A 54,185-nucleotide genomic window follows, 5' to 3' on the forward strand; every position below is an offset into this window, starting at 1 on the left:
GGCCGCCGAACTTCTGGTCGCCGAACCTGCCGGTGAGCGATTCGGTGAGTAGGTCGATTGTCGGCGCCGGGTCGTCCTTCGTGCCGGTGGGGCGGACGTACCGGTTGCCAGACTCGGCGTCGTACCCGAGGTCGAGGAGCGCGTCGTGAAGTGCGCCGCTGCTGGCGAGTTCGACGGGGATGCCGGCGTCGGCGTCACCGGTGCGTCGCGGGGTGAGCCCGGGTGTTGGGTAGGCGGTGGTGATGAGGGACACCATGTGCCCGCCGATGATGCGCGCTTCGGGGTGGCCAGCGAGGACGGAGCTGAGGTCGTCGAGGGCGATGTACGCCGCGTCATCGGTCTTACTCTCCGCGAAGAAGTGCGCCGTGAGCGGCTGCCGGAGCGGAACGCCGTCGTAACCCGGTCGGAGGTCTCTGGCGAACCGCCCGTCGTCGTTCCGGAGGCGGCCGGCGTCGTCTCGCATGCTCATGCTGATCGTGTGTGCGGCAGGAGGACGACGTCTCGGATCCGGTCTGCGGCTTCGTGCTGGTCGCCGGTGGTGCCGGTGTGGAGGACGTCGCGGGCGGTGATGACGGGGTCGGCGGTGCCGGGCCGGCCGGCGTGCGCCGCGGTCGCCCAGACTGTCTTGTCGGCGGGGACGGTGACGGAGAGGGTGTAGTCGTCACTGGAACCAAGGGAGAACCCCTTGCGGCTGAGGTCGACGCCGGCACGGACGTACGCGGTGACGTGTTCCGGTATTCGCCACGCGGCGATGCGGTCGGCGGCGAGGTCCCCGCTAAGGAGCGCGTCATTTGGAAGGGCTGCGGCTTGCTCGGTGAGCGGCCGGTTCGACCACCAGTACATGGTGACGCCGTTCATCGGTACGGCTAGCGCTCGTTCCCATGCAGCTTCGACGTCGGTGAGGGTCCAACCTGCCGCGTTGCGCGTAGCGAGCGGTGCGAGCGCGTGGAGTGCGTTAGAGACCGCTGGCTGGCTGATGCTGGTCGCGGCGGCGAGCTGGTGCTGTGTTACCGGTTCAGCGGCAAGCAGCAGCGCACGCAGCAGGGCGAACTGCCCGTACGGCGGCGGGCCCTTCGTTGCCGCAGCGGTCGGTGCCGGTGCGTCCTCGAGGTCGTGCTTGACCTGGTCAGCGAGTACGACGCGGTCCGCCGCCGATACGACGATGAGCCGTGGGTCTGTGAGGGCAGCTGCGGTGAGCGACGCTGTGACGCGCGGTACCGCGTACAGGAGTCGTTCCCTCGGCGCGAGGCGGCGCAGGTCGCGTTGCACGTCGGATGGCGTGGGGAGGCGGTGTGCGCGCCCCCATCGGATGGTGTCGCCGCTGGCGGTTCTCACGGTGTAAGCGTCGCTCGGGGTGGCGCGGATGCCGATGGCGCGAAGCGCGCGCAGCGTCTCATGCTGATCCACAGCCACCTCCCGACCATTAGAGTGCGCGTTTGGCGCGCTTACTCTAATACTATGCGCGGGCCAGCCCGCCTGTCACGGTTCGAAGGTGTCGTGGACGACGATGCGGATGAGTTCGAGGGTGCCGTCGGGCAGCTTCCAGTAGTGGAGGCGGCGGGCGGAGGCGGTGTTCGATTCGATGTTGGCGCGGAAGCAGACGGCGCCGTCGTCGCGGACCCATGCGGGTGCGTTGCCGGCTTCGCTGGTGCGCAGCGGGTGGACGCGGCGGGCTGCGAGGTCGTCACGGCCGGTGAGGATGTCGACGACGCAGCGGAGCGCCTTCGTGGTTTGCGTGTCGGTGAGTGGTTCGAACGAGTCGGTGAACCCGTCGCTGAGTCGGTAGTCGGGCAGCGGCCGTTCCGTCTTCTCCGCGGCGGGGATGCGGTCCACCCAGGCGAGGAGGATGGCGTGCCGGGCGGCGGCGTCCGCGGTGGGGAACATGTCGATGGGGATGGGGCGTTCAGCGGTGGAGACGGCGTTGCCGCCCTTCTTGGCGCTGCGGGCGATGCGGCGCCCGTTCTCCTTCGCCGCGGCGAGCGCTGCTGCAAGTTTCGCTTCGGCGCGGGCAGTCTCGACGCGGGCGGCGCGGGCGTCGTTCCGTGCCTCTTCGATGAGGTCTTCGAGGTTCGTGACCTGCTCGCGGAGGGCTCGGTTCGTGTTCCCCGGCTGCATTGCGGTGAGGCGGTTGATTTCCTGCTGCTGGCGTCCGATCTCGGCGGTGAGCGCTTCGATTTCCGCAGCCATCTTCTTCCGCGTTGCCGGCACTGCGGTGACGGTCTGCATCGGTGCGGGGACGACGGTGGCGGCCGGCGCGGTGACAGCGGTCTGCTGTCGTGCTTCGTGGTCGGCTTGGACGGCAGCCATGACGGTTGCCCAGTCCGGGCCGTCGGCGATGAGGGTGTGCTGCGTGGTGCGGCCGCCACTGGTGACGGTGACGTTGAACGCCTCCGCCTTCCCCGCTACCTCCTGGACGCGGCGAGTGAGCTTGTTCGTCACCTCCCGGTTGTCGGAGCCCGGGTAGGCGAAGACAAGCGGCGCGAGGGACCGGTCGTCGAGCCAGTCGGTGCCCGCCGGGTAGATGCGGCCGGCACCGGCGTACACGCCGAAGTCGTCACCAAGGGTGTCGGACAGGTGGTACGTCAACGGGCCGGTGGGGATGACGTTGATCAGCGCGGTGTCGCCAACTTCGCGGGCCACCTGCTCCATGAGGAACCGCGGTTCGGTGGAACCGGTCGGCGTGGACACGACGACGACGGGGAGGTCACGATTCGGGTCCTGGAGAACGGTCGCGAGACGCCGCACGTCGTCGGCGGTGTGAAGGTGGTCTACCTGCTTCTGCATCGTGATCATGACCGCCCTATGCGGGCTGAAAACGGCAGCTGGGAGTTCCGGCCCGTCATCGGCGCAGGCGCTGGGAACCGATACCCGTGACGGGCCTCCGGAACCTGAGCGCTGCACAACCACGGCTCCAGTGTCCTACTCCCCGACGGCGCCGTCGACGCCCCACACCGGGTACCTACCTCGCCTGCTCGCACACCACCGGTATGCGCGGAACCCATGCCGCCCCTGCAGCTCCTCACCGACCCGCCGCATAGGAGCAGGCGAAGGGCGCACAGGCTGCGCGCCCGCTCCCGATGCGTCCCGCCGCTCACGCCGGCACCGACGCAGCCGAGGGCAAGGTCCTCACCGGATCGCAGCCCCTGCATCACCCCTTTCAGCTCCCTCCTCCCAGGGCGCTGCGTGAGAGCGTCCGGAAGGAACCCGCTGTGACCAAGAACAGCAACCTCAAGAAGAGCATCCGCGCCCGCCAGGACCAGACCGGCGAGACGTACACCGAAGCCCGCCGGCACCTCACCGGAGACCGCGGCGATGTGTGGCTGCGTCCACGGGCCAAGGACTTCTCCCCACTCGCCGGAGCGCGCCGCCACGCTGCACAGGGCGTTCCGGTGATCATCCTCGACCTGACCGGCGAAGCCAGCACTGTCATCACCGCGGCGCAGCAGTACTCCCCCGTTGTCATCGATGTGGCTGACCCGAACACGTCTCTCGACCCCTTCAAGCTTCTGGAAGTCCCAGCTCGTCGTGCTGAGGCTGCCGTCACCGCCCTGAACATCGCTGCCATCACGGGCGCCGACGAGCCCGACGACCTCGCAGACAACCTGGCCCTCGCCGCGGACGCCGGCGGTGAGTCCCTGCTGTCGGGACTCATCCGTGGCGACAAGTTGACCCCGTACTTCCACCAGGTCCGGGAGCTTGGTATCGCGTCGTCGCTCTTCGCAGCCCTGCTGCGTGATGCCAGCACGCCGTCGTTCGACATCCCGGGGCCCGTCATCGTCCGAGGGGACGCCTGGAAGTCACTGCCGCTGAATCAGCGGACACAAGACGCGGCGATCTCTTCGCGGGTCGCGGCCGCTGCGCTCTCTGTCGTTCAGGCTGCCGCTGCGGAAGCGCTTGGGTCAGAGCGGCACGAGGCGCTCGTGCACACTCACGGTCACTGGTTCTGGTTCGACAGCCGCAGCGGCAATTCGCGGTTCGCCCCAGACGACTTCGACTTGCCGCTCTCCGCGTCCCGCCCGGCTGATTCATCCCTCCTCGGTGTCGCCTCCCTCGACACCATCGAATGGACGCCGAAGCCCGGCGCCCACGTAGCAGTCGGCGGCCGCGGCCCCTTCGGCAAGTCGAGCACCCTGGACACGCTGACCGCGATCGCACTGGAAGCCGACGCCGACGTGCATCTCTTCCGGCCCGCCGGGCAGCAGAACGCTGGTAAGCCGGACCGTCTGCGTCCGACCAGCATCTCAGACTCGCTCGAGGACTTCGAGGAGGTGCTCATCGCCGTTGCAACGGAACGGCTCGTTGACGCGAACGTCCACTCGGACGCAGTCATCGTCGTCGATGAACTCGACGCCTTGATGGTGAAGAGAGCTGTGCCGCCGCGCCCTGCACCCGGGCTTCCTGTGGCGTTGGATCAGGCGCTGTACAGAGCGGTGAGCGCGGCGGAGCGCCACAACATCCGTGTGGAGGCAGTACGGACCTTGCTCGACCTCTTTGTCCGTCAGAGCGCCACGCTGCGTACGACCGTCGTGCTCGCCAACAGCGCCTTGGGCGACTGGATGGACATTGGAGGTGACGAAGCGTGGGCTGAGGCAACGGTCATCCTCCACGGCGAGGACCGGGCCAGATACGAGGTCCCCCTCAGGCTCCGTGCGACGTCCTGGAGCACGCTGCCGGGTCGCGCGTCAGTGCACAGCCCGACGTTCAACGGAGTGGCGCAGATCGTCATCTGAGGCCCACATCAACAACGACCCGACCACGAGACGTGGTCGGGTCGTTGTCGTTCATGCAGTTCGGAGGTCTCGTTCGCGGATGAGGATGCCCTTGCGAAGGAAGTCTGCTGGGGTCTGTTCGCGGATGTAGTTCCGCCATTCGTCTGATGCTGCAAGGTCCCCGTCGAGCAACCATGCAGGGCTGAGCGGTGCCACGTCGGTCATCCAAGCTGGCGCGTGGAGACCTCGTGTGTGCAGCGCCCAGGCGAACGCCGTCGCGATGAGGGTGTCCCAGCGTTGGTAGCCGGTGCTGCCCGTGGGCGCTTCGAAGACTGCGGCGGGCGGGTCGTCGTTGGCGGCGAGGATCCGGTTGATTGCCTCGGGGAGGTAGCGCGTCGCCATCTCTTCATCGCCGTCGCGGAGTGCTTCGCCGATGAGGGCGGTGAGCTCCGTGGGTGCGATGAAAGTGCCGGTCATGCCGGTCATCGTATCCACGGAGCCCATCGTCACCTTCCCCCTATGCGCGGCCTGCGTCAGGCGAGGTAGCCGTCGGTGCTGGCGGCGAAGTCCACTGCGCCGATCCACATGCGGTGGCCGTAGGCGGGTCGGGCGAGGATGGTCTTCACGACGGCGTCCTGCTCTCCTCGGGTGAGGTCACCGAACGGGGCGAACAGGGACGCTGCGTCGTCGTCGGTGAGTGCGCCGGCCTGCCAGAGGCGGGCGGTCTCCACGGCGTCCTTGATGTTCGTCTTCGCCTTGCGAACGCTGTGCGGGGAGAGCCGGCCGGGACGGGCTTCGGGGGCACCGTCTTCGTCGGCGAACACGTTCCACAGCTGCCGGCGGGCCTGCACCTTGGTGAGGTCCTTCTCCTCGATGAGGTCGGCGAGGTTGTGTGCGCGTGCGCCACCTTCGCGGTCGGTCTGCTCCTCGGCGGCGAACTGGCGTGGGTTCTCCTCGTTCGCACCGTCGAGGCTGGTCTCGGAGACTGGCCGGTGGAAGTTCACCGTCGGGCGGTGCTTCGGCTTGTCCCAGTTCTGCCGGATCTGGTCGGCGATGGCGTCCTCTTCCGTGCGGGTGAGGGCGCGGCCGAGGGTCGCTGCGAGTTCGGCGCAGCGTTCCTTCCAGATGCGGAGGCCCTTCGACGACTCGTGGCGCTTGTGCCCGTCGACCTTCATCGCCAGCTGCGCGCGGGCGATGTGGCGGATGAACCCGCCGTGGATGTGCTTCTCCTTGCCCTGCTTGCGGGCGCTGGCGGCCGCGGCGTACACAGCGGCGAGGGTCTCCCCTGCGACTTCGTCGACGAGGTGGTATGGCATGCCCATGCGGGCAACTTCCTGGCTGGCGAGCCGCTGCGTGTCAGCGACGAGGTTCTCCTCACCCATGTCGAACGTGACGACGTCGGCGACGGGCACGTGCTCGATAGGTGAGTCGTAGAAGACGTCGATGTCGTCGTCGATGACCATGAGGGAGGACAGGCTGATGTCCTCGTCGGCGGCTGGGGTGAAGCCGTCGAAGTGTCCGCCGTTGCCGGGCTTGCCGGTGTTGCGGTTGCGGAGCTGAGTGCGGGTAGCCATGCCGGGTATGTATGCGGCACCCCGCGGACGGTCAGCGGACGAGGGCCTTCCCGGCGTCGGTGAGCGCGAACTTCGTCCACCAGCCCGTGTGGACGGCCCTTTCGGCGCTGCGGAGGAGGTCCTTGGCGAACAGCGCGTCGATGGTGACTTTCTTCGGGACGTCCGTGTGGTTGACGCCGCCGTCGACGCGGAAACCGTAGTCGCCGCGGCCGTTGCGTTCGATGCCGCCGTGCTTGGCGATGGTGTTGACGGCGGTCTGCTGGGCGACGGTGAGCTTGATGGTGGTCGGCATGCTTTCCCTATGCGCGGATTCGGTCAGCACATTGCGAGGTCGCGGCGGATGACGGCTTTGTCGTACGCGTCGATGGTGAGGTCGTAGTCGTTGACGATGTAGATGAACCGGGTGACGTACGTGCACAGGTAGTCGCGGTCGGCGGGGTTCCACTTCGACGGGCCGCCGCCGTCCTTGCCGGTGTTCCCTCCTGCGACGGTGACGGTGAGGTTGTTCTGGTCTGCGGCGAACCGGGCCCGCTTCGCGTTCGACCAGGTGTCCGCACCGTTCTCCCATGCCCACTGCAGCGGAACGACAGCGTCGATGGTGACCGTGGACGGGCTATCTGACGTGTACTGGGCGGTTCGCCCTGTGTACGGGTCGTGGAGGGTCCCGGCTGTGACCGTGCAGGCGCCGGCTCGCTTCACGTCGGTGAAGTTCCGGCTGAGGGCGGTGTTCCGCACATCGCAGCGTCCGGCGTGCGCGGTGTCCCAGTCGGGTCCGAACGCGGACCGCTTGAACGGGCCCTTCGCGTCGGTAGTGGTCTCCTCGAGCTTGTCGAGGACCTTCACCGCCGATGACGGGGTGCGGGCGTCGGACTTCGTCTTGTTCAGCCCGGCGGAGCTCAGCGCGTCCTGCACCTTCCGCTGCCCTTCGGTGACGTCCTTCGGGAGGTCCTCCGCGGTCGGCAGTTCCGGTGCAGCGCTGTGCACGGTCTTCGTGACAGCGTCGGAGCCTTGCTTGGCGTACGGGCTGAGCGACGAGACGACGTTGTCCCACTGCCCGGTGTGCACGAGGAGGAAGCACATGCCGAGGATGACCGCGGCCGCGAGCAGGAGTTTCTTCGCCATGCCCAGTAGGTATGCGGCGGGCGCCGTCTAGAGGGCGACCTTCTTCGCGGTGCCGGACTTCCCGGGCACCCCTTCGCAGTCGCGCGTGAAGGTGCACTTGCCCTGCTTCGCGGTCGCAGCCCACACCATGCCGCAGGTCGGGCATTCGTTGATGGCGACGGTCGGCTTGTTGCGCAGCAGCCGCATGTGGCCGGCGTACCGGTCGATGAGGTTCAACTGCGCTTCGGTGAACTGGATCGGCTTCAGCTTCGTCGCTGTGACCGATTCCGGCTCACGAAGGTCCGCGATGAGCGCGTCGATGTCGCTGGCGCCGGTGAGCTTCAACGCGGCGGTGACGATGTCAGCGGCGCGGAGAACGGGTCGGCTGCTGACCGGCTCGTACCGGAACAGCTTCTGCGGTCGGGGTTTCCTCGTGGTGGGCACGAGGGTGTCTATGCGGCGTCGTGCCGCCCAGCAGCCGTGATGGGGGTGATGACGGCGGTGTGGCCGGCCTCATCCGCGGCGTTCGCCCGCTCCTCGCGGAGGCGTGCGACGCCGGCGACCTTCCAGTAGACGCCGACCGACGCGACGGCGAGGGTCATGATGAGGAAGAAGACACCGTCGGTGGCGGTGCTGCCTGCTGCGAAGCGGATGACCGCGACGATGATGGCGGCGGCCATGAGGGCGGCGGAGAGGCGGAGGCCACGGTTGCGGGCGGCGTTGGAGGTCTGCATGCCAGAGGTATGCGCGGACCTCCGCCGTTTCGTGAGCGGGTGAACCGGGTTAGGAGCCGAGCAGCCCGAACAGGAGTGAAGCGCCGTCTGCCTTGTTCAGCGACTTCTGCCACCGGTCGAAGAACGTCTCCATGTCGTCGGCCTGGTCCGGGCAGAGGTTCACCTCGGCTGAACCGAACGTCGCACCCATTGTCTCGGCGTTGAGGCCACCCTTGGCTTCGGCGAGCACGTAGGACGTCATCGCGGATGTGCCTTCGTCGGCGCGGACCATCTCGCAGAACCGCCACCCCATGGTCAGCGCTTGCCGGTCGCTGAGCGGCTGCACCTGCTTCGAGTCGACGTCGGCAATGGCGCTGAGGAACTGCTGCTCACCGGTGTGGCGCTGCCACTGCATCCACCCGCCGACGCCGCCCGCTACAAGGCCGAGAACGATGGCGACGACGCTGATGGCTTTCCCTGCTTGCGTCCACGCGGCACGGCGCAAGCCGACGACGCCGAGGACCACCGGTACGACCAGTGCAGCGGCCGCCCACCACCACGGCGTGAGGTCCGCCGTCGCGGGAATGGCGTGGACGAACTGCGCTGCCGCTACGGCAGCCGCGAGCACACCGGCTGCGGCAGCGACGATGGCGACGACGTTCCGCTGTCGCGCGGGCGGCAGGGGCGCAGTCCGCTGCGGTGCGGGAGCCTGAGGGGTAACGGCTGTCGGTGCCGGCGCCACCGGTTCAGCGGCTGGCGGGGCGAGCGGTGCTGTGTGCTCTGTCCACGCGGCTCCGTCCCAGTACCGGGCGGTCGCCTTCGCAGGGTCGAGCGGATCCACGTACCAGCCTGCTGGCGTTGTGGCAGCCGTCGTATCAGTCATCGCACCGTCCTCGAGGTTCCGTCACAGTCTGCCGAGGGCCACCGGGCGGTCGCGACCCCCAGCGTGGGGTGCGCGGACCTCCGCCGCATAGAACGTGCAGCCCAACCGCTCCCCTATTTGGAAGGCCCCTCGTCATGCGTCAGCTCATCATCATCGGTTCCGGTCCCGCCGGGTTCACGGCCGGCATCTACGCCGCGCGCGCTGAGCTGAAGCCGCTCATCGTCGCCTCGAGCGTCGAGACCGGCGGCGAGCTGACCAAGACGACCGAGGTCGAGAACTTCCCGGGCTTCCCCGAGGGTGTCCAGGGCCCCGACCTCATGGTCAAGATGCAGGAGCAGGCCGAGAAGTTCGGTGCCGAGGTCCTGTACGACGACGCCGTCTCGGTCGACCTCACGGGCCAGGTCAAGAAGGTCACGGTCGGCTCCGGCGAGACGTACGAGGCGCTCGCTGTCGTCTACGCGACCGGGTCCGCGTACCGGCACCTGGGCCTCCCGGACGAGGAGCGGCTCTCCGGTCACGGCGTCTCGTGGTGCGCCACGTGCGACGGTTTCTTCTTCCGCCAGAAGAACATCGCCGTCGTCGGCGGTGGCGACTCCGCGATGGAAGAGGCGCTGTTCCTCACCAGGTTCGCGTCCAAGGTGACCGTCATCCACCGCAAGGACTCCCTCCGTGCGTCGAAGGCGATGCAGACCCGCGCCATGGGTGACCCGAAGATCGACTTCATCTGGAACACCGAGGTCACCGGCATCGACGGCGACACCGAGGTGACCGGTGTGCAGCTCCGTGACACCGTCACCGGCGAGACCTCGGCGCTCGAGCTCGACGGCGTCTTCATCGCCATCGGCAACGACCCACGCACCCACCTCGTGCACGGCCAGCTCGACCTCACCCCGGAGGGCACCATCGCCGTCCAGGGCCGCACGTCGAAGACCAACCTCCCGGGCGTCTTCGCCGCCGGCGACGTCATCGACCCGACCTACCGCCAGGCCATCACGGCTGCCGGTTCCGGCGCTGTCGCGGCACTCGACGCGGAGCACTACCTCGCGGGGCTCAAGAACTGACTTCGTCGCAGGAATGACAACGGGCTGACTACCGTGAGGTAGTCAGCCCGTTTGACTACCTGGCGGTAGTCATTCCGTGTCGTGGCGGTTCCAGCGGCGGGTCTTCCCGACCTGCCGGCGAACCGCCCACGGTGCGCGTTCCGTGTCGCCGTGTGAGCGGTTCTTCCAGGGCTTGCACATCTGGCAACCCTTCCAACGACGGTGGGGACTGTGGGCCATGGTGGCCTCGCTTCCAGGACTACTCCCGCCTGGAAAGGCGGGGTAGCTTCCTGCTGATCCCGTTCATGGTCGGATCGTACCTCCGGTCGGTCAACGGTTGCGGGTCGCGCCGGTGATGTCGGCGTGTGTGGGGCAGTACGCCCAGGTGGTGCCTGCTCGCTTGACGAGGACCCAGCCGCGGTGGACACCCCAGGAGAACAGGTCGTCGGAGGCTTCGGTCAGGTCGAGGGTCGCCGTGCAGTGCGTGCAGGTGATGCTGTCGGTCACGCTCCGGTGTGATGCGGCGACGCGGCTTCGTCCGGCTGGTAAATCAGCGTTGGTGAGGCGCTTCAGGTCCGGGCTGTCACTGGGACACCCCGACAGCGATGCCCGCCATCACTGCACCGAGGAAAACGAGTCCTGCGATGGCGATGACTCCGGTCCTCGGGCGGACGGTTTTGATTCCGAGGGCGGTGGTCGTTCCGATGGCGCCGAGGAAGGCTCCTGCTGCGAGGATGCCGGCGGTGGTCGCGATGGCTGCGTTCATGCCTGGTCTATGCAGCCGTGAGCAGGTCAGTTGGCTCTGAGCTCGAGCGCTGCCTGTTCGACGTCGGTGGCGAGTGGGCTGGCGTCGTCGACCCACTCGGGGATGTCGGCGCCGGCATCGCGGGCTTTCACGGTCGGCCAGGGTCGCGGCCGCGCAGCAGAGATGGCGAGGTCGTGAAGGTCGTCGGCGACCCACCCGTGTTCGAGGAGTTCCGTCGCGGCGACGGCGAGGGTGCCGTACCGGGATGGCCCGTCGGGGTGCTGCTGCAGGAGTGCGTCGAGGCGTAAGCACGCGACAGCGAACCGCTCGAGGCGACGGCGTTCACGGCGTTGGCGTAACGCGTCGCGGGGGTTCACCGTCGTACCCGCGAATCCGATACCCCCACGTTCAGCATCGTCTCATGGCTTCTCGACGGTGCCGTTGATGATGTCGTTGATGAGCTGTTCGATGATTTCGGTGGACGACTGGGTGTCGTCGCCGTCGTCGATGACGGACACGTCGTTGCCGTCGCCGAAGATGACGTCGAGGATCTTCGACTTCTCCTTGAGGACCTGTTGGATGCGCCCGTCGAGGGTGCCTTCGGCGAGGTAGGTGGTCGCGATGATGCGTTCCGCGGTCTGGCCGATGCGTTCAGCTCGGTCCATCGCCTGACGGATGAGCGCGGGCGTCCAGTCGGATTCGGCGAAGAACATGTCGGACGACGCGGTGAGGGTGATGGCGACGCCGGCGGCTGCGATGGAGCAGACGAGGACGGGGATCTTCCCGGCTTGGAACTCAGCGACGAGGCGGTCACGTTCGGCGTGGGAGACGCCGCCGCGGATGATGCCGGATTCGGCGACCGCTTCGGGGACGGCGAGCGCCATCGCGTCGGAAACGTCGCGGTGCTGGGTCCAGACGATGAGCGGCCGGGTGAACACCTTCTTGCCGTTGATGACTTCGGTGGTCTCGTCGACGTGGCGGCGGATGTCTTCAACGAGGACGTCCACCTTCGACAGGCCGGCGGCGCGGCGGAGGAGGGACACGAGGCCGACCTGGGATGCGGCGTACTCATGGATGGTGTCCTCGTCGGGGTTCTGCCCGCCGTTCTCCTTCCGGTACTCCTTCACCCAGTCGGTGAGCTTCCCTATGACCTCACGGTGCGCCTTCCGGTATTCGGTGAGGGGCACGTCCACCCACTTCGGGACCTTCTGCGTCTGTGGCAAGTCGGGGAGCACGTCGCGCTTGCGTCGGCGGACCCACACATGGTCGGCGAGTTTCGCGCGGAGTTCGGGGAGGTTCTCCTTCCGCGCCCGGTACCCGCCGAACGGGTCTTCCTTGCAGTACCGCTCGAGGAACGCAGCCTTCCCGCCGAAGACGGGTCCGAGGTGGCCGGAGAGCTGCAGGATGGGGGCGAGCTCGGCGGGGTTCGCCAGCAGTGGTGTGCCGGTGACCGGCAGTGGGGTCTTCGTGGTCGCAACCCCGACTTCGAGGATCGCTTTCGACCGCTTCGAGTCGTACGACTTCCCTCGGTGCGCTTCGTCGTAGATGAAGAACTCCGGCTGCCACGCCATCAGCCGACCGCGGAGTTCATCTCGGGAGGACAGCAGCCCGTCGGAGGTGATGATGACGCCGGTTTCGGGGAACTCCGGCTCTTTCTTCCCGGCACGGATGATGACGACGTCGCCGTCTGGGTGTGCACCGCCGAGGGTGTGGAGGTTCGATTCGAGCACTTCTCGGCGCCAGCCGGTGAGACCGACGGGCAGGCAGGTGATGAGGGTGCGCTTCGACCCGACGATGGCGGCGGCGGCAATGGACTGACGGGTCTTCCCGAGCCCGGGCTCGTCGAAGAGCGCGTTGTGGCCGGCGGCGATGGCGATGGAGCCCACTCGTTGGAACGGGTACAGGTCGAGGCCGAACCAGTCGGGGACGTCGCCGACCTCATTGATGAGGGTGGCGACGTCGGCTGCGTCCATCTCGAGGATGTCCTTCGCGGAGCCGGCTTTCGCTGCGACGTCAACGAGGTCCGCGCGGGTGGTGATGCGTCCCCGCTGGTCAACGGCTGCGGCGATGATGGCGGGGTCCCAGTTGATGTGCTTCCGGGGGCTGCCGCGGTGCATCGCGTCGATGGCGGGGAACACGAATCGCTTGTGCTCTCGGTCCCACATCGCGCCGGCACCGAGCGCCTTCTTGGTGTTGTCGAACCCGTACAGGCGGGGCAGAACCATCGCGTTCGCGCCGTTGGCGGTGAGGCGGCTGATCGGTGTGACGAGTTCGTCGAGGCCGATGACGCCGTCGAGGGTGGTGCCAACGGTCTCGGAGAAGTCGAGTTCGAAGCCTGCACGCTGGAACAGGCGGTCCGGGTCGGTACCGGTGGCGTTGACGATCCAGCAGCCGTGGCTGCGGTTCCAGAACGCCTGGCCGCCCTTCTTCCCGATGAGCCCTTCCTCGAGCCACTCCTTGAGGGTCCGGTGCGGGGACTCCTGGTGCGGAGTGCTCGGGTGGAAGTACAACCGCAGCTGCGGCTTGTTCCACGTGCCGGCGATGACTGCTGTTCCGGTGCTCACCGCCTCCCTATGCGGGTTGGGCGCTACCGGCGGCTGCCGCTACCTGGTGGCGGCGTGTGCGTCGCAGAGGGTCTTCAGCCACCGGCGGTCGTTGCGGAGCGACCCGGGCTGTCCACACGTCTCGCAGGTGCGTGCGGATTCGCCTTCCGCGTCAGCGATGAGCTTGTGGAACTGGCTGCTTGCGTCCTCGTCGAGGCCGATCGTGCTCGCGTAGAAGCGGAGCGTGCCGAACTTCTCCTTCACCTGCAGCGCTTCGTAGTTCGGGTCGATGTTCCTGAGGGCGGAGTCGAGCCGGCGCAGCAGCGGGAACCAGCCGTCGCCGCATTCGACGAACGTGTCCGCGCTGCTGACGGTGAGGATGTCGTCATGGTCGGTCATGCTCACCACTATGCGACGCGGCGGGGCTCAGAAGGGGACGTTGTCGGCGACGCGGTTGTTCTGGCGGACGTTTGCCTGGTTGACGGACAGGTTCCGTCCGCCGCAGCGAAGCGCTTCCGTGTACAGGGCGATCGCTTCGTCGAGGTGCTTCCGGGCGAGGTCCGACGTTGCGTAGCCGGCCCCCTTCTTGTCGGCGCCGGGCTGGTCGAGTTCGGCCCGCTTGGCGAGGGCTTTGTCGAGTCGTTCCTGCGCCTTCACCGCGCTGGTGCCGCCGGGGGTGAGTCCTGACCAGATGGCTTCGTACTGGTCGTCGTCCGGGTGCTCCTGGCCGTTGGCCCAGGCGTTGTACGCACCTTCCTGCTCGGCGATGATGATCGCCTTCTGCCGGGCGAGTTCGGTGATGTCGAGTGACGGTTGGAACGCCTGCGCCTGCGCCGCTGCGACACGGGCTCGACGCTCCTGGTCCGCCGTCGGTGTCACCGTGGCGTCCCATGCGGGCGGACCGGCGAGGGTGAGCGGGGCGACGGTGTCTTCGGCGAAGCTGCGGGACGCGAACTCGGTCGACGAGTGTCCCTTCGCTACTGCCGCGCCGATGTCACGTGCTCGAGCCTGTCGCTTGTCTGTCATGCCGCCTATGTGTGCGGCGGCCTGATTTCGGCGCCACGGACCCCCGTCAGCGGTCGGCGGTGGGCCAGTCGCAGGAGACGCCGAACGTGTCCTGAGAGTAGTCCGTCGCAGTGATGCAACGGACCTTCTTGCCGCCGGCCATCTCTACCCAGTCGGAGTAGTACCGGACGTCACCGCCGCGCGAGGCGTACTTCGGGGTGTCGTGGTTGCCGTTCCGGACGGTGTCCGCTGCTGCCGGGGCGGTCTGCTGGCCGAGGGTGAATCCGCCGGCGAGGACGCCGAACGCCACCGCGGCGGCGGCCGCGCCGATCAGAGCGGGGCGGAGCCGGGCCGCGGTCACTTCGTGTCCTTCGGGCGGATGTCGTCCCAGTTGCAGTCGTAGCCGCCGTTGATGTCGGAGATGCAGAGCACCTTCCGCCCGTCGGGAAGGCGCACCCAGTCCGCGTACGCAGATGCGGAACCAGACGCACGGGACTCGAGCGGGCTGGCGTAGCGACCGTCCGGCGCATGCTGCTGCTGCTGCTGCGTGACTGCGGCGCTGTCGTCGGTGGGCGCGCCTGCGGAACAGGCCGCCAGGGCGGTGATGGTCAGGGCTGCGGCGGTGGCGGCGAGAAGGAGTCGGGGCGTTCGCATGACGGCTCTATGCGCGGCGCCGGCCCTCTGCCGGTCAGTCGTTGTAGTTGTACCCGGGGAGCGCTTCCTCGATGGCGAAGACCTTCTGCTCGCCGCCGGAGTACGCCGGAAGCTCGACGGTCCAGCGGCCGTAGCCGTGAATCTGGTTGCCGGTGCCGCCGCCGATGGCGGTGGTGGTCCACGCACCCATGACGTAGACGACCCAGTGGCCGTTCCGTTCGCCGCCGGCGGTGACGCTGGAGATGCTGGTGACGGCGACCTGGTGCGCGTCAGGGGCGGTCTCGTTGTACGCGTTCGTGAGGGCGGACTTCGTCGCTTCGAGGCCAGCGCCGGGCGCTTCGAGCGCCTTGATGGTTGCGGCGCGCTCGGCGACTGCGGCGGGGGTGGTGTCGTCGTAGCCGACCCACGCGGTGACGAAGTCCTGCGCGGCGGAGAACGCTGCTGCCTGGTCAGCGGTGTCCTGGTCGGTCTGCGCGGCGCCCTGCGGGCCGGCGTCGGACGTCGCCTGCGTCTGAGCGTCGGGCTGGTCGCCGTCCTCGCTGACGTATCCGTCGCCGATCTGCGTCGGCGTTGGCGTCGGCGTCTCCTCCGGGGTGGCGCTTCGCGTGCTGGTCGCGGTCTTGCCGCCGCTGACGACGCCGGTCCCGGCGGGGTCCTTCGCCTTCGACTCCTTCGGTGCCGAGACGACGTTCACGACGATGACGGCGATGATGACGGCGATCGCTGCGGCGATGCCGAGGATGGTGAGGAGTCTGCGGCGGTCCATGGATGTCCTATGCGGTGGGTTGTCGGTCGTTGCTGGTATCCGCGGACAGGGAGATGTCCGGGTGATGGCGGGTCAGCGGCCGTCGGTGCGGTGCCGTTCCCCGTTGACGGAGCCGACGGTGGGGCGGACGACGACGGTCTCCAGGTCCTGCCCCTGTCCCCAGACGGGCTGGATTTTGACCGTGGACCCGGGCTTCGTCGCCGCGATCTGCCAGTCGGTGCCGTTCTTATCCTGGCCGAGGTAGATGGCGACGTGGTACGTGCCGGAGCTGCCGTTGGTCCAGAACACCAGGTCACCGCGTTCACGTTCGGCCCAGGGGAACACCTGGTCCTCTGGTGCGTGGCGGAACTGGGTGCCGGAACTGTGCTGCGGGACACCTCCGGTGAGCCCGATCTTGATGCCGGCAGCTCCGTACGCCTTCATCGTCAAGCCGGAGCAGTCCCACACGTCTGGGCCCGCGCCGCCGAGAACGTACGGCTTGCCGACTTCCAGGCCGGCGAAGGCGAGGGCGACGGCGACCTTGTCGCCGTCAGCCTGCGGCGTGCTTCCCTTCGCTCCGGGGCCGGGGTTCTCTGGCCCGGGGTCACCCGGGCCGATGGCCCCGCCGGTGAACGACGACGGGGTGTTGCAGCTCGTCGTGGGGCTGCCACTGGTGCCGCCGCTGTCACCGCTGCCGCCGGTGGAGTCGTCAGGGCCGGTGGATGCGCCGGAACCGCCGATGACCTTCCCGTGCCCGTCGGTGATACGCCCCGGCGGCGCCGGCGGGGTCGGCAGCGGGATGGGGTCCACACCTTCCCAGTACGAGTCCACCAACGCGGTCGCGAGCTTCATGTGCAGTGAGTACCGGTCGGGGAAGGCAGAGATCTGCACGCCCTGCGCTTCGGAGCCGGGCTCGTTCGTTGCCCAGTTCGGCCGGGCGATGAGGACGCGGAGGAACGCTGTCGAGCTGTAGAAGATGTTCAGCCGCTGCTCGTGGGTGCCCCAGGTGTCGCGCTGCTGGAACGCACCGATGGAGTCCCGGTCACCGAAGTCGAGGTTCTCGATGTTCGACTCGACGATGGCAGTGATGATGCCGATCTCCGCGGCGCGCTTCTGGTCCTCGTCAGGGGACGCGCCGAACATCGTCTTCGCGATGCCCATGATGGCGCGTGAGTTGTTGATCTGTCCCGGTGCGAGGGTCTCGAGGGTGGTGCCGGGGCGTGCATCCACGGGAGCTGTCTCTGTCGGAGGACCGGTGACTGCTGGGGCGGTCCCTGGTGCTGAACCGCTGGCCCCGCCGCCGGTGGACCCGGAGCCGCACGTGTTCAGCGTGCCGAGCGTCCAGTTGCGGGCAGCGTCGAACGCCGCTTCCGCTTCGCTCTTCTCCACATCGCCTGGGTCGGTGAGTACCCCGACCCACAGCTTCTTCGCCCGGGCCTGGACGCTCTTGTCGGAGTCGTCCTTGCTGAGCTTGTACTGCGCGGTCTTCCCGTCGGCGAGGACGGTGCCGGCGAGGAGGTCCCAGTGCCCGACGTTACCGTCGTCCTTCGCCATCTTCGCCTGCATGCTGTCGATGAGCTTCTCGACGGCTTCGTCGTGCTTCTGCTCGTCGTCATCGCCGGTGTTCGCCAGCGGGGTTGGCTGCGGTGTCCCTGTCGGCGCGCCGGTTGGTGCCGGCTCAGCAGTCTTCTCCGGCTGCTTCGTCGGCTCGGGCGTCGAGGTGGGCTTCGGCGTCGACGTCGGCTGCGGCGCGCTCGGAACGTGCTCCTGGTCTTCGGATTCGTACCCGGTACCGTCTTCCTCGTCGTCACGCCCTTCACCGCCGCTGCTACCGCCGGTGCTTGGCGTGTCTTCGACGACCTTCCCGGCGAGCTTGTCGATGACCTTGTCGCCGCCGTTGCGTTCGTACGCCAGCCAGATCTGCCACGGGATGTCGGAGTCACCGACGTCGATCTGGGCCTGCTTGATGTCTTCGTCCTTCGCGCCGGACTGCGCGGCAGCCTGCATGGCGACGGTGGTGTCGTAACCCTTCCGGGCAGCGGCGGCAGCGTTCGTCTGCGTCGTCATCGCACCCATCAGCACCAACGGCGCCAGAAGGGCGACCGCGGCGGCGCTGCCGATGAGTCCCATCGCCCACTTGTTGCGGACGAGAGCGAACACGACGCCCTTCGCAGCGCCGGCAGCTCCACCGGTGAGAGCTCCCTTCGCTGCGGCTGCGAGAGCGTCCTTGCCGAGGTTCTTCGCCTGCTCCCCCGCCGTGGCCTTCCCGCCGTTCGCACCGACTGCCTGGTTGCGCGGCAGAGTCCGACGGACGGCGGCAACCTTCCCCACGCCGGGGATCCGACTGGCGGCACCGGCCGCCTTCCCCGCGACACCGCTGGTCGCATTCACGGCCCCGTTCGCTGCTCCCGCAGCAGTCTTCGCAGCGGCCGCGGCAGCGCCGGACATGCTGCCGGTGGCACCCTGCACTGCAGATGGCACTCTGGGCTTCGCCGCGCCGCCCTTCGGGGTGACGCTTCGGGCAGCTGCACCGGTCACAGCAGTGGCCCCAGCGGCTGGTGCTGCTGCGGCGGACCGCGAGCCCTTCCCGGGAGCGCCAGCACTCGATGTGGGACGTGCGGCCGGCGGCGCGCTCTTCGCGCCGGCAGATGCCGTACCTGCCGGCGTTGACGGCGTAACCGGGGCGGTGGATGCCGGAGTGACACCTCGAGCTCCTGCCGCTGCCGACGAGCTCTGCTGCGCGCGGCGTGCTTTCGCGTCGCGGAGTGCCGCGGCGATGTCACCGCCGGAGGCTTTCGGGGCGTTCCGGCCAGCGCTCATCGCCTGCTGTCGTCGTGCTGCGCGCGCTTCGAGCCCGGCACCAGGCCGCGTCTGCTCTTCGCCACCGTCTTCACCGTCGTGACCTTGCGGGCGGCGGGGCATGTAGTCGTCAACCATCGGCTACGCCTTTCAGTGGGCGCGGCCCAGCCGGTACTCCACGCGGGGGTTGACCCCGGCGGGGAAGTAGCGGGCGCGACGGCGCTGGAGACGGTGGATGTAGAACGGCGACGGGACAGTCGCGGACTTCTGCAGGTTGTGGCGGGCGCACAGCGACTGGCAGTTCGACATCTCTGTCGCCCCACCCTTCGACCAGGGGTAGATGTGGTCGGCGTGCTGACCGGGCTGCTTGCAGCGGAAGCCCATGCTGGAGTGTTCGCAGCGACCGCCTGCGCGACGTTTCGCTTCCTGCTTCTGAGACCCGGTGAACATCCGGCGCTGGTCCTGCTGCGGCTTCTGCTCTCGACGCTTCCTCGTTGCCAGGAACAGGACGACGAGCAGGACCACCGCGACGGTGATCAGCGGGTGCGCGCCGATGATGTCGGTGACTGTGGCAGGCGCGGCGAGCATGCCTGGTCCTATGCGGCGAAGCACCCGAACATCGCTGCCAGCCGCCGTCCGGTACGGTCGACGTGTTCACGGTGGTTGTACGCATGGGGTGCGCACAAGAAACGCCCCGAGCACGGCTAGGTGCTCGGGGCGTTTCCCTTGTAGTGGTGCCGGTCAGCCCTCGGGCTGTCCGTCAGCTACGACGACTGATCACGTGAAGTCGTCGTCGCCCGCCGCGTAGGCCGGCGCCGCAGCGGCCGGAGCGGTGTTCACCGGCGCGGCCTGGGCCGGCGCGGGCGCCGACTGCGGGGCCGGAGCCGACTGCGGCTGCGCCGCCGGGGCGCCCTGACCCGAGCCCTTGGCGTTGCGGGTGACCCGCACCGACGCGAACTCGAGCGAGGCCGCGATCTCCTGGATCTCGTACTCGACCGTGTTCACGGTCACGCCGTCCTTCTGGTAGGAGTTCGGCTTCGCCTCGGCGATCGCGACGACACGGTCACCCTTGCCGAGACCGCTCGCCTCGATGTTGTCGGCGAGACGACGCCACGCGGAGACGTTGGCGAACACCGCCGGCTTGTCCTTGAACTCGCCGGACTCACGGTCGCGGACACGGCCGGTCTGCGCGATGGAGAAGTTCGCGACCTTGACACCGTTCACGGTGTTGAAGCGCGGCGCCTCGGTCAGGTTGCCGATGAGGTACGCGATGTTGGGGACTGCACTCATTCTCTGATTCCTTCTACTGGTGGTGCCGACCACCACTGCGGTGACCGACACCACCCCTATGCGCGGACGATCCAGGCAGCCGTGAGTTCCCGTTCGACGCAGAGAAATCCCAGTTCACAGCCGCATCCAGCTCTCGAGGGGCGCGACGAGAAGCGGCGGAGCCTCCGAAGAGACTCCGCCGCGATGAGCGTCACGCTGCTGGTGCTACACCTGCTTGGGTGGCGCGTACTGGAACCGAACCGGCGCGTGGTCGGGGAGGGCTGCGATGCAGCACCCGACGGGCAACGAGGACAGGTCCCAGTCCTCGACAACGTAGCCGTCGATGATGGATTCGTTGATGCCCTTGCTGCGCACGTTGGAGTCGAAGCGTGCGACTTTCTTGTTCTTCCCGAACCGGCCGCGGACGAAGTCGCGGGAGTCGCCGTCGTAGAGACGGAACGCGAAGACGGTTCCGAACGCCGACAGGACGGAGGCGGCCATCTCGTTGCCGTACATCGCTTCGACCTGCTTGATGTTCTGCGTTCCGACGATGAACCGCAGCCCGAGGGACCGGCCGAAGTTCAGCCCGTTGGTCAGGTGGGTGAGCTCGGGCAGGAGCGCGAACTCGTCGAGCACGAAGAACACCCGGCCAGGTGTGCGCTGGCGCGACATCGCTTCCTTCATGGCGACGTCGAGCATCGTCTTGAACACCGGTGCGAGCATGCCACCGGATGCGACGTCGTACTCGAGGAAGAGCGCGCGGGCACCCTTCGCTCGGACGAACTGGCGGATGCTGAAGTCGCCCGGACGTCCGAACGCGGAGCGGAACGACTCCTGGATGACTTGCTGCATGTAGGCGACGGAAGCTTGGGCGGTCGGTGACTTCTCCGCTGCGATGTAGTTCCGAGCGCCGCGCAGGTCGGCGTTGTCCGGGCGGTCGAGCAGCTCCTGCATCTCCGGAACCGACATGCTGCCGATGCGAGACCGCAGATCTTCGTTCGTCAGCTCGGTGGACTCGCGGAACATCGCCGTCACCAACGCGGTGAACACGTCTCGTGCGGCCTGCACGAAGAACACATTGTCACCACCGGTCTCGAGCAAGTTCGCGAACAGCCCGTTGCACATCTCGAAGATCTCGTCCTCCGCGGCATGCCCCGCGGGCAGGCCCGCGAACTCCTGGAACAGGTTCCAGAACCGATGCTCCGGGTACGACTCAGCGTCAGCACCCGCGACGACGACATCACCCGGTCGAGCGAACTCACCGTGGTAGTCCCCCTTCGTGTCGAAGACCACCATGACGTCGTTGGCGGTCATGCTCTCGCGCACGGACCGGATGAGAGCAGACATGCCAACGGTCTTGCCCGTGCCGATACCGCCGAGGTACAGCACGTGACGGCCGAAGGTCGCGTCGGTGAACGTGCAGGCGGTGCCGTTCGTGCCGTGCACGCCGAACTCTGCCGGCTGAGCTCCGACCGTCCCGACGGCGTCCGTCAGGACATCGCCGTTTGTGACCTCTTCTGTGAATCTCATTACTCTCCTATGCCCAGCCCCCACCCCAGCTCTGGCCCTCCTCAGGCTCAGCTTCTGGTTCGGATGAGGGCTCCGGAGCGCTCTCAGCTGCCGGCTCAAGTTCGGGCTCTGGTTCTGGTTCTGGTTCTGGTTCCGGCTCCGGCTCCGGTTCAGGCACGGGCCCAGTGCCAGGCTCGTGCTCTGGCTCTGGCTCTGGCTCTGGCTCGGGCTCTGGCTCGGGCTCGGGCTCTGGCTCTGGCTCGGGTTCCGGTTCCGGTTCCGGTTCAGGCACTGGCTCTGGCTCGGGTTCCGGTTCCTGCTCTGGCTCAGGCTCAGGCTCAGGCTCGGGTTCCGGTTCCTGCTCTGGCTCAGGCTCCGGTTCCTGCCCAGGCTCGGGTGTGGGTTCCGGATCCTGCTCGGGCGTGGGTTCCGGATCCTGCTCGGGCGTGGGCTCGGGCCCCTGATCAGGCTCAGGCTCAGGACTCTGATCGGGCTCGAGACCCTGATCGGGTTCCTGCTCGGGCTCCTGCCCCTGCTCGGTCTCGAGCTCGGGTTCCGGTTCCTGCTCGGGGACAGCCATCTGGTCAGGGTCCTGCTCGGGTTGAGTCACCTGCTCGGGGTTCTGCTGGGGTTCAGACACCTGGTCGGGGTCCTGCTCGGGAACGGTCTCCGGCTCCTGCTCAAGCTCCTGGTCGGGAACGATGTCCGGATCCTGCTCGGGTTCCTGCACGGCACTCGGGTGCTGATCGGGCTCTCGCTCGGGAACGGCTTCGCGCTCCTGCTCAGACTCCTGCTCGTTCTCAGGTCCCGCTTCGGGCTGCAAGCTTGGTTCGTGCTGAGGCTCAGTGTCGTGCGTCGCTTCAGGCTCGAGCTCGGGGGTCACCTTTCGCGCAGACTCCAGTCCCGCGCTCGCCTCTGGGAACGTTTCCTGCGCAGTGTCACCTTCAGGCTCTGCTCCTGCACGCCCTGGCTGTTCTCGCATCAGGTTGCTGCCGGTCTGCGCTGCCGAGGGTTCGGAGTCGGTTGCAGGCGTACCGGCATGCTCCCCGCTGCTACCGCCGCCGCCGCCACCTCGTCCGTTCCCTTCGGAGCCGTTCGCCGGCTGGCTCGGGCTGTTTTCGGGCTGCTTCGAAGGCGCGTCTTGTCGGGCCCAGAGCGCTTCCCGCGAGGCAAGCCCGAAAGCGTCCAATGCCTCCTTGCCGTTCCCGTTGAGGATTCTGCTAGCTTGTTCGTGCCCGGCTTTCTTGTCCTCACTCCAATTCTTGTCGAATGGCTCGCGAAGTCGCTTGGCCTGGACACCTGCGTCGTAGTCGACCGGATTCTTAGCGTCTCGAATGCCGAGAGTTGCAGAGTCACGGAAGGGACTCATCTTCGCTCCCGTGTCGCGAAGTCTGAGTGGATCCTTCCAGCCAGCGATACCCTGCCTTATCGCTGCGATGCCTTTCTTCCCCCCAAGGATCGCACCAGCTAGGCCAACGCCGCCCAAGCCCAGCGTGAGAGCTTGCGTCAGAGGGTCATGCTGGCTCGCTGCCACCCCAAAGATTGGGATGTATGGGGCGACAGCAAAGAAGGCTTTGTTACCGCCTCGCCACACTCCGCCACCCGCCTGAATGAGATTCTGAAGGGGTGTTGCAACACCCAAAAGGTTTTGCCCTTTGTCCCAGACTTCGTCGTACTGCTGGAGTGCTTTGTCACGCACCCCCTTGACCCCGAGGATGTCGTACGCGGAGTCATAGTTACGAAGATGCCCCTTACTCATCGACTGTGACCCATTCGACTCGGATCAGCTTCTGTTCGATCAGCTCGGCGGCGGAAGCAAGAATCTTCCGGGCTACGACTTCCTGTGACTGTCCCGAATCAGCGGCGACCCGCTGCACGGTGCTGGGGATGTCGCCCGACCCGAGGTCCGCCCAAAGGGCCTGCGCGAGTTCTGGCGAGATGAAGTTTTCGGGCGCACCGTCGGGCGAGCTCGAAATGCCCACATAGCGATCGGTGCCCGCGCCCTCCTCTACTGCGAAGCACTCTGGCGCCACGCGCAACTCTGCCAGGCTCTCCGCGGCGGAGAGCGGGCTCGTTGTGTCGACTCGCGCGAAGATGCCTCGCTCGACGAAGACCTCGAGCAAGTCCGCTGGGGCCTCAGCCCAAGCAAGCCAGTCACGGGCCTCGCTAAGCGCTCGTGGAACGGCGAAGAACTCCAAGAGGGGAACGAGGTGTTCCTGGACGGGATGCGTCATGCCCTGGCCGACGAGCACGTGGTGCTTGCTCCCATTGACTGGAAGCTCGGTTGTCAGTAGCGAGCCGATGAGCATGTAGACCGGCTCGCCAGCGTCGATCAGCCACGCTGCGTGGGCGTCGTCGTGCGGCCCCTTGTCCTCTACCGTCATTAGACGCCTGCCTCGATACCGCGAGCCTGGATGTCATGGATCAGGGCGCCTGCTTCGTAGGAGATGCGGTCGGCGTTGTTGATGTCGGAGTAGTTGGGTGCGTCGCCGGCGGTGAGGAGGCCGAAGGCCATGGCAATGCGGTGAATGATGTTGGCGATGCCGGCGAGGGGACCGAAGACGGCGAAGAGGCCGAGGGTGATGAGTGACTTCGGGATGAGGTCGTTCTCGAGCTGTGCGGAGACGGCGGTTTCCTTCTCGGGTCCGAACACGCTGATGCTGCTGGTGGTGGATCGGAACACAAGGGCGTTGATGACGCCGACGATGAGGGCTCCGAAGGCGAGGATGCCGGTGAGGACTGCGAAGGGGCCTGCATCGTCTACAGAGGCGAGGATGCCGGTGATGATGATGAGGAACAGGAAGTTCGCGATGGAGCCGAACAGGGCGGCTGCGCCGAGGCCGCTGAGCCCCTTGTGGCGGCCGACGCTGAGACCCTTGATGGTGTCGATGTGGTACTCGTTCGTGAACGCCGAGGTGGAGACGATCGTCTTCGCCTCTGCGGAGTAGACGAGGCGGCTGTCGGTGACGAAGAGGTAGCTCGCGAGCTGGCCGAGAGGGCGACGGATGCGAGCGACTGGGTACATCGCAAGCACCTTCTCGTCGCGGAGGAGCCGGAACGGGTACTGAGTCTCCGGCTGCGCCTGCGCCTGCAGCTGCGAAGCGGGAACGGTCGTCTGGCCGCCGGGGCTGGTGGGGGCTGCGGTGGCCGTGTTTGCGTCGAACATGTGTCATTGCTCCTTGCTGTTGGTCTGGGTGGTCGGCGTGGCGGAGTTCGCCCAGTCGATGAGCGGGGTGCCACGTCGGGCTGCTGGTGGTTCGCCGACGAGGTTCAGCAGGCTCGGCCGGTGGGCGACCGCAGCCGTGCTCGGAAGGTTGAGGAGTCCCGGGTTCTGGCTGCTGTTGCTTGGAATTTCCGGTAGAGCGAGCACACCTGCAGTCGTTCGGCTGGTTCGTTCGGACGGCAGGTTGAGGACGCTGCCCCGGTCGATGGCACCGCTGTAGCTGCTTGCGTCGGGATGTGCGACGCCCTCGTCGATGCGCGCTTGCGCGTCCGCCCAGCTGGCGCGGGCCGCGTCTCGTCGACTAGTCGCCCACGCTGCGACCCCCTTCCGCCGGCGCACGAGGATGACGATGCCGAAGGTGAGCGCTGCGGCGAGGATGCCGGCGGTGATGAGGCCGGGGATGGTTGGGCTGCTGGTGCGGACGTGCACGTAGTGGGCGTTCTTGGGTGCTGTGACGGCCTGTCCGGTGACGCTGGTGCTGGTGCTGTCGTCCGGGTTCTCCGTCTGCTTCATCCAGGTGCCGAAGGGCAGGTGAACGGCGACGTGGACGCCGTCGGTGACGGGGTGCCCTTCGACGAGCCGGTCGGTTCCGGGGTCGATGTCGTATTCGCCGTGGCGGAGGAAGAAGCTGCTGTCTGTGGGGACGATGGTGAATGCCGACTGGTCGTTCCACTTGGCGTAGTTGGCGCGGAATGTGTCGACGTTGTCCCCGGTGATGGTGACTGTGTAGGTCGTCTCGTTCTTGCCCTTGCTGGTGGTGAACGCGCCGGCGTTCTTGCTGGGCTTGTACCGCTGCACGAACCCATTGCCGACGGCTTCCACACTGCTGTTGGGGACGACGAGGGTTGTCACGTTGGTGACTCCGCCGTTGAAGTTCACGGTGGTGTCGCTGGTGACGGAGGTCATCTTCGGGGAGTACTTGAATCCGACGGGCCCGCCTTGGTCCCCTTCGAGGTCCATGGTCTGCGGGTCGTAGCCCTTACCGGCGGTGACGTGATCGGTGATGATGCCGGACGCGGTGTCGGAGCAGACCGCGTCGCAGGATGCAACGTCGTTGAGCCAGAGGACGCGTTGGGACGGGTCGCCGTTCATCGGGGCGAAGTCGATGGTGAACGTCGCGTCTGCACCGCCGAGGGCGGTGCTGGTGTCTTTCTGGATGGCGGTGGCGTCACCGGTGAAGGTCATCGTCCATGTGCCGGGTTCTGTTGCTACGACGCTGGCGCCCTTCGGGGTGGCATCGTCGAGGAACTTCTCGAGCCGCTCCTTGTCGGTGTCGTACCGGGACGGGTCGATGGCGTAGGTGATGGTGCGACTGATGTGGTCCTGGTCGGTGACCTTGGTGGCCATGGTGACGTTGTCGAAGCCGTGGTTCTGCTCGGCGGTGTAGTCGAGTTGACCGCCCATGTTGTTGATGTGCTCGCCGCCGTAGTCGAGGTACGTCATGCCGTCCTCGTACATGTCGCTGGTGCCTTCGTCGCTGGTGACGACGCCGTCGGCGACGAGGCCGGTGAACATCCAGTTGAGGAGGTCGCCGCTGCTGAATGACTCCTGCAGGGTGATGCCTTGCACCAGGGTGGAGTCGCTGACGGTGAACTCGGGTGCGTCGACGCCGGAGGCGGTGTCGGAGAGGAGCGCCGTGACCTTCTGCTTGTAGTCCTCAGTGGAGGAGAACGTGAGCGTGAACGTGGCTGAGAGGCCGCCGTCGTCTGTGGGGCTGATGCCGGAGTAGGTGAGCTCTGCTGGCAGGTGGTTGCGGATGGAGGTGTCCACCGCGGTGTCGCCGCCTTCGAGTTTCTCCGTGTCTTCGGCGGAGAGGGTGGCGGTCATCACGCGGCTGCCGGATCCGTCGGTTTCGACGGTCATGGTCGTGTCGATCACGGCACCACAGGCAGTGAGAAGCAGTGTGACCACGGCAGCGACTGCTACGGCGAGGGTTGCCCTGGTCTTGGTGGTTCTGCGGGTCACGCAGCGGCCTTTCGTCACGGGTGGTTTCTGCACGCCGCGTGGCGTCACCGTGACGTAGACATGCGTCGAACGTGCTGGTGGCGGTCTACTGCGGCGTGGTGTTCGCCGTGACTCCCCAAGGACTGGTCCTTGCCGCGCGCGGCCAGTTGGCTGCGCACCCCCTGCGACGTTCCTGAGCATAGGGAACTGACTGTGGCTCGTCTTGCCCCTCAAGTGGGGTGACGAGGTTCCGCATGTCGGACGCTCAGAACCGGTATTCCCGGGGCAGTGGAGTCACTGCTCAGAAGAGGTATGCGCGGACGAACGGCGATTCTGGTGACGCTTGTCAGTTCGCGCGGTTCGAATGTCGCGCTTGCGGTCCGCTGCAGGGCGTTGATGAGCAGGAGCGCTTCGTCGACGAGCATTGCCGCGGCATGCGGTTCCTCAGGGCGTTGGAAGACAGGGCACTGGTCCCGATGCGGCAACCGCTCCCCAGTGCACGCTCTTGCGCCGCCCCCTACTCCCCGCGGTAATGCTTCCGGGCTGCTTCGAGGGCGTCGGTGTCGTAGACGACGGCGCCGTTGGAGCCGCGCAGTTCTGCGCCGGCGTCGGGGTACTCGATGGTGCGGGCGCCTTCGATGGCGTCGGTGTACTTGGTGGCGGTCTGCGCCTTCTCGTACGCCTCAGCTGTCTGCACGTTGCCGGCGTCCTGGAGAAGCCCGGAAACTCCGAGGTTCGCTTGGCCCCATGCGAGCTTGTGGACGACGTCGGCGACGGAAGCGACGGCATTGGTGTCGACGGTTCGTGCGGCATGGCGGATCTCCGCGGCCATGTCTTCGAGGTCGGTGGCGATCTTCTCGATGCGGTCGCGGACCATCTTCTTGTACATCTCTGACGCCGAGTTCGGGACCGATGATGGGGTGAGGGTGACTTCGTCGGCGGTGTGCTGCTTCTCGGTGAACTTGCCGTCGCGGGCGTGCAGGTTGCCGCGGGTGTCTGGGGTGGCCATGCCGGGCATGTGCGCGGCGGCGGCCGCAGTGTCGGTTAGTCGGCTGCGGTGATGTAGAGGATGCTGAACCCGTCGGGGACGCTGCTGCGGAAGGCGTTCATTGCTGCGGCGTAGTTTGCGCCGGACGCCTCGTGGTCGCGGGTGTCGCGGGAGCGGGCGGTGGCACGGATGGTGATGTCGCCGGACGCTTTCGCGGTGACGGTGTTCGCCTGCAGCAGTTCGTTCGTGGTGAGGTCGAGGCCGGCGAGTGCTTCCGCGCGGGCAGTCTGCGGGTCGTCTGCGTGCCCTTCCGCGGTTTGGGTAGCGGTGGAGCGGATGCGGCCTCGGACGGTGGTCATCTGTCGATTGTCGCAGCGGCTACTGACGATGTTGTGCTCGAGCGGTGGTGCGGGACGACGTCGAGCGTCCGGTCGTTCCGCCGCTGTCTCCTGCCCTCCCCCTCGGGCGCTGATTCCTCCACCGTCGCGGTCAGGCGCCGGTGGCGTCCTTCTTGTCGGCGAGGTTGCGGAAGGTTGCAGCGTCGGAGCGGAGGCGCTTCTGGTAGGTGGACTCGTACCCTTCGGCGGCGGTCAGCCCGAGGTGCGCGTACCGCTGGTCGATGTCGTTCCACTCGGTGTCGGCGAGGTCCGCGATGGCGCGGAGGTCATCAGCGGTCAGAGCGTTCGCCTCCCACCGTGTCAGCAGTTCCCGGCTGAGGCGGGACAGGTACGTGTGCTCAGACGGGGTGGCCGGCGCGGTCTTCGCGAAGCTCGCCCGGATCTGCTCGTCCACCGTGGTCGATTCGACGTAGTGGATGGTCATGCCATCGGTCATGGGGTGCCCGCCTTCTGCTTGTGTTCGTCGGCGCGGTCGATGAGCCACAGCGCCAGCGGTTGGTTCTTCCCGGTGGGGTCGTCGATGTCGACGCTGACGCCGGTGTCGCCGTGCCAGAGGACGATGTCGCGGTGGTGGATCTGCCGGCCGAGGGTGTCGAGCGCCTCGTACGCACCGTGTGCGCGTTCGCGGGCGAGGACGTCGCCGGCGGGTTCGAGGGCAGCCTTCACGGCGTCCGCGTCGATGAGTTGTGGGAACGGGTTCCCGTTGTGGTCACGCACGAGTGACTGTGCGAACGTTCGCTCGCCGGGGAGCAGTGCCTGTACGGCGACGACGACCTGTTCGAGCTCGGCGATGCGCTTGTCCTTCTCGTCGGCGAGGCGGGCAGCGCGTTCCCAGCCGGCTCGGAACGCGAATCTGGTGCTCTCGTCACCGATGCCGCCTCGGTCGAAGTCGGCGTAGGCGGCGTCGCGGGCGCCGATGTCGTCACTGACTTTCCGCCGTAGCGTCATGCTGCGACCTGCTTGGTGGTGCGCTTGGCGGGGAGGAACGACTCAGCGAGGCGGAGGACGACACCTTCGGGGTCGACGGTGTCTCGGCCGATGCGGTTGCCCCAGTAGTCGAGCTGGTCGGCGGTGTGGGTGAACTGCGCTTCGAGGTAGGCGAGGAGGAACGTGTTCCCGCCGGTGGCGGCGAGAAGCGCGGCGATGTCCTTCGGCATGTCGGCGACCTTGGTGGTGGACCCGTCGGGGTGCACTTGGCGGAGGGTGTCACCGTCGCGCTTCAGGGTGGGGTTGCCGGCTGCGGCGCTGAGGGCGTGCACCTTCTCGGCCGCCTTCCGGTACGTCGCGGGGTTGCGTTCCATCAGTCGTTGTCCTTCACGGTGGGGTGGTCACGTTCGTAGAGCATCTTCGCCGTTGCGTGGATGGCGAGGATGTAGTTGCCGCCTTCGACACGGAGGATCTGCTTCTTCCGTCGGCGGCCGCGAGGGGTGGTGACGCGGACGCGGCGTTGGACGTCCTTCCAGATCCGTCGGTTCAGCCGGCGGGAGTGGTTGTCGTACTCGGGGTTTCCGGTCTTCGTGTTGAACCCGGGCCAGCGTGGATGTGCCATCAGGCGGCCTGCGCTTTCTCAGCGGTGACGTGTCGGATCGCGTCGGGGGCGAATAGCCAGCCACGGTCGGGGCGGCCGGAGAACTTCTTGTCGATGAGGACGATCACCCACAGGCGGCTGCTGTGTTCGACGCCGATGACGATGCCGGTGCGGCCTTCCAGTTCGGTGACTGCTGGCAGGCCAGGCAGCACCTCCACCTGGTCGTTCAGGTGGAACTCGTTGTCGCTCATCGCGCCGATCCGGTCGTTGCTCATCGGAGGTTCTATGCGCGGTGTCGAGTTGTCGATGCGGCGTCCGTGCGCTCGGTGCGGAGCGGTTGTGCTCCACCGTCCCGTTTTGTTGCTCGGGCGTCGATGACAGCAGTGTCTGCCGGTGCGTAGCGGCGGGCGATTCCGAGCAGCCATTCGGCGCCGATGCTGCTGCCGGTGTGCACGCGGACGGTGTCTGGCCAGGCGTCGTGTTCGGCCATCCACCGCATGACGGGGCGGAACTCCTGCCCGTCGGTGCTGATGATGTCGTGGTCGAAGGAGACGATTTCGATGTGCCGGTTCGCGGTGAGCGCTTCCTCAAGTTCTGTGATGCCGGCCGCTGCGTCCCGAGCCCAGGCGTTGTAGCCGTCCGGGATGGGGCGGTCGTCGTCGAGCCAGAGACGCAGCGGCGTGGGCATCAGCGGTCGTCCGACGTCGGGTCGGTGACGATGAGGTCGCTGGTCGGCACGTAGCCGTGGGTGGTGTCGGTCAGGTGGACGCCGCCGCCGTTGTCCCATGGGACGGGCTGCCGGATGGGATCCTTCGTCACGTCGTGCTGGTGGCGGGTCTGCACGGTGAGCCCTGCCGGGTACGCGAGGTCCTTCGTGTTGACGGCGCGGAGCTCTCCGTCGTCGAGGCGGACGGTGGTGACGTCGTGGTGGGAGCGGACGACGTCGGCGGTGCCGTCCCAGTCGCCGGGCACGTGCACGACGGGTGCGCCGGCGGCGAAGATGCGCTTGCCGATGATGCGGGGCCGGTGCCCGGCGTAGGAGAGATGTCCGGTCGGCAGCTGGTCGATGACACCGCCACGGTCGAACTGGGTCATGTGTGGCCACCCGGGCTGTTGCGTCTCTCGGCGCGGGATGATGGCGAGCAGGTCGAAGAACCTGGTGCTGTGCAGCGGGGTGCCCTCCGGGTACGCGACCTTCTCGTACGGGGCGTCGTAGATGCGTCCGGTGGTGTCGTCGCAGATGGTGAGGGTGTCGGTGGCGTAGTTGTCGTGGACGACGGTGCCGAGCCGGCCGCCGATGAAGTCGGTCAGCGGGTTGGTGTCCGAGTCGAGGTCTGCGAGGAGGACGACGGGGTCGCCGACGGTGAATGTGGTCATGCGGTGGCTCCTTCGAGGGCGGGGTGGGCTGCGCGGACGGTCGGGTGGAGGCGGTAGCCGGCGGTGAGGATGCGGTGGACGGTGTCGTTGCGGTCGTTGGCGGTGCGGAACGTGCGGATGAACTCGTCGCCGACGCGGACGGTGGTGGCGTCGTAGCCGATGGCGACTTCGAGAGCCTTCCGCTCGAGCGGGTCGTGGTCGCCGGCGAACGGGGTGCGTCGGAAACCGGCGTCGGTGATGCGAGTGATGAGCTCCTCACGGTCCTCGATGGTGCGGATGCCGCTGTGGACGTCGGGGCGACCGGCGATGCTGACGGGGATGGGGAGCGTGCCGATGACGACGGTGAGGATCTTCCGGTCCTCCTCCGACATCGGTTCGAGGCCGTGGCGGGTGACGGCCCTGGTGCGGCAGCCGCAGGGCAGGCGGACGTCGGGAGTGAGGTTCTTCCGGGTGCAGAACGTGTCATGCACGGCGGGGAGCATGTCCTCGACGCGGAGCGGGGTGAGGACGTTGCTGGTGACGCGAACACCGAACCAGCCGTTCTCGTTCTGGTCCTGCTCGATGGTCAGGTCGCCGGTGAGCAAGCTGCCCGGCTTCGCGTCGGTGCCGGCGTACCAGACGGTACGTCCGACGGGTGAGGTGCGGGTGCGGGTGAACGGCATGACCGGGGTGCTCCTTCGTGGAGGGTGCGGGTGGTGCTGCTGCTATCCGCGGACCACGTCAGATGGTGGTGGTGCCGCGGTGGTCAGCGATGAGCCGGCTGATACCACCAGGGGTGCCGAGCGCTTCCTCCACGTCGGTGAGGAAGTCGCCGCTGTTCTCGAGCTGGCCGATGAGAGCGGCGACGGCACTGGGCCCCTTCTCGACGGCGCGGCGGAGCTCGTCGAGGTCCACGAGGGCGTGCTGGCCGGCTGCCGGGGACCGGTCTACGACGGTTGGACGACCGGTGATCGTGAGCACTTCCGCATTGGGGCGCTGCGACGCGGCGTGCCGGGCGGTGTCTTCGTCGGACCAGGTGATGCTGCCGCCGGGATTGCGGACACCCCACACGGTCGCTTCCGACTCCACCTGGAGGGAAGAAAGCATGAACGTGGGGATCCAAGCACGACCAACGCCACTCACGGCGGCGCGAGTCATCAACTCCGTGGGCGCGGGCTCCACCTCACGCACAACCGTCACCAACCGTCCGAGCGGGTCGATGAGTTTCATGCCGGGGGCGAAGTCCAGAGCATACGGATGCAGGGACGCGTCGTGACCGCCGATGGTGATGTGGACGGTGTCCGCGGTCGTGGTTTCAACCTGCCGAGGTTCGGCGCCGAAGAGCACTCCCCCATCGGCAGTGGCGTTCGGGTGTCGGTGGACGACGAGGTCACCGGGACGGAACGTGTGCCTGATGGTGAAGGTCATGCCGACGTCTATGCGGTGACGGGCGCGGCAGGCGTCATGGGTCAGGTGGGAAGTTCCGCACGGGACGCCTGATGATGTAGTTCCTGCCGGCCGTTGCGGTGATGACGTCAGGCAGCCGGTCGAGGTAGGCGCCGTCGTAGATGAGGGGCTGCAGTCCGCTGACAGGCGCTCCGTCGCGGTACTGGCGCAGACTGACTGCGACCGACTCGATGGTCGGTGTGGCCGGGTCGATGAAGCCGAGGATGCGGGTTCCGTGTTTCGGTGTGTCGGCTCGTCGGAACTGCACGCTTCGCATGGTGATGAACCCGTCGCGGTCGAGCTGCAGGAACGCTGATCGCGGCCGGCCGTCTGGTTTGCGGAACAGCAAGACCGTCAACCCGGTCGGTTCCTCGAACTGCGGTGCAGCGGCGAGGATGTCGTCGAGGTTGACGGTCTCCTGGAGTTCGGCGCGCATGACGGGGTCTATGCCCGTCCGTGCGGGTTAGTACGTGGACTCGGACTCTCGGTAGATGTAGACGCGACGCAGCGGCGCCCACCCGTAGGTGGCATGCAGCAGCGTCACCGACCAGGAGTAGGACCCGCCGTCATCGTCGTAGGCGGCGAGCTCGTCGGCGTTCGCGTTGAAGTCGGGTTCGGTGAACGTGACCGGGCCGATGAGCAGGGACGGGATGACGTGCAGGCGGTTCCACTTCGACCGAGCCCACATCGTGCCCTTGCCGGCGTCGTTCGTCGCCGCGTCGGTGGTCAGGGCGCGCAGTGCGCGGAGTCGCTCCTTGTAGCCGCGGAGGAACGCCAGCATCTTCCACCGGCGAACTCGCCACTTCGGGGTGACGGGCGGTTCGCCTTCGAAGTCCCAACCGAACATCGGTTCCCACATCGCCAGCGGTACGGCGTCTCCCCAGTCCTCGCGAAGCGCTTGCAGTGAGTGGTGCGGCGCCGGCGCGACGGCGGTCATGCTGCACGCCTGACGACGTACGTCTCCGGCATCGACGGTTCGGTGATCTGGAACCCTCGTCCCTGCCACCATTCGTCGTGGCGTTCGACGAAGCGGCGGCCGTCGACGTCGGCCATGATGCCGCCGTAGCGGCCCATGCGGGTGCCGACAATCACTTCGATGCCGCGGCGGAGCAGCACCGGCCAGGAGCCGGAGACTTCGCCGTCGTCGTTGACGTGCACCGATGCGGCTCCGGGCCCGTAGACGACGACGGCGTTGGAGTCGTCGGGGGCCGGCGCCGCGGCGATGAACTCGAACTTGGCCGTCCAGTAGCTTCCCCACACCTCTCCGGTCGCCGGGCCCTTGCCGGTGAGAGCAGCCCAACGGATGGACGACGATGCGTGGGACGGGTCGGCATCGGGAGCGGGAACCTCGGTGATGAGGACGAGACGGTCGCTGCGCTTGTTCCGCCACGTCTGCCCGACCGCGGCGGCGGGTGGGGTGACGCGTACGGTCGTCTTCTCTCGAATGTCGAACCGGTCGAGGAGCGCCGCAGCGGTGGCGGTGTCGCCCTCGAGCGTGTCGGTCAGGACGTCGGTGATGTCGGTCATCGGATTTTCTCCTGCTGTCGAGCGAGGTCGCGGGGCTGCGGCCACCAGTTCATGCACGGGCAGCCGTGGGCTTGCGGGTAGGTGCCGTCTGCGGTGTGCGGGGAGGTGCGTGTGCAGCGGCAGACGTGGCCGGCTCCGATGGCGGTGCCGAAGGTTGCGCCGCACGGCGTTGTGGAAGCAGTCATGCCGCCCCTATGCCGTGTCCTCGCCGTAGGTCTCGATGCGGGTGGTGCGGGTTGCCAGCGGCAGGTACGGGTCACTCGGGTGCTGCCGTGCCCACCGCTGCCGGAACTGCATCGCTACCTGCTCGTGCGGGACGGGCACCCACGTGTTGTGTTCCGGGTGCTTCACGAACCACTCCGTCTTCGTGTCGCCGTCGCGGAGCGCCTCCCCGTTGTACGGGGCGTTGAAGTACTCCCAGAAGGGGTGCAGGCCGTACTCGGCGGGGTCCTGTTCGTACTGCTCCTCCGGGTTGAACCGGGGCCAGCCGTGCTTCTCCGTCCAGGTGAGCACTGGGCTTCGGGTCCAACCCCACGTCCACGGCTGCGGGTCGAGGTTCGCCGACGCGTCAGCCATCGAAGCGCTCCGTCGGCTCGTTCTTGCGCAGCTGCTCCTCGGTGACGCCGCGGACGCCCTGCCACTGGAAGTACGTCGCCGGGGACCAGGCGCTGCCGTCGGGGTTTCGCTCCGACCGGACGGACACCACCGTCGCCTGGTCGTGGGTCTTCTCCGCCCAGTCGGCGGCGGCCCGCTCGGCGAGTTCGAGCGCGCTGTCGTTGCCGAAGCCGTCCTTGACCTTGCCGATGGGAACGCCGGGGAACACCCAGTACTCGTGGATCATCCCGTCGAACGCGTCGGCCCGGTACTCGTCGAGGGCGTTCAGCACGCTCTGGCGGGCGCTCTCGTCGGTGATCTTGTCTGCAGCGGTGAGGACGCCGGCGAAGTAGCGGTTCTGCTGCGCGGCCGCCTTCCGGAGTTCGTCCTGCTGCTTGTCATCGTCGGTGGCCGCGGTCGGCTCCTTCGCGGCGAGGGCTGCGAGGGAGTGCACTTCGATGACGGCGAGGGCTTCGTCTCGCGTCTTCGGGGTGGTGCCGGCTGGGGTGTCGAGCTGGTCGAGGTCGCGGGTCTTGGCGTTCCAAACCCAGACACGCACGTCGAGCCCGGTGTCGAAGTCGTCGTCAAGGCGGTAGACGTCACCGGACGGTCCGATGATGGTGTCACCTGTCCAGGAGGTGAGCTCGGTGTTGATCATGGTCGGCACGGGGTTCCTCAGCAGTTCTGGTCGATGGTGGTCGCGGCTCGCTCGAGCACGCTGATGGTGGCGCGGTACACGTCGGCGTTGATGCCGTCCGGCCAGTGGGTGAGGGCGGTGCGGTACCACGCGGCCTGCGTCCGGAGCTCGTCCCCCGTCACGGCGGCGAGGGCGGGCTGACGCTGCTGCCGGCGCTGCTCGAACTTCCGGGCGGCGGTCTTCGACGCACGGATGGTGCCGTCGAACTCGTCCGGGTCGCTCACGGGCACGATGTACCGCGTTCCGTCGCCATCCACCCAGGTCGGGTAGTACGTGCCGTAGGAGGCGCCGGTGCCGGTCTGGATGAAGTAGCGGATGCCGGACCTGCCGACGCCGTAGCGGCCCTCCTCGCCGGACCAGTCGATGAACTTGTTCTTCATGTGGCTGCTCCTGAGGTGGCGATCGGGGGGGGGGTGCTTCCTCTATGCGCGGAAGCGGCCACGTCCCGGTGTCGGGGCGTGGCCGCTTCGTTGTCGGCGGTGTCGCTCAGCGGCAGGTGCTGGATCCGTGGCCGGCGGACCAGAACATCCACCACGGCACGGTCGAGCCGTACTGGTGGTAGTTGTTCGTCGTCCCGCCGTACTGCTGCGGGTTCTGCGGCGTGTACTGGTTCGGGTTCGTGCGCTGCTGCGGCGTCGTCTGCTTCGGCGTCGTCGTGCCCTGCTTGTTGAGGTTGAGGGGCTTCTTCGGCGTCGTCTGCTTCGGGGTCGTGCTCTTCGGCGTGGTGCTCTTCGGCTGGACCGGCTTCGGCGCCTGCTTCGGCTGCGCGGGCTTCGGAGCGACCTTCGGTGCCGGCTTCGGCTGCGCGGGCTTGGGCGCCGGCTTCGGTGCCGTGTAGGACTTCGACCCGCCGAACCCGCCGGAACGGCTCCCACCGAACGAGCTGTGCGACCCGCTGTACGAGTGGAACCCGCTCGTGGAGTGGAACGACGAGAACCCGGCGAGGTTGACGGAGCCGGTGTCGGTGGCTGCCGCCTTCGGCTTCGTGGTGTGCGTCGGCGGGCAGGCGGAGGTGGTGTTGTCGCCGCAGCCGGTGAGGGCGAGGGCTGCGACGGTCGCGATGGTGGCCGCAGCAGCGGCGAGGCGGAGACGCATTGTCAGTGTCCTTGAACGAGGTGAGGCGGCAGACCGGAAGTGGTCTGCCGCCTCACCTATGCGCGGTAGTTGCTGCCGGCGGTTAGAGCCCTGCTTCGGCTCGGAACCGGTTGTGGACCGTCACGAGCTGGTCGTGCAGCTTCGGGTCCTCGATACCGGCGATGACCTCGTGGAGGTCCCCCAGCGCGGTGACGTCGGACTCGGGGACGCCGTTCGCGCGGCCGATGATGCCACCGAGGAACTGGTGCAGGGCGACGATGTCCGCCATGCCGATGGAGACCTCACTCTCCTGCGCACCCCACTCGAAGGAGCGGACCATGACGCGGGTGCCCTGCTCCGGCCCCCAGGTCGTCTCGAACTCCTCAGCGGCGAGCATGAACTTCTCCGGGGTGGAGACGAACGCCGCGTCGTTGTCAACGAAGGTGCGGACGGCGTGGTCGGCTTCGGCGATCTGTGCTGCGTGGTTGAAGGCCATCGGATGCTCCTGGGGTGTGTCGGTCGGTTGGTCTGCTGTTCCTATGCGCGGATCAGCTCAGTCCTCCGTGGAGATGACCTGGAACTGCACGACGACGGTGCGTAGCGCGACGCGGAGGTTCGGCTGGTCGCTGGTGAACTGGGCGACGAAGTCTCTGGCGACGCTCTCTGACGGGCACGGCACCCACTCGTCCGGCTGCCAGGGCTGCTCAGCCCACCAGGAGACCTCGGACCCGTTCCGGAGCCGCTGCGTGGTCGGTCGCTGTGTCGGATCGAAGTGCACCCAGTCGGCGGCGAGGTCGTACTGCACTGGGTCGGACTCGTAGCCCCGACGGGGACGGAACCGGGTCCACCCGTGCATGCCGTCATACGCAAGGCGGTCGGTGTGCGATTCGCGACCACGGAGCATCCATGCCCACGGTTCCGGGTCGAGCGGCAGCGGCTTGGTCGCGACGGGCGCTTCCACGCTCATGCCTTCTCCGCCTTCGTCGTCAGGTCTACGAGACGCTGCCGGGCGAGGACGATCTGGTCGTTGTCGATGAGGTCGATGATGTGGCGGAGCCGGCCGGTGTCCACGGTGCGGAGTCGTTCCGGGTACATGCCGCGGTCGGGGTTCTTCTGCTCGGCGAGGACCCACAACTTGCCGAGGAACGACGGGTTCTCGTCCCACTGGCCGGCGTGGATCTCGTACGCGTAGTAGCCGCCGGACCTCCACTCGCGTGCGAAGCGGAAGGAGAACATGCTGCCCTCGATGGCGCTGATGACGCTCTCGCAGCCGGACCAGCCGCCGGTGACGAACGACACCCGCTTCATCCCGCGGTTCCACCGGTCGTTGAGGTCCTCGACCTGCACGCCGGCGCCGTTGACGAACAGGGACTCGGCGTACGCGACGTACTCCGCCGGGGTGCCAGTGAACCGTCGAAGGTGCTCGAGCGCTTCCTCCGTCGGGTAGCCGTTCGAGTCCACCAGCTCCCCCGGCTCCACCGTCGCAGGTTCATCAGGAAGGTCAGCGGTTGCCGCAGCGAGGTCGTCCCAGGCGGCGTCGAGTCGGGCGGATTCCGCGGTGACGTACTCGACGGCGCGGTGATACTCGGCGAGCGCGACGGCGGGCACCTCGGTGAACGCTCGTGCCGGGTGCAGGTCACCCTGGTCCCAAAGCTGCGACCAGTACGCCTCGGTGGCTTCGGACACGGCAGATGCGGTGTACAGGGGCACGAAGTACGGGTCGCGTGCCTTCACGATCTGGTGCGGCTTGAGGGCGCCGTCGAGGGTGAGGTGCACGGCGAAGGTGCTGCGGTCCTGTCGGGGTGGCTCCTCTCCCCGGATGATCGCCGCTTCCATCGGTGCTTGCACCCTGTCGAGGTGCGCGCGGAGTGCACGCTTCACCGGCTTCCGGGCGGCCTTCATCGCTGCCCGGTTCGCCTCGTTCGGCTGCTCGTACCAGGCGTGCGCAGCGCGGAGAGCAGCGGTGCGGTCGGCGTCCTGGTCGAGGACGAACGCGGCGTGCACGGCGACTGTGACGCAGACACGCACCTCCTGCTCGTCGGTCAGGTCCGGTCGGGCTGTCCCGGCGAAGGATTCGGCGACGTCGCGGAAGTTCCGCTCGGACAGATCGCCCTCGTCCACATGCTGCGTGAGCTTTCGGAGGAGGTGGTTGAACAGCGGGGCGATGTCGTCCCGGTCGTTCCACTCAAAGGCCACGGTGCGGTCCCTTCTCGGTGAGGAGTGCGCGGCCGGTATCGGTGAGGCGGACGGGGGTCCGCTTCTCGATGCGGCTGTCGCCACTGGCTGCGTCGCGGTCGCGCGTGATGAGGTTGGCGTTCTCGAGCTCGGCGAATGTCGGGTAGAGCGGCATCCGCTTCTCGATGTGCTGCTTGCGCCAATCCTGGTTGTACGTGCCGAACCCGTCGATGTAGATGGTGTCGGTGCCGACGAGGTGCAGCGCCTTGTGCTGCGCCTTCGTCAACGTCTTCGCCAGGTCGGGCTTGGCCGCAGCGGTGAGGGTGGCGTGGCCTCGCGGGGTGAGGTCGATGACCCAGCCGCCGTACTGGTGGGTGCGGTTCGACGTGACGACGAGCCCGGCCGTGTAGAGCGCTTCGAGGGTGCGGTCCTGCGGGCCGCGGCGACCGCCGGTAGGGACGCAGTGGAAGGACGGCTTGTCGCCGTAGCCGACCTTCTCCGCCACCTGTCCTTCGTTGACGAGCTCGAGCGCCTTCCGCTGACCTTCGGTGACCGTCACTGCCTCAGCGATGTCCGCCACGGGCGACGGCTCGCGTTCGAAGCGGTCCGGCAGCGGTGCCGGCGGGAGCGTGTACGAGGCACGGTTTACCGGCTTGCCGTCACCATCGGTGCGGTCCGCCATGGTGAACTGCAGGCCGAGACCGGCGCGAACGCCCTGCTCGAAGAAGTACCGCTCGTTGTGCTCCTTGTAGAACGGACGGCCCGTCTCGTTCTGGATGCGGGTGGTCAGCGCCTCGAACAGGTCGTCGAGGTTGAAGTCGTCGATGGTGGTCATGCTTCTTCTCCGGTTCAGGCAGCGACGAGCAGCCGGTGGGCCGTGTTTCGGGCGACCCGGCCTGCGGTGGTGAGGTGCAGGGCAAGGTTCCCGACCGCCCACGGGTCGTTGAACGCGATGAGCCCGTCGAGGAGCAGCAGGTCGAAGTCGGCCTGCGCCGGTGCGGGTGTCGTGGACGGCAACGCCCGGGTGAGCCGGTACGACTCCTCGGCCGTGCTGTAGACGACGCCGTTGTGAGCGACCAGTTCGAGGGCAGCCGCGGTGCCGGCCTGCGGCGACGCGGGCGGGGTGACGGAGGGGAGGGGCACGGCGGTCCTTTCGTTGAACGCGGTCCCCTCCCCTATGCGCGGATGGTTACGCAGCGGTGAGCGCCGGCCGGTCGTCCTCGCCGTTGGCGTACCAGAAGTCGCCGTACTTCTCTGCGGCGTCGGACTCGAGGTAGCAGCCGTGCGACTCGTACCCGTTGTCCTCTGACCCGGTGCCGTGCAACTCAGCGCAGGTGGTGCAGACGGACCCTTGCGGGTTTTTCATGCAGACGCCGGCGTCGTGGTAGCCGTCCCACTCGTCCTGAGCAGCACGCCATGCCTTGTAGATGGGGTTGCTGTCGCGTGCGGCGATGGCCGCGTCGTACGCCGCCTGGTCGATGATGATGAAGTCGCGGGCGTCGCGGTCCCAGGGGCGGAGCTTGTTGACGGCGTCTTCGAACGATTCGATGAGGTCCCCGTCGTACCGCTCGTCGTCTTCTGGGTTCGGGTGGCCGCAGTCGTCGAGGAAGTCGAACAGCTCGATGGTGGGGTGTGCGCGCTTCGACCACCGTTCCGCATTCGCCTTGGTGGCGCGGCGGATCTCCCATTCGAGGAGTGCGTCCTTGCGCAGCGCCGGGTCGATGAGGGGGCCCTGTACAGGGCGCTTCGGCGCCGGGTACATGTTGGGTGCGCCGTTGCGGAACACTGCCTCGAAGTAGTACTCGCCTAGCAGGTGCACCCGCTCGCCGGCGAACTTCGTCGGCTCCCGGTCTCGGCCGAACATCACGCGCTCCGACGGGTGACCTGCGCCCGCGGCGTTGCCGGGTACAGGGCGTTGAGGAACCGGCGCCACCCGTCGAGGATGGCCTGCTGCTCTGCGGTCATGCGGCGTACTCCTTGCCGTGGCGCGCGAGGAAGTCGTGGAAGACGCGGTCTTCTTCCATGTGGCAGCGGACGTCCTGCATCGCACGGTGCGTCTTGTCGTTGTTCACCGGGGTGAGGTCGAAGCCGTTCGCGCGACGGAACGCACGACGGAGGATGCCGACGTCGTTCGGGTAGTACGCCAGGAGGACGGCGACGTCGCGGAGCTGCTCCTTGATCCACCGGAAGTCGAACGTGGCGACACCGGAGCCGGAGATGACGACGCTGTCGCCGGGGTTCGCATGCCCGCAGATGAGGGCGAGGAGCTGCTGCTCGAACTCGTCGCGGGTGATGAGGGTGTCCGCCATGAGGCCCTGTTCGATGTCGTCGAACAGCCCGTTCTCCTTCGCCATCTGCTTCGCGAAGTCGTCCCAGATGGGCTCGCCGTCCTCGTCGAAGTACTCGGGTCGGATGAGGGTGTCGATGGCGCCGAGTTCAGTGAAGTCGGATCGGGTGAGGACGATGCCCGCTTCGATGAGGGATCGGGTCTTCTCGTCGAGGCCTGTCGTCTCGAAGTCGGTGTACAGCAGCAGCTCGGTCATGGCGGGTCTATGCAGCGTCGTCCGGGTCAGCCGGGACGGGTCTACTTCGACACCTCCACGGCCTTGACGATGTTGGGGAACAGTCCGAGCCCGAGGGCGTTGAAGTTCCGCCCGTACGTGGTGAAGCGGTACGTGCGGCCTTCCGCGATGGAGTCGTACAGCCACTGCGGGGCGAGCTCCCCGTGGAGGAAGGAGTGGGCAACCTCGAGCGTTCCGCAGTCCTCGGTGTCGATGTGACGCGTGACTGAGCCCTTCTTGCCGTACCAGAGGTGCTTCTTCGTCACCGTGCATGCGTGGCCGGGAGAGGACGCGACGGTCGAGTTCGCGGTGGTCATACCGATGAGGCCGACGATGACGATTGCGCCGACAGTGATGCTGAGTCGGGAGGTGCGGCCGGACGGCATGACGAGTTCCTTCGGGTGAGAGGGACGCCCTGAGTGGGCGGCTTCCCCTCCCCTATGCGCGGAGAGACGTCGACGCTGCGTGTTGTTGAGTCAGAGTGCTTTGCAGACGGACGCGGCGAGGATGATGATGTTGACCTTCGCGTCTGGGTCATCACCGTAGTAGTTGACGTAGAACGTCGGGCCTGTGCGTCCGCCGGAGAAGCTCACTTGCGTCCAGGTGTTCAGGCCACGGTTGTCGCCGCCGCGTTTGACGTCGTACTTCGACCAGGCTCGTTCGGCGTTGTCGAGCACTGCTCGTGGTGTGATCTTCGACGTGCTGAGAAGCGTGACGTCGTTCCGCTGGCCGGCGACGCTGCTGCTGAACCCGAGGAGGCCGGTGTTGTCGCAGACGGACGTGTGGTGGAGGGTGCGGTACGGGGCGGTCAGGGACGTGCCCTGCGGCTCGTCGTAGTCCCTCCAACGCGGCAGCCCGCCGTTGGCCTCGATGAACGCGTTGAGGGCGGTGACGGTGCGCATGTCTTGCTTCGCAGCTTCGTCAGCAGATGCGACGTATGGCCGGTGGTCCTGGTATGCGCGGACGACGAACAGCATCACGAGCGCGACCGCGACGACGACGAGGAGGCTCACCAGCCACCGTTTCCGTCGGCGGTCCCGCTCCTCAGCGAAGGAGTTCGACATGCTGCTCGGTCACCTCCCGGGGAAGTCGCGGCAGACGGATGCGGCGAGGATGAGCATGTAGACCTTCGCGTCAGGGTCATCGCCGTAGTAGCTGACGTAGAACGTGGGCCCGGTGCGGCCGCCGTCGTAGGTGACCTGTGTCCACGAGCTTTGACCGCGGTCGTCGCCGCGCCGTTCGATGCCGTACTTGGCCCACACCCGGTCAGCGTTCTCGAGCACTTCACGAGGGGTGACCTTCGAGGTGCTGTTGAGGTTCACCTCCTGCCGTTCGCCGACGTCAGCGGTGGTGAATCCGGCGATGTCGCGGTTGGAGCAGACGGAGTACCCGGTGAGGTCGTGGAACGGCTCCGGCCGAGACTTACCCTCGTCGTAGTGGTCCTTCCACTGCGACAGCCCGCCGTTGGCTTCCATGAACGCGTTCACCGCTGCGATGGTGCGGTCGTCCTGCTGCACCGCTTCACCTCGCGAGGCGACGTACGGCCGGTCTCCCTGGCAGGCGCGGAAGACGAGAGCGATGACGATGAAGATGACCGCCACGAGGATGAATCGCCCGATGTTGCGGCGGCGTCGTGCACCGCGGCCCTCGACAGTGTTCTCCGACATGATGCTTCCCCCTCGATCCAGCATGCCAGAGGCTGGCAGCTGGCGGACCGCCGTTCTTGCGGTCCGCCAGCTTGGTCACCCGAAGTCGTCCGGGTCGGTTGGAACCCACCGTGCGGTGGTGTTCGTTGCCACCGGCTGTGGTTCGGCCACCGGTGCGGGCTGCGGCACCGGCCGACGCGGCCCCGACTCAATGGGTTCCGGGACGTAGGACGGCAGCTCTGCCTCCGGAGCCCACTGCTCGTCGTCGAAGTCGGGCACCTCGACCGGGAACCACTCTTCCCCAGCGACGGGTGCGGCGGGCATCGGCGGTGCGACTGCGATCTGGGCCGCTGGTGTCGGCGCCGGGGTCGGTGCAGCGTCCGGCACTGGGGCGGCGTCCGGCACCACCGGTGTCGGCACCACGGTGGTCGTTTCCGCCGGCTCGGTGCCCGCGGTGACGGTCACCGGTGCGATTGGTGCGACGGTCGGGTCCTCGGTGAGTCCGACGAACTCCCACCAGCCGGGCAGCGGCTGCCCTTCGACGATGTTCGGCACCGTCAGCGTCGCGTTCCGGTGCGAGTACGGCACGTACGCGATGATGGCGCGTGGTGTCCCGCGGTACGACGCGACGGCGACGCCGGGGGTCGGGTCGAGGTACGAGTCGCGGTCCGGGGTGAACGTCAGCGCCTTCCCGAACTGGCGGAACAGGTGCTTCAACTCCGTCGGCTGCGTCATCGTCCGCGCGGAAGTCGGGGAGCAGACACCGATGACGATGCTGCTTGCCTGCGGCGCCTGCTGGGCTGGCTTGTCCGGCTCCGGGATGACGGGGTTGTCCTCCACGGGTGCGGCGGCGGCTTCCTCTTCGAGGGTCACCTGCCCCTCGATGGTGAGCAGGTCCCGCCACGGCAGCTCGTCGGCGACCGGGGCGAGGACGTTCGGGTCGTCCACCTCGACGTGCCAGACGCGGGAGACCATGAGTTCCTTCGTGGTGACGGTCTCCACGATGTTGTCGTCCTCGTCGAGGACCTCACGTTCGTTGATCTGCACCTGCCCGGACACGGCGATGACCTGGCCGGTGACGGGAACGCCGGAGTCGCTGTCGCGGATGGCCTGCAGCGTGCGGTTCCAGAGGACACCGCGGATGCTGGTCTTCGCCGACTCGAGGGTGAAGTTGGCCATCATGCCGCCCTTGTACGGCCGTTCGGCCCACTCCGCGACGATGCCGAACGCGATGAACGACTCGCGGTCAGCGTCCGGCAGCGACTCGAGGTCGTTCGCGGACCGGCCCTGGGATGCTGCCGGGGCGCCGGGGGTGTCGCCGGTGGTCCAGGCGCGGACCTGTCGGTCGATGCTGGGCACGTCCAACGGGTGGGTGCCCATGATGACGCCGAGCTTGTTGCGCTGGCGTCGGGACCGTTCGAGGATCCCGAACTCGTCCTTCGGGATGGTGATGTCGAAGGTGCGGAGGGCCTTGGAGACGCGGAGGATGCCGAGGCGGCTGCCGAACCGGTCGAGAGCGCCGGCCTCCGCGAGGCCTTCGATGGCGCCGACGTCGGCGATGCTCTTGCCGTGCTCGTCGACGACGCGGGTCATGATCTCGTGGATGGACGCGTAGTCGCCGCGTGCCAGACGGTTCTCAGCGATGGCGACACCAGCGGAACCGACACCCTTGATCTCGCCGAGGCCAAGGATGATGGTCTTCGGCCCGATCGGGTACGTCTCACCGCGGGAGACGTTCACGTCGGGGGCGAGCACCTCGATGCCTTCCTCGCGGAGTGCGCGCAGCGCCGCTTGGCGCTTGTCGTCGGCGCCCGTTGTCGCGAGGATCGCGGCGCCGTACTCCGCCGGCCAGGACGCCTTGAGGTAGGCAGTGATGTACGCCAGGTACGCGTACGCAGCGGAGTGGGAAGCGTTGAACAGGTACTCAGCGCTGCTCTTCATCAGCTCGAAGACGCGGGTGGCAGTCTCCGGACGGAACTTGATGCTGATGATGTCGCCGTTGTCGTCCCGGAACTCCTGCGGCGCACCCTCAACGAGGTACCCGCCGACTTCGAGCATCAGGTCGGCCTTCTTCTTGCCGACTGCCTTGCGCAGCAGGGACCGCTTCTCGGCGTTGAACCCGGCGATGACGGTCCCCAGACGCATCAGCTGCTCCTGGAACACGAACACGCCGTACGTCTCGTCGAGGATGGTGGCGATGGCCTCCTGCTCCTCCTTGTGCGGCGAGTAGATGGAGTAGTCGACCGCCTGTCGGCCGGCCTTCCGCTCCGCGTACATCGTGTGCATGTTCGAGCCCATCGGGCCCGGACGGTACAACGCGACGATGGCGGACAGGTCGGTGAGGCAGTCCGGTTCCACAGCCTGCGCGAGCTTCGCCATGCCGTCGGATTCCATCTGGAAGATGCCGGCGGTACGGCCGGAGCGCAGCAGTTCCCAGGTGGCGCGAACGCGGGCGTCGGTGTGGTCGTTCGGGTGCGGGAGCTTGTCCGGGTCGATGGTCTCCCCGGTGGTCTCCTTGATGTACTCGACGGCCTTGGACACGACGTCGAGGTTGCGCAGGCCGAGGACGTCGAGCTTCAGCAGCCCGTAGTCGTCGATGTCCACCCCGTCCCACTGGGTGACGGTGCTGAGGCCGGACATGTTCGACATCTTCCGGTCACGGCGCAGCGGGATGAGGCCGGTGAGGTCGGTGTCGGCGATGAGAGTGCCGCAGGCGTGGATGGACTCACCGTTGATGGTGTCGGCGAAGCCGGCGGCGAGCGCGACGACCTTCTCACCGTCTTCGCCGTGCTCGGCGATGATCTGGCGGAACCGGTCTCCGGCGAGGTCGTCGGTGTCGGCGAGCTGGTCGAACGAGTACGGCTTGCCGCCGGCGACGGGGACCGCCTTGGAGAGCTTGTTGCCGATGGCAGCCAAGTCGAGGAGGGCACCGGCGTCGCGGATGGCGCGACGGGTCTTGTGCGCGGAGAAGGAGCCGATGCGGGCGACGCGGTCGCGGCCCCACCGCTGCGCGAGGTACTCGAGCACCTCGCCGCGGCGGTTCTGCTGGAAGTCGAGGTCCATGTCGGGCATGCCCTTGCGGCCGGGCTCGAGGAACCGCTCGAAGAGGAGGTTGTTCTCCAGCGGGTCCACCTGCACGAGGAACAGGCAGTACGACAGGAGCGACCCTGCTGCGGATCCGCGGCCGGGTCCGACTCGGATGTTGTTCCGCCGGCACCAGTTGATGACGTCCCAGACGATGAGGTAGTAGTCGAGGAACCCCATGTCGGAGACGATGTTGAGCTCCGTGTTCAGGCGGTCCTTGACCTCCTGCGTGTACTTCTCCCCGGGGTAACGGACCTTCACGCCCTCCTTGACGAGGTGGACGACGAACGCGCGGGCGGACTTGAACTCCGGCGGCACGTCGTACGCCGGCAGACGCATCTGCGTCGGCGGGACGACGTCCTCGCAGCGTTCGGCGACGACGCCGGTGTTCGTGATGGCCTGCTGCCACCAGTCCTCAGTGCGGAGGGCCCGCATCTCTTCCTCGGACCGGAGGTGGAAGCCGGTGCCGTGGAACTTGAACCGCTTCGGGTCATCGAGGGTGGACTGCGACTGGATGGCGCACCACGCCTCGTGCGTGTACGCGTCTTCGGCGTGCGTGTAGTGGGCGTCGTTCGTGGCGACGAGGGGCAGGTTGTAGCGGGCGGCGAGCTCCGCCATGACCGGCAGTGCGGCCGTCTCCGCCGGGATGCCGTGCTCCATGATCTCGACGTAGACGTTGTCGTGGCCGACGGCGTCGATGATGCGGTTGAGGTTCGCTTCCGCTTCGTCGAGTTCGCCGCGTGAGACCGGCCCGAGAACGGGACCACCGAGGCAGCCGGTGAGCGCGATGATGCCCTCGGAGTGCTGCTTGATGAGGTTGAAGTCCATCAGCGGGAACTTGCCGCCGTAGGAGTTCGTCGCCGCGTTCTGCATGCGGACGAGGTTCTGCCAACCGGCGGCGTTCTTCGCCAGCAGCGTGATGTGCTGGTTCCGCTTGGTCTTCGTCGCCTTCTTCTGCGACTTGCCGCGTTCCTCCTCGTCGAGTTCCGCCGTCGTCTCGTCGTCACGGGCGGTCTCCACCGTCCCGGGCGCGTACCGGTCGGGGTCGTTCCGCCAGTCGCTGGCGAGGGCGAGGTACGCCTCGATGCCGATGATGGGCTTCACGCCGCCTGCACGGGCGACGCGAGCGAACTTCCATGCGCCTGCGGTGTTGCCGTGGTCGGTGATGGCGATGGCGTTGCCGCCCTCGGCTTTGACCTTCGCGACGGCGTCCTTGAACTTCACCATGCCGTCGAGCGGTGAGTGCTCGGAGTGGACGTGCAGGTGGGTGAAGCGCTGGTCGGTCATGCCCTGCCTATGCGGGCAGGCCGCCGTCAGGTGCGGGGTCGTCAGAGATGCATGATGGCGTCCGCGCGGCCGTTGAGCCCGTCTGTGAAGGCGACGACCCCGCTGGTGAGGAATCTGCTGTAAGCCGACGGGTTCAGGCTCTGCAGCGCGCTGAGGTTCAGCGCCAGTGACGCGGTTCCCGTCACGGGGGTCGCTGCCATGTCCACTGTTCCGGTCCATTTGCCGGTGGCAGCCGAGCAGTACTGGACACCGTCGATCCAGAGGCGCAGTTTCGACACGGCTGCGTACCCAGATGTGTTGGCCATTGAGTACGCGTTGGATCCGGTGAAGCTGGCGTTGAGGGTCGTTGTCGTCCCTGAGGTTGTCTGTGTGGCGGTCAGGCCGCCGAGGGGTGTCTGCTGGGTGGGGCAGGCCGCCTGTGTGGTGGTGCCGTTGACGTTGCTGACGACGGATGTCACCAACGACGGCGAAGCGCACGAGGGCAGGGTCAGGTTGTTGCCGCTCTGGTCGCCGAACGTCGGCGCTTTACTCGTCATGGTGAGGACGGCACCTGAGCTGCTCTTCGCTGCTGCAACCCACCCATCGCCGCAGGCGGCCGCAGCAACCCGGGTGCTCGGCTGTAGCCCTTGCGGTGTCAGTGTCGAAGCGTTCGACGTCGAGTCGTAGAACGTGAACGCCATCTGTGACGCGAAGTAGGTCTTCTCCGCGGCGGCCAGCATCCGCAGGTCGTTCTTCGCTGCGTCGTCGGCGTTCTTCCGGCTGATGTCGCCGACGTTGAACGCTCCGGCGACGAGGAGGATGAGGGTGACGGTGATGGACGCGATGACGAGGATCGGGTCGACCGCGCCCCGGTCGTCGTGTCGTCGTCGCATGCCGGTGGTCGATGCGGCGAACATCAGCGTTTGCCGATGCTGCGAAGCCCGTCGCGGACTTGCTCGTCGGATGCGTCGAACGGTGTGAACGTGCCAGCGTCGCGGACCGCGCGGGTGACGACCTGCATGAACGTCTTCTGCGGGTTCCGATGCCAGACGTCGGAGAGCTCGGTGACGACGTCGTCGATGTCGTCGTGACGGTCCGGGACGGCGTCGTTCATGCGGCGGCCGGGTCAGCGTCATCGACGGTCCAACTGGTGCGGAACTTCGCATCAGCAGGTATCGCCGGCTCCCAGCCGTGTGGGGTGACGTGGAGGGTGACGGCGCCCGCGTCGATAGCCTGCTGAATCGCTTGTCGGTGCGCGACGTTGGACTTCGACGGGTTGTCCCAGTCGCCGGTCCAGAGGGGCTTGTGCGCGCAGTCGAGGAACGGGAGGTCGTTGCGGTCTTCGATGAGGTCGCCCTCGTTCCGCCGGTACAGCGGAGCGTGGTCGAGCAACGCGACGTACTGCCAGGCGCTGAAGCTGTCGGCACCCGTGCTTGGGGCCAACCACAGTCGCTTCTCGTTGAGGGCGACGTCGAGGACCGTGTCCCGGTCACCGTCCACGTTGTAGCGAGCGACGACGATGCGTTCAGCGGTGGATTCGTTTGCGAAGCGGTGGTTCGCTCGAGCGTGCTTCACCTCGTCCTTCACGGACGTCACGCCACCCCACAGAATGGCGCCCCAGAGCAACAGCCCCATGAGTAGGACAGCGCCGAGGACGACGCTCACTGCGACTTGGACGACGAGAGGCCAATGCTCCGGAGAATGGGCTGTCAACCATTCCGGAGTCTGGCTGGAGAACCACAGTCCGGCGGCGACGAGCCCCACGAACGTGGCTATGGCTGCGATCAGGACCGGGCGCGGGTCGCTCATGCTGCGGCTCGTGCTTCTGCCGCTTCGACCCGTGCGTACCAGGTGCTGCGTGGCATCTCGTGCCAGCGGACGCCGGTGGCGGTGCTGAGACGTTCGATGAGTTCGTCGAGGGCGGTTTTCACACCGCGGTCTGGCCAGAGGGCGAAGGTGATGCGTTCGTCGGTGTCGATGTGCACGTCGGGGACGTAGATGACGGCGTTCGCGTCATCGTGCTGCACGATGACGTTGTCGGCCATGCCGACGTCGTGCAGCGGTGTCGGCGGTTCGGCGACGGGGAGCGCGTCGATGCGTTTCTGCCAGGGGTGGCCGGCGGGTGAGTTGTCGGGGACGAGGGCGTCGATGGCTGGTGCGTAGTCCCAACCGACGATGTGCTCGTCGGCTGTGGAGCGGCGCAGGCCGACGATGGCGTTGCTGACCGCGGCAACACCTCGAGGCTGGCCGTCTGCGGCAGGGAACGCTGCGGCTGCCTCGGCGACGAAGGTGTTCCACGCTTCCTGCACGTCTGCGGCGTGCCCGGCGGCGTGCTCAGCCCAGGTGAGCGCTCGAGGGTCGTGGGTGAAGTAGATGAGTTGGGCGGCGCTCACGCGGCTGCTTCCGGTTCGTGTCGGCCGGACGCGTGACGGTATGCACGCACCCAGGTCGGCAGGGAGGACAGGATCACCGGGTCGGCGCCCTTTCGGATGACCTGCACGGTGTACTCGGCGTCTATGCCGGCGGCGACGACCTTGTCGATGGCTTGGACGGCGGACGATGCGGTGTCGTGAAGGCGGCCGGTCGGCCAGTGTTCGACGACGGACACCCACCGGACTTTGTCCTTTCGGGCGCGGGGAACGATGACCATGCCGAGGGCGTAGTCCTTCCGCGCGTGACCTGCTTGCACGCGGGCGCCTTCCGCAGCTTCATACACGGCTTTCGACAGGTACTTCGGGCCGAAGTTCTTCACCTGGACGGCGACGTCGTCGATGACGAGGAGGTCGCCGACGTCTTCCTTCCGTCCGGCGCCGAGGAGTCGTTGCGCATTCCAGACCAGCAGGTCAGGGCAGAGCGTCTGGAACGCTTCGACGGCTTCCCGTTCGCCGCGGTCACCCTTGTTCTTGCTGGAGTTGGTCATGACCGGTTTCGATGCGGCAGAAACGACGGAAGCCGTCGCACCTGGTGGGGTGCGGCGGCTTCCGTCGTGGGGTGAGGGTCAGTCGTCGTCCTCGGTGCCGGGGATCGCGGCGTCCGGGTACAGCGACTCGAGCGACACCGGGATGCCGTACGGGCGCATCCCCTGGCTGATGCGGTACTGCACCTGCACGCCCTTGTCGGGGCGCTTGCCCTTGAACAGCGGGTGGACGAGGTTCAGGTCCCACACGTTCTTCCAGTACGTCTGCGACGACGCACCGTGCGGGATCCGCTTCGAGTACCGACGCTGCGACTCGTTGAACGAGTCCTCGCTGGCGAGGTAGATGACGGGGACCCGCTCGCCGGTGACACGGTCGCGCTTCTTCGACATGTAGCCGATGCGGGGGCCGCGCGGGGTGAGCTCGCCCTGCGAGTCGGCCTGCCAGCCGAGCATGACGTTCTCACGCTGCTGGTCGTCGCCCTCCACGATGGGCGGACGGGCGGGGTCGTCGGCGTTGGAGATGTGCGCCTGACCGGAGGACAGCAGCGCACGGACCGCGTCGAGGAGGACGGCGCCGGGGGCGGCTTCGGCCTTGTCACGGTGGGCGAAGGAGACCTGCTCAGCGAGCAGGTGCAACCAGCCGCCCTTGCCCCAGTTGATCTGCTCGGCGATGTCGGTGAGGCCGAGCTCCTCGCAGAACTGCGCGAAGTAGATCAGGCCCAGTGACAGGTCGCCGACGATCTCGGCGGGGCGGGTGACGTCGCCGACCTTGATGCCGAACTCCTGCAGGATGCCCTTGGTCTTGTCGATGGACTCGGACCGGTCGGCGCGGATGTCCTCGACCATCTCCTCCCAGCCGGAGTCCTGGCCGCGTCGGATGAACCAGCGGATGAACGCCGCGGTGATGCGCGCCGCGGTGGTCTCCTCGGAACCGAGTCGTTCCGCCTCGGCCATCGTGTCGGAGTTGAGGCCCTTGAACTCGACGATGACGCTGCGCTCGCGGATGGACTGCGTGGAGTTCTCGTTCTCGGCGGTGACGATGAACAGCGCGCGGGGCTTCAGGACCGTCTTGGAGGACATGTCCTGGTTCATCCGTCGCTTGCCGAGGCCGTTGAACACCTGGCGGATGAGGCCGGAGATGTTCGCTTCCATCTGGTCGGCCTTGCGTCGGTCGGTGGACGGGGCGAGGTCGTCGGCGACCCAGAGCATCGTCGATGCGACGGCGTTCTCCGTGGAGGCGAACGTGTCGTCGGCGTTGCCGGGGAGGCGGGCCCACGCGCCGCGGGTGTGCTGCCAGAAGGTCATGATCTGCTTCGCGGACCAGGACTTGCCCTTCTGCGGCGGGCCGACGAGGTACGACGCGACCGAGGTCTGCAGCGGCACGGCGGGGCGGATGGCGAGACCGAGCATCGTCACGGCGATGTTCTGCGTCAGCCACGGGGTGCGGGTGACCCACGCGTCGACGATGGTGCGGATGTCGTCGCGGAGGTCGTGCTTGCCTGACGGGTCGGCGAACTCCTTGCCGGTGAACACGTCGTGGACGCCGTAGCGGCCGGCGTCGCCGAGGGAGTTCTCGTCCACACCGATGAGGGTGTTGCCCTTCACCTCGTCGTCCGCGGCGATGATGGTGTTGCCCGCGATGAACGCCTGCGAGCGGGAGTCGGGCGCGGGCACCCAACCCATCGTGGTCCAGCGGGTGCGCTTCTGCGTCTGCTCGGAGTCGTTGCCCTTCACGGCAGCGAGCCAGTTGCGGCCGTCCACCGGCGGCCACTCCGGGTGGGCGAGGAGGTCGTTCGGCAGGGAGGCGCCGTGCTTGACCCACTCCGCCGGCGGGTAGTTCAGCAGCGTGTTCGGTCCGGTGACCTCGACGCGGGTGATGGAGCCGGTTGCCTCGTCACGCCAGCCGACCTCGACGGCGCAGAACGATGGCGCGTCGGACTCGTTGAAGCCGCTGCCGAAGGGCTTGCCGGCGTTCTCCGCGTCGGTGGGGGTGCGTCGCGTCTCGAAGAACGTGATGCGTCCGCCGAGGCGGCTCTTCGTCACCCAGCGTCCGCTGGGCAGCGGGTTGCCGTTCGGGTCCTTGTCCTGCGTGTACTGGTCGACGGTGGTGCCGTTGTTCCGGACCTGGAAGTCGCCGTCGCTGCTGGAGTCCTTGCGGTTCGGCGGGTCCGGGAAGTCCTCGCGCTCGGCGCCGATGAGGTCGTCCCAGCTGCCGACGGTGGCGAGGTAGTCGTCGATGCCGAGCTTGGAGTCGCGCTCCATCGCCTCTTCACCGCCGGTGGCGTAGGCGAGGTCGAGGAGGACCGGCTCGCCGCCCTTCTGCTTGTCGATGAACTCGAACAGCTGGTTCGCCTGGGTCCAGACGTTCCAGTTGCTGGCGACGTCACCGTCGAACGCGACGACGACGCGGGCGTCCTTGAACCGCAGGGCCGACCACTCGGGGTTGTTCTTCCAGTTGCCGACGCCGGCGATGTTGATGATGGCGACGCGGTCCTCGACGGGGATCGCTTCCATCAGCAGGGCCATGCGGTTCATCGCCATGGTGCGGCTGTTGTCCAGCGGGCCGATGGAGAGGGCGACGTCCGGGTTGTGCTTCCGGAGCATGGCGGTGAGGGCGGAGTCGCCCTTGAGCATGCCTTCGGCGATGAGGTAGGTGCTGGTCGGCTCGACCCATGCGTTAGTCGTCGCGGGGTGGAAGTCGATGGTGGTGCCGGTGCCGGTGAGGAACTCGTACTTCAGCGGCTTGTCCTCGACGATGCGGGGGCGGTCCGGGCGGAGCTGGACGAAGTGGCTGGTCTCAGCGGTGAGCTGCTCGCGGCTCTGCTTGATCCGGGTGACCGAGTTCCACGGCATGTAGAGGACGTTGTTGTCCTCGAGGAACAGGGATCGGAACTGCGAGCCGCGCTTGCTGCGGCCGTCGCCGAGACCGTGGCGGGCGGCGAAGTCCTTGTGGTTTCCCTGGTCCACCGTCTCGTAGCCGCGGGCGAGTGCGACCAGGGGTGCGACTCCTGAGGAGACGAGCTTCTTCGCGGCGGGGCCGGTGACGAAGGGGGCATAGTCCGCGGGAGTCCACGGGACGCTGCGCCCGGGGGTTGCGGTGAGGGGGACGGTGGCTCGGAGCGCTTCGAGTCCGGCGTTGTAGTCCGTGTTCTGGGTCTGCGGGTCGGTCATGCCACCCCTATGCAGGCCGGGTCCGCTTAGCCGCGACTCCAGCGATGCTCAACCCGCAGGACCGCCCTAAAGTACGCCTGAACGGGGCTTTCTCGTTTCCGGCCTCCCGCTCGACGATGCAGGGGTAGAGGTAGGGAGAGACAGAGGGTATGTATCTACCTGGGGAAGTACACCCTCTTCTTCTTCTTCTACTTATCTACAGAAGTAAGTAGTCAAGTCAAGTAGTAGTAACGGGCCCTTCTCCCCCGGGTTTCCGGGCATCGCCGCGACTTGACCGTCGCTCGCCGTTGATGAGCACCCGGAAGCAAACCGGGCCGTTCTGACTCCACGGCGTACGGACCTCGGCCATCCGCACCGTTTCCGGCGCCGCTTCCACACCCGCACGCATAGACGCGGGCATGAGCACCCCCTCCGCCCCACCCATCGGCGTCATCGAGCATCCAGAGCTCGCCGCTGCCCTCACGCGCATCGGACTGACCGTCGTCGGCGGGGGCGCGGCATTCCTCGACGCCGCCCGCGACATCCGCGCGCACAACACTCCGATGCCGGTCGTCATCGCCGACGTCCCGCAACCCGGACTGCGCGGGTGGGCACAAGAGCAAGCCTCCCGCGGCACGCTCGTCGTCCTCGAGCGCACAGGCGCCATTCCCGCGGAGGTCGGCACGCACCTGCATGAGCCGGTGCAGCTCGGCCAGGTCCTCCAGGCGCTCGGCTTCGGCGCTAGCGCCACGGCCTTCACCGAGCTCATCGGGCAACCCAGCAGCCAAGTGAACCCAGCCGGCATAGGGGCTGACGAGGCACACGCCGCCGCATATATGGGGCCGCCTCAGACGGAGGGGAACGCCCCCGCCGCACAGCCCCAGCAAGCCCCGCACACCTCAGAGGAGACCCGCCCGCCCATGAGCGACTACAACGCCATCCCCGACCCGGCGGCTTTCCCGTTCGCGGCGCCCGAGCAGCAGTTCCCGCAGCCGGTGCCGACGCAGCAGCACGCCAACTACGCACAGGCTGGCGTTCCCCAGGCCCCGCCGCAGCACATCGACCCGGCGCAGCAGCTCGCCCAGTTCCAGGCGCAGCAGGCTCCGGTCGAAGCAGCCCCAGCACCGCAGTACCAGGCGCCGGCCGTGCCGCAGGCGTTCCCGCAGGCTGCCCCGGCAGTTCCCGACTTCGGCTTCGACCAGTACGGCCAGCCGACTGCGCCCGCCATGTCGGAGCCGCAGTTCCAGGTGCCTGCTGTCCCAGCCGCGCCCCAGTACCAGGCACCGGTCGCACCTGCAGCCGTGCCCGAGCCGCAGTTCCAG

The 54,185-nt window shown here is 67.4% G+C and carries 64 protein-coding genes (1 of these 64 only partly in view); 3 read left to right on the plus strand and 61 right to left on the minus strand.

The window, feature by feature from the left end:
* The 3 genes from DEJ19_RS21020 to DEJ19_RS21030 form a co-directional block, all read right to left on the minus strand.
* Positions 1–469, minus strand: partial view of a hypothetical protein gene (locus DEJ19_RS21020; RefSeq protein WP_146250400.1) — the 5' portion only. It extends 407 nt beyond the left edge of the window; only the first 469 of its 876 coding nucleotides appear in the window; it begins with the start codon at positions 467–469; the stop codon falls past the left edge of the window.
* Positions 466–1,413: a hypothetical protein gene (locus DEJ19_RS21025; protein ID WP_284176610.1), complete on the minus strand. Its 948-nt coding sequence runs from the start codon at positions 1,411–1,413 to the stop codon at positions 466–468. Before DEJ19_RS21025 ends, DEJ19_RS21020 begins: the two co-directional genes overlap by 4 nt.
* Before the next feature lie 66 nt (positions 1,414–1,479).
* The gene (locus DEJ19_RS21030; RefSeq protein ID WP_111231831.1) at positions 1,480–2,793 is read right to left on the minus strand and encodes an FtsB/FtsL family cell division protein; all 1,314 of its coding nucleotides are present in this window, start codon (positions 2,791–2,793) and stop codon (positions 1,480–1,482) included.
* Positions 2,794–3,209: 416 nt separating this feature from the next.
* Between DEJ19_RS21030 and DEJ19_RS21035 the strand changes: the two genes are divergently transcribed.
* Entirely contained in the window at positions 3,210–4,730 is a 1,521-nt protein-coding gene (locus DEJ19_RS21035; RefSeq protein ID WP_111231830.1) for a hypothetical protein, read from the plus strand.
* Positions 4,731–4,781: 51 nt separating this feature from the next.
* Here the strand turns inward: DEJ19_RS21035 and DEJ19_RS21040 are convergent, their stop codons facing one another.
* From DEJ19_RS21040 to DEJ19_RS21070, 7 genes are read right to left on the minus strand one after another with little or no spacing between them, the layout of a single operon-like run.
* Positions 4,782–5,186 (minus strand): hypothetical protein, encoded by a 405-nt coding sequence (locus DEJ19_RS21040; protein WP_146250396.1) that lies wholly within the window; start codon positions 5,184–5,186, stop codon positions 4,782–4,784.
* A gap of 56 nt (positions 5,187–5,242) precedes the next feature.
* Complete coding sequence (locus tag DEJ19_RS21045; RefSeq protein WP_111231828.1) at positions 5,243–6,283, minus strand: hypothetical protein; 1,041 nt, start codon at positions 6,281–6,283, stop codon at positions 5,243–5,245.
* Between the two features lie 31 nt (positions 6,284–6,314).
* Positions 6,315–6,575: a hypothetical protein gene (locus DEJ19_RS21050; RefSeq protein WP_111231827.1), complete on the minus strand. Its 261-nt coding sequence runs from the start codon at positions 6,573–6,575 to the stop codon at positions 6,315–6,317.
* A gap of 23 nt (positions 6,576–6,598) precedes the next feature.
* A complete protein-coding gene (locus DEJ19_RS21055) occupies positions 6,599–7,405 on the minus strand; it encodes a GmrSD restriction endonuclease domain-containing protein (protein WP_111231826.1) in 807 nt (268 codons plus the stop codon).
* Positions 7,406–7,432: 27 nt separating this feature from the next.
* On the minus strand, positions 7,433–7,828 hold the full coding sequence (locus tag DEJ19_RS21060; protein ID WP_111231825.1) for a hypothetical protein: 396 nt from the start codon (positions 7,826–7,828) through the stop codon (positions 7,433–7,435).
* A gap of 8 nt (positions 7,829–7,836) precedes the next feature.
* A complete protein-coding gene (locus DEJ19_RS21065) occupies positions 7,837–8,118 on the minus strand; it encodes a hypothetical protein (protein WP_111231824.1) in 282 nt (93 codons plus the stop codon).
* A 49-nt stretch (positions 8,119–8,167) separates the two neighbouring features.
* Entirely contained in the window at positions 8,168–8,980 is an 813-nt protein-coding gene (locus tag DEJ19_RS21070; RefSeq protein WP_111231823.1) for a DUF2510 domain-containing protein, read from the minus strand.
* A 134-nt stretch (positions 8,981–9,114) separates the two neighbouring features.
* Here DEJ19_RS21070 and trxB point away from each other — a divergent pair, with 134 nt between their 5' ends.
* Positions 9,115–10,041, plus strand: coding sequence for a thioredoxin-disulfide reductase (gene trxB, locus DEJ19_RS21075; RefSeq protein ID WP_111231822.1), 927 nt, complete (start codon positions 9,115–9,117; stop codon positions 10,039–10,041).
* A gap of 309 nt (positions 10,042–10,350) precedes the next feature.
* Here the strand turns inward: trxB and DEJ19_RS21080 are convergent, their stop codons facing one another.
* From DEJ19_RS21080 to DEJ19_RS21140, 13 genes are all read right to left on the minus strand, one after another.
* A complete protein-coding gene (locus DEJ19_RS21080; protein WP_181441404.1) occupies positions 10,351–10,527 on the minus strand; it encodes a hypothetical protein in 177 nt (58 codons plus the stop codon).
* 76 nt (positions 10,528–10,603) lie between these two features.
* Entirely contained in the window at positions 10,604–10,786 is a 183-nt protein-coding gene (locus tag DEJ19_RS21085) for a hypothetical protein (RefSeq protein ID WP_111231821.1), read from the minus strand.
* 26 nt (positions 10,787–10,812) lie between these two features.
* Positions 10,813–11,142 (minus strand): hypothetical protein, encoded by a 330-nt coding sequence (locus DEJ19_RS21090; protein ID WP_111231820.1) that lies wholly within the window; start codon positions 11,140–11,142, stop codon positions 10,813–10,815.
* 42 nt (positions 11,143–11,184) lie between these two features.
* Positions 11,185–13,329 (minus strand): DEAD/DEAH box helicase, encoded by a 2,145-nt coding sequence (locus tag DEJ19_RS21095; RefSeq protein ID WP_111231819.1) that lies wholly within the window; start codon positions 13,327–13,329, stop codon positions 11,185–11,187.
* A gap of 39 nt (positions 13,330–13,368) precedes the next feature.
* Positions 13,369–13,707 carry a TraR/DksA family transcriptional regulator gene (locus DEJ19_RS21100; protein ID WP_111232455.1) on the minus strand — a complete coding sequence of 113 codons (339 nt, stop codon included), beginning with the start codon at positions 13,705–13,707 and terminating at the stop codon, positions 13,369–13,371.
* A 27-nt stretch (positions 13,708–13,734) separates the two neighbouring features.
* Complete coding sequence (locus tag DEJ19_RS21105) at positions 13,735–14,334, minus strand: hypothetical protein (RefSeq protein WP_111231818.1); 600 nt, start codon at positions 14,332–14,334, stop codon at positions 13,735–13,737.
* A gap of 46 nt (positions 14,335–14,380) precedes the next feature.
* Entirely contained in the window at positions 14,381–14,674 is a 294-nt protein-coding gene (locus DEJ19_RS21110; protein ID WP_111231817.1) for a hypothetical protein, read from the minus strand.
* Entirely contained in the window at positions 14,671–14,967 is a 297-nt protein-coding gene (locus tag DEJ19_RS21115; protein ID WP_111231816.1) for a hypothetical protein, read from the minus strand. Before DEJ19_RS21115 ends, DEJ19_RS21110 begins: the two co-directional genes overlap by 4 nt.
* A gap of 34 nt (positions 14,968–15,001) precedes the next feature.
* Positions 15,002–15,733, minus strand: a complete 732-nt coding sequence (locus tag DEJ19_RS21120) for a hypothetical protein (RefSeq protein WP_111231815.1) — start codon at positions 15,731–15,733, stop codon at positions 15,002–15,004.
* Positions 15,734–15,805: 72 nt separating this feature from the next.
* Complete coding sequence (locus tag DEJ19_RS21125) at positions 15,806–18,043, minus strand: C40 family peptidase (protein ID WP_181441403.1); 2,238 nt, start codon at positions 18,041–18,043, stop codon at positions 15,806–15,808.
* A 618-nt stretch (positions 18,044–18,661) separates the two neighbouring features.
* Positions 18,662–19,099: an HNH endonuclease gene (locus DEJ19_RS21130; RefSeq protein ID WP_111231813.1), complete on the minus strand. Its 438-nt coding sequence runs from the start codon at positions 19,097–19,099 to the stop codon at positions 18,662–18,664.
* A gap of 189 nt (positions 19,100–19,288) precedes the next feature.
* Positions 19,289–19,801: a single-stranded DNA-binding protein gene (locus DEJ19_RS21135; RefSeq protein ID WP_111231812.1), complete on the minus strand. Its 513-nt coding sequence runs from the start codon at positions 19,799–19,801 to the stop codon at positions 19,289–19,291.
* Between the two features lie 204 nt (positions 19,802–20,005).
* Positions 20,006–21,310: a type IV secretory system conjugative DNA transfer family protein gene (locus DEJ19_RS21140; RefSeq protein ID WP_111231811.1), complete on the minus strand. Its 1,305-nt coding sequence runs from the start codon at positions 21,308–21,310 to the stop codon at positions 20,006–20,008.
* A 175-nt stretch (positions 21,311–21,485) separates the two neighbouring features.
* On the opposite strand from DEJ19_RS21140, the gene DEJ19_RS21145 reads away from it, so the two are divergent.
* Positions 21,486–22,760: a hypothetical protein gene (locus DEJ19_RS21145; RefSeq protein WP_181441402.1), complete on the plus strand. Its 1,275-nt coding sequence runs from the start codon at positions 21,486–21,488 to the stop codon at positions 22,758–22,760.
* A gap of 280 nt (positions 22,761–23,040) precedes the next feature.
* On the opposite strand, the gene DEJ19_RS21150 is transcribed toward DEJ19_RS21145, so the two are convergent.
* From DEJ19_RS21150 to DEJ19_RS21335, 38 genes are all read right to left on the minus strand, one after another.
* Positions 23,041–23,673 carry a hypothetical protein gene (locus tag DEJ19_RS21150; RefSeq protein WP_111231810.1) on the minus strand — a complete coding sequence of 211 codons (633 nt, stop codon included), beginning with the start codon at positions 23,671–23,673 and terminating at the stop codon, positions 23,041–23,043.
* On the minus strand, positions 23,673–24,455 hold the full coding sequence (locus DEJ19_RS21155) for a hypothetical protein (RefSeq protein WP_111231809.1): 783 nt from the start codon (positions 24,453–24,455) through the stop codon (positions 23,673–23,675). The genes DEJ19_RS21150 and DEJ19_RS21155 overlap by 1 nt, the downstream gene beginning before the upstream one ends.
* Before the next feature lie 3 nt (positions 24,456–24,458).
* A complete protein-coding gene (locus DEJ19_RS21160) occupies positions 24,459–26,375 on the minus strand; it encodes a hypothetical protein (RefSeq protein ID WP_146250393.1) in 1,917 nt (638 codons plus the stop codon).
* Positions 26,376–26,973: 598 nt separating this feature from the next.
* Positions 26,974–27,465 (minus strand): hypothetical protein, encoded by a 492-nt coding sequence (locus tag DEJ19_RS21165; RefSeq protein ID WP_146250391.1) that lies wholly within the window; start codon positions 27,463–27,465, stop codon positions 26,974–26,976.
* Positions 27,466–27,500: 35 nt separating this feature from the next.
* Complete coding sequence (locus DEJ19_RS21170; RefSeq protein WP_111231806.1) at positions 27,501–27,803, minus strand: hypothetical protein; 303 nt, start codon at positions 27,801–27,803, stop codon at positions 27,501–27,503.
* A 130-nt stretch (positions 27,804–27,933) separates the two neighbouring features.
* Entirely contained in the window at positions 27,934–28,278 is a 345-nt protein-coding gene (locus DEJ19_RS21175) for a hypothetical protein (protein WP_146250389.1), read from the minus strand.
* Positions 28,275–28,790, minus strand: a complete 516-nt coding sequence (locus tag DEJ19_RS21180) for a hypothetical protein (RefSeq protein WP_111231804.1) — start codon at positions 28,788–28,790, stop codon at positions 28,275–28,277. The genes DEJ19_RS21175 and DEJ19_RS21180 overlap by 4 nt, the downstream gene beginning before the upstream one ends.
* Positions 28,787–29,143 (minus strand): hypothetical protein, encoded by a 357-nt coding sequence (locus DEJ19_RS21185; protein ID WP_111231803.1) that lies wholly within the window; start codon positions 29,141–29,143, stop codon positions 28,787–28,789. Before DEJ19_RS21185 ends, DEJ19_RS21180 begins: the two co-directional genes overlap by 4 nt.
* Positions 29,143–29,391 carry a hypothetical protein gene (locus DEJ19_RS21190; RefSeq protein WP_111231802.1) on the minus strand — a complete coding sequence of 83 codons (249 nt, stop codon included), beginning with the start codon at positions 29,389–29,391 and terminating at the stop codon, positions 29,143–29,145. The genes DEJ19_RS21185 and DEJ19_RS21190 overlap by 1 nt, the downstream gene beginning before the upstream one ends.
* A complete protein-coding gene (locus tag DEJ19_RS21195) occupies positions 29,391–29,645 on the minus strand; it encodes a hypothetical protein (protein WP_111231801.1) in 255 nt (84 codons plus the stop codon). The genes DEJ19_RS21190 and DEJ19_RS21195 overlap by 1 nt, the downstream gene beginning before the upstream one ends.
* Before the next feature lie 8 nt (positions 29,646–29,653).
* Positions 29,654–30,058 carry a cyclic-phosphate processing receiver domain-containing protein gene (locus DEJ19_RS21200; protein WP_181441401.1) on the minus strand — a complete coding sequence of 135 codons (405 nt, stop codon included), beginning with the start codon at positions 30,056–30,058 and terminating at the stop codon, positions 29,654–29,656.
* A complete protein-coding gene (locus DEJ19_RS21205) occupies positions 30,058–30,747 on the minus strand; it encodes a hypothetical protein (protein WP_111231800.1) in 690 nt (229 codons plus the stop codon). The genes DEJ19_RS21200 and DEJ19_RS21205 overlap by 1 nt, the downstream gene beginning before the upstream one ends.
* Positions 30,744–31,409, minus strand: a complete 666-nt coding sequence (locus DEJ19_RS21210) for a hypothetical protein (RefSeq protein WP_111231799.1) — start codon at positions 31,407–31,409, stop codon at positions 30,744–30,746. The genes DEJ19_RS21205 and DEJ19_RS21210 overlap by 4 nt, the downstream gene beginning before the upstream one ends.
* A 58-nt stretch (positions 31,410–31,467) precedes the next feature.
* The gene (locus DEJ19_RS21215; protein ID WP_146250387.1) at positions 31,468–32,073 is read right to left on the minus strand and encodes a hypothetical protein; all 606 of its coding nucleotides are present in this window, start codon (positions 32,071–32,073) and stop codon (positions 31,468–31,470) included.
* A 115-nt stretch (positions 32,074–32,188) separates the two neighbouring features.
* A complete protein-coding gene (locus DEJ19_RS21220; protein ID WP_111231797.1) occupies positions 32,189–32,608 on the minus strand; it encodes a hypothetical protein in 420 nt (139 codons plus the stop codon).
* Positions 32,609–32,635: 27 nt separating this feature from the next.
* Entirely contained in the window at positions 32,636–33,109 is a 474-nt protein-coding gene (locus DEJ19_RS21225; RefSeq protein WP_111231796.1) for a hypothetical protein, read from the minus strand.
* The gene (locus DEJ19_RS21230; protein WP_111231795.1) at positions 33,106–33,699 is read right to left on the minus strand and encodes a hypothetical protein; all 594 of its coding nucleotides are present in this window, start codon (positions 33,697–33,699) and stop codon (positions 33,106–33,108) included. The genes DEJ19_RS21225 and DEJ19_RS21230 overlap by 4 nt, the downstream gene beginning before the upstream one ends.
* Before the next feature lie 192 nt (positions 33,700–33,891).
* Entirely contained in the window at positions 33,892–34,275 is a 384-nt protein-coding gene (locus tag DEJ19_RS21235) for a hypothetical protein (RefSeq protein ID WP_111231794.1), read from the minus strand.
* A complete protein-coding gene (locus DEJ19_RS21240; RefSeq protein WP_111231793.1) occupies positions 34,268–34,960 on the minus strand; it encodes a hypothetical protein in 693 nt (230 codons plus the stop codon). The genes DEJ19_RS21235 and DEJ19_RS21240 overlap by 8 nt, the downstream gene beginning before the upstream one ends.
* A gap of 8 nt (positions 34,961–34,968) precedes the next feature.
* On the minus strand, positions 34,969–35,370 hold the full coding sequence (locus DEJ19_RS21245) for a hypothetical protein (RefSeq protein WP_111231792.1): 402 nt from the start codon (positions 35,368–35,370) through the stop codon (positions 34,969–34,971).
* 106 nt (positions 35,371–35,476) lie between these two features.
* The gene (locus tag DEJ19_RS21250; RefSeq protein WP_111231791.1) at positions 35,477–36,085 is read right to left on the minus strand and encodes a hypothetical protein; all 609 of its coding nucleotides are present in this window, start codon (positions 36,083–36,085) and stop codon (positions 35,477–35,479) included.
* A gap of 82 nt (positions 36,086–36,167) precedes the next feature.
* Complete coding sequence (locus DEJ19_RS21255; protein ID WP_111231790.1) at positions 36,168–36,560, minus strand: hypothetical protein; 393 nt, start codon at positions 36,558–36,560, stop codon at positions 36,168–36,170.
* A gap of 57 nt (positions 36,561–36,617) precedes the next feature.
* The gene (locus DEJ19_RS21260) at positions 36,618–37,031 is read right to left on the minus strand and encodes a hypothetical protein (RefSeq protein WP_146250385.1); all 414 of its coding nucleotides are present in this window, start codon (positions 37,029–37,031) and stop codon (positions 36,618–36,620) included.
* Positions 37,028–38,260, minus strand: coding sequence for a hypothetical protein (locus DEJ19_RS21265; RefSeq protein WP_111231788.1), 1,233 nt, complete (start codon positions 38,258–38,260; stop codon positions 37,028–37,030). The genes DEJ19_RS21260 and DEJ19_RS21265 overlap by 4 nt, the downstream gene beginning before the upstream one ends.
* The gene (locus tag DEJ19_RS21270) at positions 38,250–39,074 is read right to left on the minus strand and encodes a hypothetical protein (RefSeq protein WP_111231787.1); all 825 of its coding nucleotides are present in this window, start codon (positions 39,072–39,074) and stop codon (positions 38,250–38,252) included. The genes DEJ19_RS21265 and DEJ19_RS21270 overlap by 11 nt, the downstream gene beginning before the upstream one ends.
* Before the next feature lie 14 nt (positions 39,075–39,088).
* A complete protein-coding gene (locus tag DEJ19_RS21275) occupies positions 39,089–39,382 on the minus strand; it encodes a hypothetical protein (RefSeq protein ID WP_111231786.1) in 294 nt (97 codons plus the stop codon).
* Positions 39,383–39,428: 46 nt separating this feature from the next.
* Entirely contained in the window at positions 39,429–40,103 is a 675-nt protein-coding gene (locus DEJ19_RS21280; RefSeq protein WP_111231785.1) for a hypothetical protein, read from the minus strand.
* Positions 40,104–40,200: 97 nt separating this feature from the next.
* Positions 40,201–40,782 carry a 3'-5' exonuclease family protein gene (locus tag DEJ19_RS21285; protein WP_111231784.1) on the minus strand — a complete coding sequence of 194 codons (582 nt, stop codon included), beginning with the start codon at positions 40,780–40,782 and terminating at the stop codon, positions 40,201–40,203.
* A 41-nt stretch (positions 40,783–40,823) separates the two neighbouring features.
* Positions 40,824–41,186 (minus strand): hypothetical protein, encoded by a 363-nt coding sequence (locus DEJ19_RS21290; protein ID WP_111231783.1) that lies wholly within the window; start codon positions 41,184–41,186, stop codon positions 40,824–40,826.
* A 90-nt stretch (positions 41,187–41,276) separates the two neighbouring features.
* On the minus strand, positions 41,277–41,813 hold the full coding sequence (locus DEJ19_RS21295; protein ID WP_181441400.1) for a hypothetical protein: 537 nt from the start codon (positions 41,811–41,813) through the stop codon (positions 41,277–41,279).
* A 60-nt stretch (positions 41,814–41,873) separates the two neighbouring features.
* Complete coding sequence (locus DEJ19_RS21300; RefSeq protein WP_111231781.1) at positions 41,874–42,467, minus strand: hypothetical protein; 594 nt, start codon at positions 42,465–42,467, stop codon at positions 41,874–41,876.
* Positions 42,468–42,542: 75 nt separating this feature from the next.
* Entirely contained in the window at positions 42,543–46,817 is a 4,275-nt protein-coding gene (locus tag DEJ19_RS21305; RefSeq protein WP_181441399.1) for a DNA polymerase III subunit alpha, read from the minus strand.
* 41 nt (positions 46,818–46,858) lie between these two features.
* The gene (locus DEJ19_RS21310; protein ID WP_181441398.1) at positions 46,859–47,689 is read right to left on the minus strand and encodes a hypothetical protein; all 831 of its coding nucleotides are present in this window, start codon (positions 47,687–47,689) and stop codon (positions 46,859–46,861) included.
* A 23-nt stretch (positions 47,690–47,712) separates the two neighbouring features.
* Positions 47,713–47,910, minus strand: coding sequence for a hypothetical protein (locus tag DEJ19_RS21315; protein ID WP_111231779.1), 198 nt, complete (start codon positions 47,908–47,910; stop codon positions 47,713–47,715).
* On the minus strand, positions 47,907–48,605 hold the full coding sequence (locus tag DEJ19_RS21320; protein WP_146250383.1) for a hypothetical protein: 699 nt from the start codon (positions 48,603–48,605) through the stop codon (positions 47,907–47,909). Before DEJ19_RS21320 ends, DEJ19_RS21315 begins: the two co-directional genes overlap by 4 nt.
* Positions 48,602–49,189 carry a hypothetical protein gene (locus DEJ19_RS21325; RefSeq protein WP_111231777.1) on the minus strand — a complete coding sequence of 196 codons (588 nt, stop codon included), beginning with the start codon at positions 49,187–49,189 and terminating at the stop codon, positions 48,602–48,604. Before DEJ19_RS21325 ends, DEJ19_RS21320 begins: the two co-directional genes overlap by 4 nt.
* Positions 49,186–49,716, minus strand: a complete 531-nt coding sequence (locus tag DEJ19_RS21330) for a hypothetical protein (protein WP_111231776.1) — start codon at positions 49,714–49,716, stop codon at positions 49,186–49,188. The genes DEJ19_RS21325 and DEJ19_RS21330 overlap by 4 nt, the downstream gene beginning before the upstream one ends.
* Positions 49,717–49,794: 78 nt before the next feature.
* The gene (locus DEJ19_RS21335; RefSeq protein ID WP_111231775.1) at positions 49,795–52,884 is read right to left on the minus strand and encodes a hypothetical protein; all 3,090 of its coding nucleotides are present in this window, start codon (positions 52,882–52,884) and stop codon (positions 49,795–49,797) included.
* Positions 52,885–54,185 lie beyond the last annotated feature (1,301 nt).

Source organism: Curtobacterium sp. MCSS17_016 (assembly GCF_003234255.2).
Classification (GTDB): domain Bacteria; phylum Actinomycetota; class Actinomycetes; order Actinomycetales; family Microbacteriaceae; genus Curtobacterium; species Curtobacterium flaccumfaciens.

Bases quoted from the DNA above. Each gene is read 5' to 3' on its own strand.
- DEJ19_RS21030 (WP_111231831.1), bottom strand. From the start codon at position 2,793: ATGATCACGATGCAGAAGCAGGTAGACCACCTTCACACCGCCGACGAC.
- DEJ19_RS21040 (WP_146250396.1), bottom strand. From the start codon at position 5,186: ATGACCGGCACTTTCATCGCACCCACGGAGCTCACCGCCCTCATCGGC.
- DEJ19_RS21045 (WP_111231828.1), bottom strand. From the start codon at position 6,283: ATGGCTACCCGCACTCAGCTCCGCAACCGCAACACCGGCAAGCCCGGC.
- DEJ19_RS21050 (WP_111231827.1), bottom strand. From the start codon at position 6,575: ATGCCGACCACCATCAAGCTCACCGTCGCCCAGCAGACCGCCGTCAAC.
- DEJ19_RS21055 (WP_111231826.1), bottom strand. From the start codon at position 7,405: ATGGCGAAGAAACTCCTGCTCGCGGCCGCGGTCATCCTCGGCATGTGC.
- DEJ19_RS21065 (WP_111231824.1), bottom strand. From the start codon at position 8,118: ATGCAGACCTCCAACGCCGCCCGCAACCGTGGCCTCCGCCTCTCCGCC.
- DEJ19_RS21070 (WP_111231823.1), bottom strand. From the start codon at position 8,980: ATGACTGATACGACGGCTGCCACAACGCCAGCAGGCTGGTACGTGGAT.
- trxB (WP_111231822.1), top strand. From the start codon at position 9,115: ATGCGTCAGCTCATCATCATCGGTTCCGGTCCCGCCGGGTTCACGGCC.
- DEJ19_RS21085 (WP_111231821.1), bottom strand. From the start codon at position 10,786: ATGAACGCAGCCATCGCGACCACCGCCGGCATCCTCGCAGCAGGAGCC.
- DEJ19_RS21100 (WP_111232455.1), bottom strand. From the start codon at position 13,707: ATGACCGACCATGACGACATCCTCACCGTCAGCAGCGCGGACACGTTC.
- DEJ19_RS21105 (WP_111231818.1), bottom strand. From the start codon at position 14,334: ATGACAGACAAGCGACAGGCTCGAGCACGTGACATCGGCGCGGCAGTA.
- DEJ19_RS21115 (WP_111231816.1), bottom strand. From the start codon at position 14,967: ATGCGAACGCCCCGACTCCTTCTCGCCGCCACCGCCGCAGCCCTGACC.
- DEJ19_RS21120 (WP_111231815.1), bottom strand. From the start codon at position 15,733: ATGGACCGCCGCAGACTCCTCACCATCCTCGGCATCGCCGCAGCGATC.
- DEJ19_RS21130 (WP_111231813.1), bottom strand. From the start codon at position 19,099: ATGCTCGCCGCGCCTGCCACAGTCACCGACATCATCGGCGCGCACCCG.
- DEJ19_RS21135 (WP_111231812.1), bottom strand. From the start codon at position 19,801: ATGAGTGCAGTCCCCAACATCGCGTACCTCATCGGCAACCTGACCGAG.
- DEJ19_RS21140 (WP_111231811.1), bottom strand. From the start codon at position 21,310: ATGAGATTCACAGAAGAGGTCACAAACGGCGATGTCCTGACGGACGCC.
- DEJ19_RS21150 (WP_111231810.1), bottom strand. From the start codon at position 23,673: ATGACGGTAGAGGACAAGGGGCCGCACGACGACGCCCACGCAGCGTGG.
- DEJ19_RS21155 (WP_111231809.1), bottom strand. From the start codon at position 24,455: ATGTTCGACGCAAACACGGCCACCGCAGCCCCCACCAGCCCCGGCGGC.
- DEJ19_RS21160 (WP_146250393.1), bottom strand. From the start codon at position 26,375: ATGACCGTCGAAACCGACGGATCCGGCAGCCGCGTGATGACCGCCACC.
- DEJ19_RS21165 (WP_146250391.1), bottom strand. From the start codon at position 27,465: ATGGCCACCCCAGACACCCGCGGCAACCTGCACGCCCGCGACGGCAAG.
- DEJ19_RS21170 (WP_111231806.1), bottom strand. From the start codon at position 27,803: ATGACCACCGTCCGAGGCCGCATCCGCTCCACCGCTACCCAAACCGCG.
- DEJ19_RS21175 (WP_146250389.1), bottom strand. From the start codon at position 28,278: ATGACCGATGGCATGACCATCCACTACGTCGAATCGACCACGGTGGAC.
- DEJ19_RS21180 (WP_111231804.1), bottom strand. From the start codon at position 28,790: ATGACGCTACGGCGGAAAGTCAGTGACGACATCGGCGCCCGCGACGCC.
- DEJ19_RS21185 (WP_111231803.1), bottom strand. From the start codon at position 29,143: ATGGAACGCAACCCCGCGACGTACCGGAAGGCGGCCGAGAAGGTGCAC.
- DEJ19_RS21190 (WP_111231802.1), bottom strand. From the start codon at position 29,391: ATGGCACATCCACGCTGGCCCGGGTTCAACACGAAGACCGGAAACCCC.
- DEJ19_RS21195 (WP_111231801.1), bottom strand. From the start codon at position 29,645: ATGAGCAACGACCGGATCGGCGCGATGAGCGACAACGAGTTCCACCTG.
- DEJ19_RS21200 (WP_181441401.1), bottom strand. From the start codon at position 30,058: ATGCCCACGCCGCTGCGTCTCTGGCTCGACGACGACCGCCCCATCCCG.
- DEJ19_RS21205 (WP_111231800.1), bottom strand. From the start codon at position 30,747: ATGACCACATTCACCGTCGGCGACCCCGTCGTCCTCCTCGCAGACCTC.
- DEJ19_RS21210 (WP_111231799.1), bottom strand. From the start codon at position 31,409: ATGCCGTTCACCCGCACCCGCACCTCACCCGTCGGACGTACCGTCTGG.
- DEJ19_RS21220 (WP_111231797.1), bottom strand. From the start codon at position 32,608: ATGCGCGCCGAACTCCAGGAGACCGTCAACCTCGACGACATCCTCGCC.
- DEJ19_RS21225 (WP_111231796.1), bottom strand. From the start codon at position 33,109: ATGACCGCCGTCGCGCCGGCGCCGCACCACTCACTGCAAGCGCTTCGC.
- DEJ19_RS21230 (WP_111231795.1), bottom strand. From the start codon at position 33,699: ATGACCGACATCACCGACGTCCTGACCGACACGCTCGAGGGCGACACC.
- DEJ19_RS21235 (WP_111231794.1), bottom strand. From the start codon at position 34,275: ATGGCTGACGCGTCGGCGAACCTCGACCCGCAGCCGTGGACGTGGGGT.
- DEJ19_RS21245 (WP_111231792.1), bottom strand. From the start codon at position 35,370: ATGAAGAACAAGTTCATCGACTGGTCCGGCGAGGAGGGCCGCTACGGC.
- DEJ19_RS21250 (WP_111231791.1), bottom strand. From the start codon at position 36,085: ATGCGTCTCCGCCTCGCCGCTGCTGCGGCCACCATCGCGACCGTCGCA.
- DEJ19_RS21255 (WP_111231790.1), bottom strand. From the start codon at position 36,560: ATGGCCTTCAACCACGCAGCACAGATCGCCGAAGCCGACCACGCCGTC.
- DEJ19_RS21260 (WP_146250385.1), bottom strand. From the start codon at position 37,031: ATGAGCGTGGAAGCGCCCGTCGCGACCAAGCCGCTGCCGCTCGACCCG.
- DEJ19_RS21270 (WP_111231787.1), bottom strand. From the start codon at position 39,074: ATGACCACCATCGACGACTTCAACCTCGACGACCTGTTCGAGGCGCTG.
- DEJ19_RS21280 (WP_111231785.1), bottom strand. From the start codon at position 40,103: ATGTTCGGCCGAGACCGGGAGCCGACGAAGTTCGCCGGCGAGCGGGTG.
- DEJ19_RS21285 (WP_111231784.1), bottom strand. From the start codon at position 40,782: ATGACCGAGCTGCTGCTGTACACCGACTTCGAGACGACAGGCCTCGAC.
- DEJ19_RS21290 (WP_111231783.1), bottom strand. From the start codon at position 41,186: ATGCCGTCCGGCCGCACCTCCCGACTCAGCATCACTGTCGGCGCAATC.
- DEJ19_RS21300 (WP_111231781.1), bottom strand. From the start codon at position 42,467: ATGTCGGAGAACACTGTCGAGGGCCGCGGTGCACGACGCCGCCGCAAC.
- DEJ19_RS21305 (WP_181441399.1), bottom strand. From the start codon at position 46,817: ATGACCGACCAGCGCTTCACCCACCTGCACGTCCACTCCGAGCACTCA.
- DEJ19_RS21310 (WP_181441398.1), bottom strand. From the start codon at position 47,689: ATGCGACGACGACACGACGACCGGGGCGCGGTCGACCCGATCCTCGTC.
- DEJ19_RS21315 (WP_111231779.1), bottom strand. From the start codon at position 47,910: ATGAACGACGCCGTCCCGGACCGTCACGACGACATCGACGACGTCGTC.
- DEJ19_RS21320 (WP_146250383.1), bottom strand. From the start codon at position 48,605: ATGAGCGACCCGCGCCCGGTCCTGATCGCAGCCATAGCCACGTTCGTG.
- DEJ19_RS21330 (WP_111231776.1), bottom strand. From the start codon at position 49,716: ATGACCAACTCCAGCAAGAACAAGGGTGACCGCGGCGAACGGGAAGCC.
- DEJ19_RS21335 (WP_111231775.1), bottom strand. From the start codon at position 52,884: ATGACCGACCCGCAGACCCAGAACACGGACTACAACGCCGGACTCGAA.